General features: G+C 43.5%; 49 protein-coding genes (1 of these 49 only partly in view). 36 read left to right on the top strand and 13 right to left on the bottom strand.

Annotated elements, in window-relative coordinates:
* Positions 1-2,348, top strand: the 3' portion of a protein-coding gene (locus DBR43_RS26920) for an outer membrane beta-barrel family protein (protein ID WP_124586440.1). 46 nt of this gene lie to the left of the window's left edge; only the last 2,348 of its 2,394 coding nucleotides appear in the window; the start codon falls outside the window, past its left edge; its stop codon occupies positions 2,346-2,348.
* A 46-nt stretch (positions 2,349-2,394) separates the two neighbouring features.
* On the opposite strand, the gene DBR43_RS26915 is transcribed toward DBR43_RS26920, so the two are convergent.
* A complete protein-coding gene (locus DBR43_RS26915; protein WP_124586439.1) occupies positions 2,395-2,892 on the bottom strand; it encodes a GNAT family N-acetyltransferase in 498 nt (165 codons plus the stop codon).
* 174 nt (positions 2,893-3,066) lie between these two features.
* On the opposite strand from DBR43_RS26915, the gene DBR43_RS26910 reads away from it, so the two are divergent.
* A complete protein-coding gene (locus DBR43_RS26910) occupies positions 3,067-4,485 on the top strand; it encodes a S41 family peptidase (protein WP_124586438.1) in 1,419 nt (472 codons plus the stop codon).
* A 130-nt stretch (positions 4,486-4,615) separates the two neighbouring features.
* Here DBR43_RS26910 and DBR43_RS26905 read toward each other — a convergent pair whose 3' ends face one another.
* Entirely contained in the window at positions 4,616-4,831 is a 216-nt protein-coding gene (locus DBR43_RS26905; protein ID WP_124586437.1) for a helix-turn-helix transcriptional regulator, read from the bottom strand.
* A 357-nt stretch (positions 4,832-5,188) separates the two neighbouring features.
* On the opposite strand from DBR43_RS26905, the gene DBR43_RS26900 reads away from it, so the two are divergent.
* From DBR43_RS26900 to DBR43_RS26890, 3 genes are all read left to right on the top strand, one after another.
* Positions 5,189-5,530, top strand: a complete 342-nt coding sequence (locus DBR43_RS26900) for a nuclear transport factor 2 family protein (protein WP_124586436.1) — start codon at positions 5,189-5,191, stop codon at positions 5,528-5,530.
* A gap of 25 nt (positions 5,531-5,555) precedes the next feature.
* Positions 5,556-6,338, top strand: a complete 783-nt coding sequence (locus DBR43_RS26895) for an AraC family transcriptional regulator (RefSeq protein ID WP_124586435.1) — start codon at positions 5,556-5,558, stop codon at positions 6,336-6,338.
* Positions 6,339-6,404: 66 nt separating this feature from the next.
* The gene (locus DBR43_RS26890; RefSeq protein ID WP_124586434.1) at positions 6,405-6,941 is read left to right on the top strand and encodes a dihydrofolate reductase family protein; all 537 of its coding nucleotides are present in this window, start codon (positions 6,405-6,407) and stop codon (positions 6,939-6,941) included.
* 76 nt (positions 6,942-7,017) lie between these two features.
* Here DBR43_RS26890 and DBR43_RS26885 read toward each other — a convergent pair whose 3' ends face one another.
* The 3 genes from DBR43_RS26885 to DBR43_RS26875 all read right to left on the bottom strand — a co-directional run bounded on the left by DBR43_RS26885 (position 7,018) and on the right by DBR43_RS26875 (position 9,780).
* Positions 7,018-7,788: a TIGR03915 family putative DNA repair protein gene (locus tag DBR43_RS26885; RefSeq protein ID WP_124586433.1), complete on the bottom strand. Its 771-nt coding sequence runs from the start codon at positions 7,786-7,788 to the stop codon at positions 7,018-7,020.
* 4 nt (positions 7,789-7,792) lie between these two features.
* Positions 7,793-9,052, bottom strand: a complete 1,260-nt coding sequence (locus DBR43_RS26880) for a putative DNA modification/repair radical SAM protein (RefSeq protein WP_124586432.1) — start codon at positions 9,050-9,052, stop codon at positions 7,793-7,795.
* Positions 9,053-9,204: 152 nt separating this feature from the next.
* Positions 9,205-9,780, bottom strand: a complete 576-nt coding sequence (locus DBR43_RS26875) for a hypothetical protein (RefSeq protein WP_124586431.1) — start codon at positions 9,778-9,780, stop codon at positions 9,205-9,207.
* A 245-nt stretch (positions 9,781-10,025) separates the two neighbouring features.
* Here DBR43_RS26875 and DBR43_RS26870 point away from each other — a divergent pair, with 245 nt between their 5' ends.
* Positions 10,026-10,943: a GlxA family transcriptional regulator gene (locus DBR43_RS26870; RefSeq protein ID WP_124586430.1), complete on the top strand. Its 918-nt coding sequence runs from the start codon at positions 10,026-10,028 to the stop codon at positions 10,941-10,943.
* Between the two features lie 77 nt (positions 10,944-11,020).
* Positions 11,021-11,797, top strand: a complete 777-nt coding sequence (locus DBR43_RS26865) for a DJ-1/PfpI family protein (protein ID WP_124586429.1) — start codon at positions 11,021-11,023, stop codon at positions 11,795-11,797.
* A gap of 9 nt (positions 11,798-11,806) precedes the next feature.
* Here the strand turns inward: DBR43_RS26865 and DBR43_RS26860 are convergent, their stop codons facing one another.
* The gene (locus DBR43_RS26860) at positions 11,807-13,228 is read right to left on the bottom strand and encodes a PLP-dependent aminotransferase family protein (RefSeq protein ID WP_124586428.1); all 1,422 of its coding nucleotides are present in this window, start codon (positions 13,226-13,228) and stop codon (positions 11,807-11,809) included.
* Between the two features lie 101 nt (positions 13,229-13,329).
* On the opposite strand from DBR43_RS26860, the gene DBR43_RS26855 reads away from it, so the two are divergent.
* The 3 genes from DBR43_RS26855 to DBR43_RS26845 all read left to right on the top strand — a co-directional run bounded on the left by DBR43_RS26855 (position 13,330) and on the right by DBR43_RS26845 (position 15,490).
* A complete protein-coding gene (locus DBR43_RS26855) occupies positions 13,330-14,226 on the top strand; it encodes a DMT family transporter (protein WP_124586427.1) in 897 nt (298 codons plus the stop codon).
* A gap of 209 nt (positions 14,227-14,435) precedes the next feature.
* On the top strand, positions 14,436-14,906 hold the full coding sequence (locus DBR43_RS26850) for a hypothetical protein (RefSeq protein WP_124586426.1): 471 nt from the start codon (positions 14,436-14,438) through the stop codon (positions 14,904-14,906).
* Between the two features lie 122 nt (positions 14,907-15,028).
* Positions 15,029-15,490: a MaoC family dehydratase gene (locus DBR43_RS26845; RefSeq protein WP_124586425.1), complete on the top strand. Its 462-nt coding sequence runs from the start codon at positions 15,029-15,031 to the stop codon at positions 15,488-15,490.
* Here DBR43_RS26845 and DBR43_RS26840 read toward each other — a convergent pair.
* Positions 15,478-16,494 carry a helix-turn-helix domain-containing protein gene (locus DBR43_RS26840; protein ID WP_124586424.1) on the bottom strand — a complete coding sequence of 339 codons (1,017 nt, stop codon included), beginning with the start codon at positions 16,492-16,494 and terminating at the stop codon, positions 15,478-15,480. The two genes, DBR43_RS26845 and DBR43_RS26840, sit on opposite strands and share 13 nt — an antisense overlap.
* 470 nt (positions 16,495-16,964) lie before the next feature.
* On the opposite strand from DBR43_RS26840, the gene DBR43_RS26835 reads away from it, so the two are divergent.
* From DBR43_RS26835 to DBR43_RS26820, 4 genes are all read left to right on the top strand, one after another.
* Entirely contained in the window at positions 16,965-17,495 is a 531-nt protein-coding gene (locus tag DBR43_RS26835; RefSeq protein WP_124586423.1) for a hypothetical protein, read from the top strand.
* Positions 17,492-19,060 carry a GMC oxidoreductase gene (locus DBR43_RS26830; protein WP_124586422.1) on the top strand — a complete coding sequence of 523 codons (1,569 nt, stop codon included), beginning with the start codon at positions 17,492-17,494 and terminating at the stop codon, positions 19,058-19,060. Before DBR43_RS26835 ends, DBR43_RS26830 begins: the two co-directional genes overlap by 4 nt.
* Complete coding sequence (locus tag DBR43_RS26825; protein WP_124586421.1) at positions 19,057-20,178, top strand: ferritin-like domain-containing protein; 1,122 nt, start codon at positions 19,057-19,059, stop codon at positions 20,176-20,178. Before DBR43_RS26830 ends, DBR43_RS26825 begins: the two co-directional genes overlap by 4 nt.
* 82 nt (positions 20,179-20,260) lie before the next feature.
* Positions 20,261-20,680 carry a hypothetical protein gene (locus tag DBR43_RS26820; RefSeq protein WP_124586420.1) on the top strand — a complete coding sequence of 140 codons (420 nt, stop codon included), beginning with the start codon at positions 20,261-20,263 and terminating at the stop codon, positions 20,678-20,680.
* An 82-nt stretch (positions 20,681-20,762) separates the two neighbouring features.
* On the opposite strand, the gene DBR43_RS26815 is transcribed toward DBR43_RS26820, so the two are convergent.
* The gene (locus DBR43_RS26815) at positions 20,763-21,599 is read right to left on the bottom strand and encodes an AraC family transcriptional regulator (protein ID WP_124586419.1); all 837 of its coding nucleotides are present in this window, start codon (positions 21,597-21,599) and stop codon (positions 20,763-20,765) included.
* A 137-nt stretch (positions 21,600-21,736) separates the two neighbouring features.
* On the opposite strand from DBR43_RS26815, the gene DBR43_RS26810 reads away from it, so the two are divergent.
* From DBR43_RS26810 to DBR43_RS26800, 3 genes are all read left to right on the top strand, one after another.
* On the top strand, positions 21,737-22,153 hold the full coding sequence (locus DBR43_RS26810; RefSeq protein ID WP_124586418.1) for a carboxymuconolactone decarboxylase family protein: 417 nt from the start codon (positions 21,737-21,739) through the stop codon (positions 22,151-22,153).
* Between the two features lie 36 nt (positions 22,154-22,189).
* Positions 22,190-23,203, top strand: coding sequence for a zinc-dependent alcohol dehydrogenase family protein (locus tag DBR43_RS26805; RefSeq protein ID WP_124586417.1), 1,014 nt, complete (start codon positions 22,190-22,192; stop codon positions 23,201-23,203).
* Positions 23,204-23,357: 154 nt separating this feature from the next.
* A complete protein-coding gene (locus tag DBR43_RS26800) occupies positions 23,358-25,097 on the top strand; it encodes an RICIN domain-containing protein (RefSeq protein ID WP_124586416.1) in 1,740 nt (579 codons plus the stop codon).
* A gap of 111 nt (positions 25,098-25,208) precedes the next feature.
* On the opposite strand, the gene DBR43_RS26795 is transcribed toward DBR43_RS26800, so the two are convergent.
* Positions 25,209-26,276 carry a DUF6688 family protein gene (locus DBR43_RS26795; protein ID WP_124586415.1) on the bottom strand — a complete coding sequence of 356 codons (1,068 nt, stop codon included), beginning with the start codon at positions 26,274-26,276 and terminating at the stop codon, positions 25,209-25,211.
* Between the two features lie 23 nt (positions 26,277-26,299).
* The gene (locus DBR43_RS26790) at positions 26,300-26,839 is read right to left on the bottom strand and encodes a GNAT family N-acetyltransferase (RefSeq protein ID WP_124586414.1); all 540 of its coding nucleotides are present in this window, start codon (positions 26,837-26,839) and stop codon (positions 26,300-26,302) included.
* A gap of 258 nt (positions 26,840-27,097) precedes the next feature.
* Here DBR43_RS26790 and DBR43_RS26785 point away from each other — a divergent pair, with 258 nt between their 5' ends.
* From DBR43_RS26785 to DBR43_RS26765, 5 genes are all read left to right on the top strand, one after another.
* Positions 27,098-27,607: a VOC family protein gene (locus tag DBR43_RS26785; RefSeq protein ID WP_124586413.1), complete on the top strand. Its 510-nt coding sequence runs from the start codon at positions 27,098-27,100 to the stop codon at positions 27,605-27,607.
* A gap of 90 nt (positions 27,608-27,697) precedes the next feature.
* On the top strand, positions 27,698-28,888 hold the full coding sequence (locus DBR43_RS26780) for an acyltransferase family protein (protein ID WP_124586412.1): 1,191 nt from the start codon (positions 27,698-27,700) through the stop codon (positions 28,886-28,888).
* A 1-nt stretch (position 28,889) separates the two neighbouring features.
* Positions 28,890-29,921, top strand: coding sequence for a sensor histidine kinase (locus tag DBR43_RS26775; RefSeq protein ID WP_124586411.1), 1,032 nt, complete (start codon positions 28,890-28,892; stop codon positions 29,919-29,921).
* Positions 29,911-30,612 carry a LytR/AlgR family response regulator transcription factor gene (locus DBR43_RS26770; protein ID WP_124586410.1) on the top strand — a complete coding sequence of 234 codons (702 nt, stop codon included), beginning with the start codon at positions 29,911-29,913 and terminating at the stop codon, positions 30,610-30,612. The genes DBR43_RS26775 and DBR43_RS26770 overlap by 11 nt, the downstream gene beginning before the upstream one ends.
* 75 nt (positions 30,613-30,687) lie before the next feature.
* Positions 30,688-31,713: a hypothetical protein gene (locus tag DBR43_RS26765; RefSeq protein ID WP_124586409.1), complete on the top strand. Its 1,026-nt coding sequence runs from the start codon at positions 30,688-30,690 to the stop codon at positions 31,711-31,713.
* 8 nt (positions 31,714-31,721) lie between these two features.
* Here the strand turns inward: DBR43_RS26765 and DBR43_RS26760 are convergent, their stop codons facing one another.
* Both DBR43_RS26760 and DBR43_RS26755 read right to left on the bottom strand, forming a co-directional pair.
* Positions 31,722-32,519 carry a hypothetical protein gene (locus tag DBR43_RS26760; protein WP_124586408.1) on the bottom strand — a complete coding sequence of 266 codons (798 nt, stop codon included), beginning with the start codon at positions 32,517-32,519 and terminating at the stop codon, positions 31,722-31,724.
* Between the two features lie 11 nt (positions 32,520-32,530).
* Complete coding sequence (locus tag DBR43_RS26755; RefSeq protein ID WP_124586407.1) at positions 32,531-33,073, bottom strand: GNAT family N-acetyltransferase; 543 nt, start codon at positions 33,071-33,073, stop codon at positions 32,531-32,533.
* Between the two features lie 151 nt (positions 33,074-33,224).
* Between DBR43_RS26755 and DBR43_RS26750 the strand changes: the two genes are divergently transcribed.
* From DBR43_RS26750 to cysC, 5 genes are all read left to right on the top strand, one after another.
* Positions 33,225-33,593: a hypothetical protein gene (locus DBR43_RS26750; protein ID WP_124586406.1), complete on the top strand. Its 369-nt coding sequence runs from the start codon at positions 33,225-33,227 to the stop codon at positions 33,591-33,593.
* Positions 33,594-33,785: 192 nt separating this feature from the next.
* Positions 33,786-34,925: an efflux RND transporter periplasmic adaptor subunit gene (locus tag DBR43_RS26745; protein ID WP_124586405.1), complete on the top strand. Its 1,140-nt coding sequence runs from the start codon at positions 33,786-33,788 to the stop codon at positions 34,923-34,925.
* Positions 34,926-35,020: 95 nt separating this feature from the next.
* Positions 35,021-39,568 (top strand): efflux RND transporter permease subunit, encoded by a 4,548-nt coding sequence (locus DBR43_RS26740; RefSeq protein ID WP_124586404.1) that lies wholly within the window; start codon positions 35,021-35,023, stop codon positions 39,566-39,568.
* A 144-nt stretch (positions 39,569-39,712) separates the two neighbouring features.
* Positions 39,713-40,291, top strand: a complete 579-nt coding sequence (locus tag DBR43_RS26735) for an isochorismatase family cysteine hydrolase (RefSeq protein ID WP_124586403.1) — start codon at positions 39,713-39,715, stop codon at positions 40,289-40,291.
* A 33-nt stretch (positions 40,292-40,324) separates the two neighbouring features.
* The gene (gene cysC, locus DBR43_RS26730; RefSeq protein ID WP_124586402.1) at positions 40,325-40,876 is read left to right on the top strand and encodes an adenylyl-sulfate kinase; all 552 of its coding nucleotides are present in this window, start codon (positions 40,325-40,327) and stop codon (positions 40,874-40,876) included.
* Here the strand turns inward: cysC and cysQ are convergent.
* Entirely contained in the window at positions 40,873-41,637 is a 765-nt protein-coding gene (gene cysQ / locus DBR43_RS26725; RefSeq protein ID WP_124586401.1) for a 3'(2'),5'-bisphosphate nucleotidase CysQ, read from the bottom strand. The two genes, cysC and cysQ, sit on opposite strands and share 4 nt — an antisense overlap.
* 114 nt (positions 41,638-41,751) lie before the next feature.
* On the opposite strand from cysQ, the gene DBR43_RS26720 reads away from it, so the two are divergent.
* The 9 genes from DBR43_RS26720 (at position 41,752) to efp (ending at position 57,443) form a co-directional block, all read left to right on the top strand.
* Positions 41,752-42,783, top strand: a complete 1,032-nt coding sequence (locus DBR43_RS26720; protein WP_124586400.1) for a GntR family transcriptional regulator — start codon at positions 41,752-41,754, stop codon at positions 42,781-42,783.
* Between the two features lie 111 nt (positions 42,784-42,894).
* Positions 42,895-43,974 (top strand): L-rhamnose/proton symporter RhaT, encoded by a 1,080-nt coding sequence (rhaT, locus tag DBR43_RS26715; RefSeq protein WP_124586399.1) that lies wholly within the window; start codon positions 42,895-42,897, stop codon positions 43,972-43,974.
* Positions 43,975-43,997: 23 nt separating this feature from the next.
* Entirely contained in the window at positions 43,998-46,118 is a 2,121-nt protein-coding gene (locus DBR43_RS26710; RefSeq protein ID WP_124586398.1) for a bifunctional aldolase/short-chain dehydrogenase, read from the top strand.
* A gap of 10 nt (positions 46,119-46,128) precedes the next feature.
* Positions 46,129-47,403: a TIM barrel protein gene (locus DBR43_RS26705; protein WP_124586397.1), complete on the top strand. Its 1,275-nt coding sequence runs from the start codon at positions 46,129-46,131 to the stop codon at positions 47,401-47,403.
* Positions 47,404-47,406: 3 nt separating this feature from the next.
* Positions 47,407-48,804 carry an FGGY-family carbohydrate kinase gene (locus tag DBR43_RS26700; protein ID WP_124586396.1) on the top strand — a complete coding sequence of 466 codons (1,398 nt, stop codon included), beginning with the start codon at positions 47,407-47,409 and terminating at the stop codon, positions 48,802-48,804.
* Between the two features lie 388 nt (positions 48,805-49,192).
* Positions 49,193-52,318, top strand: coding sequence for a SusC/RagA family TonB-linked outer membrane protein (locus tag DBR43_RS26695; protein WP_124586395.1), 3,126 nt, complete (start codon positions 49,193-49,195; stop codon positions 52,316-52,318).
* An 18-nt stretch (positions 52,319-52,336) separates the two neighbouring features.
* A complete protein-coding gene (locus DBR43_RS26690; RefSeq protein ID WP_124586394.1) occupies positions 52,337-53,854 on the top strand; it encodes a RagB/SusD family nutrient uptake outer membrane protein in 1,518 nt (505 codons plus the stop codon).
* Positions 53,855-54,039: 185 nt separating this feature from the next.
* A complete protein-coding gene (locus tag DBR43_RS26685; RefSeq protein WP_124586393.1) occupies positions 54,040-56,724 on the top strand; it encodes a glycoside hydrolase family 78 protein in 2,685 nt (894 codons plus the stop codon).
* Between the two features lie 158 nt (positions 56,725-56,882).
* On the top strand, positions 56,883-57,443 hold the full coding sequence (gene efp / locus DBR43_RS26680; RefSeq protein ID WP_124586392.1) for an elongation factor P: 561 nt from the start codon (positions 56,883-56,885) through the stop codon (positions 57,441-57,443).
* Positions 57,444-57,671 lie beyond the last annotated feature (228 nt).

Genomic DNA, 57,671 nt, shown 5'->3' with positions numbered 1-57,671 from the left:
ATGTTTTCGGTCAGCAATTCTCCCTAAGTGGAAAAGTAGTTAATTCCCGTAAAGTTCCTGTAGAACTCGTATATGCAAATTTGATGAAGAACGATAGTATATTGATCAGACAAGCATTAACTGACAGCACAGGGTACTTTTTCATGAAGGCTGAGAAAGGAAACTACCGTTTGATTTTAGAACAATTCGGCACAAGATTTACCAGTCAGGAAGTTAGCTTAAACCAGAACATGGAACTTGGGAATATAGAAATAAATGAAACTACAGAACTTCAGGGGGTGACCATTAGCGGGAGAAAAAAGATCATTGAGCAGAAAGTTGACAGATTGGTGTTTAACGTCGAAAATTCTGTGATGGCAACCGGCGGAACGGCACTGGATGCGCTGAAAGCAACACCAACAGTAAGGGTTCAGAACGACCAGGTTTCCATTGTGGGAAAAGGTGAAGTATTGGTCATGATTGATGAGCGTTTACAAAGAATACCACAGGAAGACCTCGCAGATTTCCTTAAATCCATTCCCTCTGGTAATATCAAAAGCATAGAAGTAATCACCGCGCCGCCTGCAAAGTATGATGCAGAAGGAAACAGCGGGCTCATCAACATCAAGCTGAAATCGGCTAAAGCCAATTCATGGAATGCCAATATCGGCACCTCATATACACAAAAGACATATGCGGGTGGAAGTCTTCAGGGTTTATTCAATTATAACCAGGACAAACTTTCCCTGAATGCCTCGCTTAACAAGGGCACCCAAAAATTATTGACGACCTCCACCAGTCAGATTTTTTATACAGATGAACTGTGGAGCCAGGAGATCAGGAACACATCTAAAAACAAGACATTGAGCCTGGGCTTCGGACTTGATTACAAGCTCAGCAACAAATGGACCACGGGGATCAGGTACCTCAGCAGCTTAACAGATAAAACATCGACAAACAATCCATTGACCACCAGATTTGACAATGCCGGTAAAAACGTCCTTTCTTATGTGCTTTCCGATGTCCTGGATAATAACAAACCGGAAATGCGTTCGCTCAATTGGTACCAGTCCATTTCCCTGGACTCACTCGGAAAAAACATCACGGTCGATTTCGATTACTTCAATTACAGCAAAAAAGATTACCGCTTTTTTGAAGGAAACGAACTTGATCAACAGAAACACACCATTCCAAATAAGTTCTTTTCATCGACCAATAACAACATCAATAAGATTAAAAACTATTCCGGAAAAATAGATTTCTCACTACCTTATAAATGGGCAAACATCAGCTTTGGTGCAAAGGCTTCTTATACCAATACCAATAATGACCTGGTTGTTTACAACAACGAAACGGGAGTTCCAATTCCAGATGCCGGTCAATCCAACAGATTTAATTATCAGGAATACAATGAAGCCCTATACTTTTCTACCAGTAAAAAAATAAATGCACAATGGGAAACACAAATTGGCTTTCGGATGGAAGCGACACAAACTGAGGGCTATTCCGGAAATCTGAACCAAAGCAATAAAAACAATTACACCAAACTATTTCCCACCGCCTATGTCACCTATGTTCCGAACGACAACAATTCCTTCTCCATTAACTATAGCCGGAGAATCAGAAGGCCGGATTTTGATTATCTGAATCCATTTGTGATCAAAACCAGTCCATATTATTATTCCGAAGGAAATCCCTTTCTAAAACCCTCCTTTATCAATAACCTGGAATTCTCCTACATCAGGAAGCAAAACTGGGTAAGCAACATCTACTTATCACAGGTATCCGATTTTGGCCAGGAGTTGTCTATCATAGACCCATCCACAAACATTACCCGGAGCAGTCCTTTGAATTATGCCAACACCTATCAAATTGGCTTTTCTACCTATTACAACTTCAAAAAATGGTCCTGCTGGAACAGCATTACGGGATTTAATATCAACTATCAAAACGTAAAATCAAAAACAAGCCTTATAAAATCTATTGATGGTGGTAACGGATATTTCTATACAAATAATGATTTCACGCTAAACAAATCGAAATCGGTATTCTTAGGGGTAAACTACGGCTTGCAATTGCCGGGACGTTACCAGATTTTTCACATCTCCTCTATTCATATGCTGGATGCTTCAATGAAATTCTTATTCCTCAAAAAGAACCTTTCATTTACCATCACAGGCGAAGATTTATTAAATGCCCAGAAACCTCTGATCTCTTATAAATCCAACAACGTAGAAAATAATGTAAAAAGCTACAGGGATACAAGGGGATTTAGAATTGCGTTGAGCTATAAATTTGGCAACATCAATTTGAAATCTAAAAATAGAAATTTTGGAAACGAAGACGAAAGGAACAGAACCAACCCATAATGAGCTCAGGAAAGATCCCTGCAAACGACGGTTTGGCAGGGATCTTTTATACATTAAGTAGATATAACCAATATTTTTTCCCAAATAATTGCTCCAATTCCCTGATCTGACTGAAACCTAAATTCTCATAAATGTATCGTGCCGAGTTCATGAATTCAGAAGTATGCAGCGCTACTACTTTTTCATTTGTTTCCTTAGCATGACTGAGGCACATTTGAACAAGTTTTTTCCCGATTCCATTACCGCTGAAAGCTGGATCAACTCCAACCATACGGATATAAGACCAGTCTCCCTGGAAGATTTCAGTAGGATTTCCACTCGGAACCAAATAGGCCATCCCAATCAAATCATCTCCAGATTCACAGACAAAGCATTTTGACCTGTCTAAAAGATCTGTATAGGAACTTTCTGCTGTCAGAAAACCATACATTTTGTTCCAGTTCTCTTCTGTTAAAACTGTTTTAAATTGCGTGTAAGAACTTAGTCCTAATTGTTGAAGTTTGTCTTTATCCTGACTTGTACCGGACCTAAAATTAATTGCCATTCAGTTTAATAATTTATTTAATACAACGAAGATATAGAATTACAACAATTATACGCCGGTGTTTTTTTATTACTATAAACCTGTATATGAGTTAAAAAATGCGGACTATGATCGGCTGGTAAGTTTTTAACATTATTTAACGCTTACGAAATCTAATAGCAGGTAACTTTGGATATGAAAATAAAATTAACCGCTCCGCTGCAAGTGATTATGGCAATTGCTGCATTGACCATCTGCTCTTCCTGCAACCAAACTTCCAGAAACACCTATTCACTACAGGGAACCTGGAAAATGGAGGGTTATGGGAAAATTATCGACATTACAAAAACGTCAGTAAATCTCTATGATACCACTAAAGTCAGCTGCGTACCTAAAGAAACGGTAAAACTTCAGGATATGGGCTTTCTGGGTCAATTTAAACAGATTGCTCAGGATACGCTGATCATCAGCAGCGGCATAACCGAGTATCGGCTAACGCGAACAGCCAGCTTGCCTGGCCGTTGCAATACAGATCAAAGCTCAAATTGGGACCCAGGCTACAATTTTGATGTATTCTACCACACCTTCCTGGAGAATTATGCCTATTTCAAAACAAGAAACGTCAACTGGGATAGCTTGTACAAACGCAAGCGCGCTGAGATTAGTAAGCAGACTACACCGGCTAAATTACATCAGTTACTGACCGAAATGACAGGGCATATCAATGATGGTCATACAGCCATAGCCATGCCAGACGAACTTCACAAAACATCTACAGCTACAGCTGAGGAATCGCCGGCCGGCCCCTCTTTAAAAAAGCTCCGGGATCATGTGCTTTATAAAAATGTAAAGAAACCCACAATGTCAGGCAGGGATATGCTCGGAAAAGGAATCATAAATTGGGGGGTAATAAAAGATAATATGGGCTATATCCAGATTAACAGTATGATTTGCTATCTTGATTTTAAAATCCCGGACAGTGTTACCGGCAATGCCTACTGGGAACAGTATACAAGTCATCTTTTCAAGGAGCCTGACGTGCAGACGAAAGAGGCTGCCATCGCAGGCAAGTTCATCGGTAAAGCACTTTACGAATTGCGCAACACGAAGGGGATCATTCTTGACCTGAGGTTTAACGGAGGAGGATTTGATCTGGTATCCCTGGAATTACTGAAACATTTTGTTAAGGCAAAAACATTGATGTTTAGCAAACAGGCATGGACGGAAAAAGGACTTACGAAAAAGCAGCTGATCTTTGCCGGCCTTTCCGCTCCCACTTACCTGGCTCCGGTTGTTTTATTGACCAGCAAAAGCACTGCCAGCGCAGCAGAAACCTTCACGATGGGTACCATGTCGCTTCCAAATTTCAAGCGTGTCGGCTGTAAAACCGAAGGTATATTCTCAGATGCCCTACCAAAGAAATTACCAAATGGCTGGGAGTTCACGCTGTCCAATGAAATATTTACAAGTGCATCCGGCCAAAATCTGGAGAACATAGGCATAGCACCTCATGTGTACGCGGGAGCTGAAGACCTGAAAACTATTATGACCAGTGATGCCGCATTTGAAGCCGCTGTACGCGAACTGGGAAATTTGCGAAATGTAAAAAACTGATCTTTTTAAATGGCTGGGCGATTAATACTAAATAAACCATTCGATAATGAATATTGGGATTTTTAGCAGCCATTTATTGTAGTATTTGTCCGGAGCTTAATGCCTGGGGAAAGCTGCAAATAACAAGAGATTATATCACGCTTTGCTTTTTACATTCATTGATCAGCTGGATAATGTTTTCGTAATTGGTTTTTTCCAAAACATTCTGCCTGAGATTTTCAACCGTCCTGACAGCTATTGACATTTCTTCTGAGATCTCACTATCGCTTAAACCTTCAGCGCTAAGCTCGATAATCTGTTTTTCTCTTTTTGAAAAATAAGGTAAAGGTCTGATCGTTTCCTCCATACTTATAGCTTAATAAAATCCCTGTTTTGAAAAACTTCGCGGCCTGTCATTCTTTACACAGTTTTGTAAATCATTGGTAATCATGTACAGTTCAATAGACTATACGAATTAAATCAATAATATCCGTTATTCAAACTAATATGTCGAAAAGGGATGAGCATCTTAAAATCCTTCAAAAACAGAAAAGCTACAAACAACTAGTTTTATTGATAACATGCACTGTGCTGTTCTGCTATTTGGTAAATAAAAATTATGCCGGGCCGCAGTTTTTTTGGTACTGCTTTTGATTCCTAAATCAATAACAAGATCCCGGAACTTCCATCGGGTTATTCAGTTAAACTTAAATTACAGCTACACATGAATCACAAAGCAATATTGGAAAAAGCAAATGCAGCCATCACAGAAGGAGATTATGAGGGCTTTCTATCTTTCTGCACTGAGGATACAACATGGACATTTGTGGGCGACAGAATACTGCGGGGAAAACAAGCCGTTCGGGAATACATGGCAGCAACTTACCTGGAGCCTCCCAAATTCATGGTCGAAAACTTAATCGCCGAGGGGGAATTTGTCACAGCAATTGGTAAAATCAATATGAAAAACGAAGAAGGGAAAATGACTGCTTATTCCTACTGCGATGTCTGGCGCTTTCGCGATGGTAAGATGGCCGAATTAGAGGCTTTCGTTATCGGGATTTAGTGGGAAATTTATACTTTTATGAGCTATGCGTATTCAAAAGTATGATATCATCCCCATTCTCCAGCCCTACATCAAGCTGATATGTACGATGGATTGCGATGAAGGTACAGACACCAGTCACATACGTGTGCTCCCGGACACCTGTGTTGAACTGTTTCTGAACTACACCAGTACGCCCATCGCAATTATCGGTGATGAGCTGCATAGGCGCAGCATCATTAGCTTTCGTATGAGCCGCCCAATGGATATTCAGATGCGTAAAGGTGCAGGTTGTCTTGCCATTTGCTTTTATCCCGGCATGGCCTATAAATTCTTCCACCTTCCAATGCAAATGCTAAGTGACACGAATACAGCGCTGTCTGAGATCTGGAACGACCTCACAGAAGAAATAGAGGATAAATTAGCTTCCGCTCGTAATAATGAGACACGTGTATTTCTGGTGCAAAATTATTTGCTGCGACAATTGACCTTAGGGAAGAATGAATTACAGATTGCCCATTGCCTGCAACAGGTGCAAAATACTGCAGGCTTCATATCACTGAGCCAACTTACGAACGACACCGGTATTAGTCAGCGACATCTTTCAAGAAAATTTCAGCAATATGTTGGCCTGTCAACTAAAGAATACCTGCGTGTCTGCCGGTTCATACAATCACTATCTCACCTGAAAAAACACCCGGTGCTTTCACTTACGGAAATAGCCTGCAAAAGTGGTTACTACGATCAGGCGCACTTTAACCGTGACTATAAAACCTATGCAGGCTGTACTCCAGGCGAGTTGGCACATGCGGCGGATATTCTGTACTGATGTCCGTTTTGTACAATTTGAATTGAGTTATTCTTTAGAGTTTTGCCTTACAAAAACATTAGAGATATGAGAAAACTAATATTAGGATTGGCAGTAACACTGGATGGATATATTGAAGGGCCCAATGGCGAATATGATTGGTGCTTCAGCGATCAGGACTATGGATTGAATGAGTTCTTTACCCGTATAGACGCGATGTTTATTGGACGTAAAAGCTACGAGATGGCACAAAAACACGCTAGCGACAATAACGGGGAAGCGATTCCAGGTATGCCTGGTATGACAGAATATGTATTTTCAAATACTTTGAAAACAGTAAAAGAAGGTGCTGTTCTGATATCTGAAGATAGCATTACACAAGCCAGATCGATAAAAGAACAGCCGGGCAAAGACATCTGGTTATACGGTGGCGCTGAGCTCAGCGAAGCTTTAATGAAAGCGGGTCTCGTAGATGAATTATGGCTTTCTGTACACCCGATACTCCTTGGCAGCGGGAAAGCACTATTTAGCAAGCAGGATAGCCGTACTAAACTCAGTCTCTTACAAAGCAAAACTTATGAAACCGGTTTGGTATCGCTCCGTTACCGTATCGATAAATTGTAATTTTACAGCTTGCCAATGCATACAACGACCATCGCTCCGCACAGGAACTTTTAATGCTCATCGGGAAAGGATAGCATTAGATTTCCGGCATCTTTTCCGGCAAATATTTCCAATATCGTTTAGGCATGTGCTGGATATGAAGCCTCATATTGTTGCGTGCTTTAATATTAACGCTGCTAAAGTATTTGCGCCAAAGTTCCTGGAAAAACGCCTCTCTTTCGTCACAAATTTCTGTAATGCCCTTAGCCGAAGCAGGACCCAACCTAAACTCAAGTTCCACTGTGCTCAACGTTTCCAGGTCATAATAGATGCCATATTTTCTCTTTGCATCATAAATTAACCAGCGCTGATCTGCGTATCGGCCTTTAAAATGACCTGCAACAAGCGGTAAAACATTGTGATCAGGTTCAATGATGGCATAAAACAGGTTGTCTTTCGTCAGTTTAAAACGAACAAAGGCTTCCATCCGGTGAGCTTCCCGTTTCACTTTCTTAGCCAGCTTTTTAACATCCCAAACTGCGCTGTTGCTGAAGTTTTGCTCAATGTTCTCTTTGCTTGTAAACACATACCTTACAAAACGACACATCATTTCTTCCGATTTTTCTTCTTCTGATAAATAGACCTTATAAAGATTATTCAGTCCTTCTGCAGAAAGGCGCAGCTTAAGTCCTTTTATCACACGCCTGGCTTTCACTTCATCCGTAACCACATAATGAGCTGTCGCAAATAACGGAATCGCCGCTGTTTCCCCTTTCAAAAAACATACATCATTCATTTTATACTCATAGCTATCAAAGATTGCTGTCAGCCAGCCCTGATAGGTTCCATCGTAAATCATTGCGGTCATTAACTTAGAATAAGGCCAGTTGTGAAGAAAAATCAGCATTATATTTACTGTGCTGCAGGCTTAGAATCTGCTGTTTAATCTGAATCGATGTAAAATCCTTTTGGATCGAAAAAGGATGAGGAACAGCCAAAAAATATTTCGCACGGTTATAAGCGATGCCCATCTTTTGTAAATGCTCTGGTAAAAGTCTGTTAAATTTCCGTGCAGCTACAATTTTTTTGGCATTTTGATGTCCAATGCCGGGGATTCGTTTGATCATTTCAAGGGTAGCGGTATTAATATCTACAGGGAACTGATCCAGATTACGCAGTGCCCAACCCAATTTAGGATCAATATCCAGGTCAAGATCCGGCTGATCAAACCCGACAATTTCATTGACCCTAAATCCGTAAAACCGGATCAGCCAATCTGCCTGATAAAGACGGTTTTCACGGATGATCGGAACCGGTGTGCCTATCATGGGCAGCCGGCCATCATTGCTGATGGGAACGTATCCGGAATAGTATACCCTTTTCATATTCATTTGCTGATAGAAATAATCCGCCATCCCCAGAATCTCCATATCGGTTTCCTTTGTGGCCCCGATCACCATCTGTGTACTTTGTCCGGCCGGTGCGAAGGCGGGTGCTTTCCTATTCAGGGCTTTTTCCTCACGATAACCAATGATCTCCTTTTTTAAGTACTCCATTGGCTTGATTACGTCGATATGTTTTTTTTCAGGTGCCAGTAATTTCAGGCTTTTCTCCGTTGGCATTTCAACATTTACACTTAAGCGGTCGGCGTATAATCCGGCCTCCTTCATCAATTCGTCGCTTGCGCCTGGAATAGCCTTCAGATGGATATAGCCATTGAAATTATGGTCTATGCGTAATTTCTTAGCAATCCGAACCAATCGCTCCATGGTATAATCAGGACTGTCGAAAATCCCTGAACTTAAAAACAATCCTTCGATGTAATTTCTGCGGTAAAAATTGATGGTCACATCGACCACCTCCTCGACCGTAAATGCAGCTCGTTTAACATTATTGCTCTTTCTGCTCACACAATAAGCACAATCGAAAATACAATGATTGGTCAGTAAGATCTTGAGCAAGGACACGCACCGGCCATCTTCTGTGAAAGCGTGGCAAATCCCATACCCTTTGGTATCTCCCAGTCCTTTGTCTTTATTATTTCGTTTGCTACCGCTTGAAGAACAGGAAACATCATATTTCGCTGCATCGGCCAGTATTTCCAATTTCTCTATTACCCTGCTATTGACCATGTACCTTTACCTTTATTCGGTAAAAATACTAAAAATATTAGTATTTTTACCGAATAAATTCTGATCCACATCTTCGTACCGGAGAAAGTGTTACGGTAAGGAAATCATGGACACTGATCTGATGAATCCGGAATGAACCTTTATAGCAAGATCTAAAATGTGTAGCCGATTCTTAAATTCAGATTGGTTGCCAGATCGCTTTCGTTATTGAGATACCCGGCGCGCTTTGCAAAGATATAACGATAGCCAACACCTATTCCGGCTTCATAGTTAAAGTGCCGGCCAATATGCCTTCTTATGCCCCATGTTGGAACAATGGAGAAGTCACTGATCACCTTTAAGCCGTCATAGTTGGAAATGACAAACCAGTCCGGATGAAAGCTGGTTTTCAGGGAGATAAAATTACCTGAGTTATTCTCAATTGACCTGGATTTAGAAACGCGTTTTTTCAGATTGTAATACAGTCGTGGCTCTACAGTAAGTACGGGCGTTAATAGAAAGCCTGTTCGTTTATAAAAATCCCCTCCCCAAAGGCCGGCATCAAACCCTAACTCAGTTTTCAATGCAATCGTATTAGAAAGCCTGGATTCATTGTTCAGCCAAATACCCAAAAAACCGGTCTGAATTCCAAATATTGACTTTTCGACGCTTGCAGTGGTATTGGGAGTTTGCTGGGCGTTAACATATGATGCACAAATAATTAAAGATAGGGTTAGAATTTTCTTCACGAAATTGATTTTAAGGTTAAGATTTTTTAGCTGATCACAATACAGATCATGTGGTTACGGCTACAAATTAAAAATAAACCCTTCAAGTGAGCTGTTAATTACTAATATTTAACATTAATTAACTTTTTATTAATCGCGATAAAGGATAGCGTCTGCTTTAAAAAAAACTCATGCGATTTCTCCCCAACTGGAATAAAACCTTTAATTTGATTAAATGAATAAGATAGAGACCATTCCATATTAACATGAGCCCAACTGACCGCATTATTTTCTTTCTCTTTGATGGCGTGCACCTGCTGGATCTTGCCGGAGCAGTAACCGTATTTTATGAATCAGGTGGTCTTGGGAAACCCTATGAACTATGCTACGTCTCCCCTTATGCTCAGCCAATCTCCTCGAGTGGCCTGGGTTTTACGAAGGTAATGGCACCTGAAGAATTAACGGTTCAAGCGAATGATACGATCATTGTAGCCGGTATGGAAATTGCCAAATGGCAGCGCTCCGACGATGCTTTGTGGATTCCATGGCTGCAAAATGCTGCTGCGAAGAATGCAACGGTCTGCTCCGTTTGTACCGCTGCTTTTGCCCTGGCGGCTGCAGGATTGCTTGAAGGGCGTCAGTGTACCACCCATTGGGCCTGGACCTCGACTTTACAGCAACAGTACCCGGGGATAAAGGTCCTGGAAAACATATTATATGTTAAAAGTGGGAATATATACACGAGTGCCGGGATTGCTACCGGGATTGATTTAGCGCTTTTTTTGGTCGAGGAGCGACATGGAGTCGCATTTGCCTGTCAGGTTGCCAAGGATATGGTGGTCTATGTACGGCGGGAAGGTAAAGACCCGCAGGATAGCATTTACATACAAAACAGACAACACATCAATCATCAGATCCACCAGGTGCAGGATTATATTGCTCATCACCTCCGTGAAAAGATCAGTATAGAAGAGCTTGCAGAACTGATCCATATCAGCCCCAGATCCCTAACCCGCTTATTTAAATCTTCTACGGGCATTACAATTGGTCAATATGTACAGCAGCTGCGCCTGGAAAAAGCAATGCACTTACTGAAAGGCCATCATAAAATGGCATGGATCGCTATGGAATGCGGATATAAAAGTCCGGGCCAACTCCGACAGCTCATTAATCAGAAGCGCTAACGATTGTCCGGATTCGCATTCTGTTTGTCCGGATTTATGTATCTTTTTGATATAGGTTTGTAATCTAATTCTGACTTATGAAAAGATTAATTCTGGCACTGCTCCTATTTCCATGCCTTCTTCTTGCGCAGCAACCACCTGTCTCTGCCTATGTATGCCCACCATGCGGTGGCTCCTGCGATACGATAAGCTTTAGTAAAGCGGGAATTTGTCCTCATTGTGAAATGACACTGCTGAGTAAGGATGAAAAAGAACGTCCGGTTAAGGAACAGCAGACAACAGTTTGTTTTTACCTGTACAATGGTGTGGAGGTACTTGATTTTGCAGGACCAATGGAGGTGTTTTCTTATGCAGGTTTTAAGGTTTTCACCGTTTCCAAAACGAAAGAACCGCTGATTTCGCAGGGGATATTAAAAATAATCCCTGAATATAGCATTGCTGATGCTCCTCTGGCAGATATCTTCGCTGTTTTTGGAGGAAATGATGAAGTGGCAGCTGATGATCCGGAAGTCATTGCCTGGATTAAATCACGCGATCAGGCTACCCTTAGCTATTTTTCCGTTTGCACAGGCGCCTTCATTCTTAGTAAAGCCGGCCTGCTGAATAACCTCCAGGTGACGACATTCCATCGCAGCATTGAGCACCTGCAGAAAGCGGTCCCCTCAGCCCGGGTGTTAAAGAATACAAGATACGTGGACAACGGCAGAATCATCACCACTGCCGGTATTTCCGCAGGAATAGATGGGGCCTTGCACCTTGTTGCCAAATTAAAAGGAAAAGAAGCAGCCATGAAGGTGGCACAACACATGGAGTATGATAAATATCAACCTGATCAAGGTCTTGTGGTCAGGTAATTCCTGAACTCAATTCATTTGCATCACCTTCGCAAGATTTCCAAGTTGCTTGAGTTTAAACTTTATTTCCGTTGACCAGGCCAGGCCAATACAGAGCCTCATGCAATTTTCAAATTGATCCTGCAGGGTAAACATTCGTCCCGGCGCAATACTGATCTGTTGTTTGATGGCCAGGTCATATAATTTTCGTGTATCAATGTTCTTGCTAAACTCAACCCAGATAGACAGTCCTCCCTGAGGTCTGCTAATTTTAGTTCCTTCCGGAAAATATTGGGCAATGGCATGAATATAATTTTGGTAATTGTCCTGTAGGATCCGGCGAAGCTGACGCAAATGATTTTCATACTTTCCTGTCTTCAGGAAATTGGCTACTGATTCCTGAATGATCGAGGCGGAAGATATAGAATGAATGCGCTTTAACTTCAACAGCTTTTCTTTGTATTTTCCCGGAGCAACCCAACCGACACGAAAACCGGGCACCAGACTTTTGGATACCGAACTACACCATAAAACATTTCCTTCTTTATCAAATGATTTACAACATTTTGGACGTTGCATGCCGAAATACAGGTCGCCATATACATCATCTTCAATCAGCGGAATGTCGTGTCTGGATAAAAGGTTTACGATTTCTTTTTTATGTTCATCGGGGACGCAGCTGCCCAGAGGTGTATTGAAATTGGGAACGAGCAGACAAATGTTAATTTTCGGAATGGCTTCCTTTAAAGCCTCTATTTCTAAGCCTGTAACAGGGTGAGTCGGGAGCTCCAGCACTTTAAACCCAAGACTGATGACCAGTTGTAAGGTTCCGGGATAACAAGGGCTCTCCATGGCGACAGTATCGCCTGGCTTTCCCAATGCCATCAGACAAAGAGAAACTGCATTGATGGCCCCGTTGGTAGTGATCACATCATTTTCATGTAAATCCCCGCCCCAGGCCAAAGAACGGACAGCAACCATCCTCCTCAGTTTTACATTGCCCTGCAAAGATTCATAGGCAGTACCAGCATCTTTAAGGTCCCGGATCGCATGCCCGATCTCTTTCTTTAGTTTCACTAATGGCAGTAAATCTCCGGAAAGCGCGCTAATGGAAAAAAGTGTAAGCCTGTCATCTCCCATATCAGCATAAACTGTACTGATCAGTTCGTCCGGCTCTTTGTCGTTAGCCACTGATGATGGCCTGCTTACTTCAGGAAGCGGAAGTTTGATATCAGACTGCCGGCTCACAAAATAACCCGACTGAGGTTTTGAATCAATTAAGGACCGGGATTCCAGTTCCAGGAACACCCGCTTAGCCGTATTCATACTTATTCCATGGTCTTTGCACAATATTCTTACTGAAGGCAGCCTGTCTCCGGATTTCAGGACTCCTGTTCTGATCTGGCTGGCAATTGCATTTGCGATGTCATTGTACAGAAAATCTTTACTCATGTTGTAAATATAACTGTGTCCATCGAAATACACAAAACTGAGACTGTAATTAGCACTGCTCCCCGGCTATTTTCGCTTAAATAATAATTAAGCTTAACATCATGAGTAATCATCTATCAATTCCCGAAAAAACAACAGAAAACAGCAGCAAGGGTTGGAAAAACGGGTTCATCGGTGTATTGATCTTTAGTGGATCCTTACCCGCAACAAGGGCAGCCGTGCTGGATTTGGATCCGGTATTTGTAACCGTTTCCCGGGCAACCATTGCCGGACTGCTGGCCCTTTGTATCCTGCTCCTTTTTAAAGAAAAACGACCTGCCCGAAAACAGATGGCTTCCTTAGCCATCGTCTCCATCGGGGTAGTCATAGGTTTTCCCTTGTTGAGTGCTATGGCCCTGCAATATGTCACTTCTGCACATTCTGTTGTATTCCTTGGGATGCTGCCCCTTACCACTGCCATATTCGCCGTCATGCGTGGTGCTGAACGCCCCCGCCCTGCATTCTGGCTCTTCTCCATCGCGGGAAGCCTGCTCGTGATCGGCTTTGCAATTGCACAAGGCCTTAAGGCCTCACCTATTGGTGATGTTCTGATGCTGCTCGCGGTTATTCTATGCGGGCTCGGCTATGCCGAAGGAGCAAAACTTTCAAAAACACTGGGAGGATGGCAGGTCATTTCCTGGGCATTGGTACTCTCCCTGCCGGTTACCGCACCGATGATGTATTTACGACTTCCGGCAACGTTAACTGCAGTTGGCCCGGCGGCCTGGATTGGCCTGGCTTATGTTTCTGTATTCAGTATGCTGATTGGCTTTGTATTCTGGTATCGTGGCCTGGCCCAGGGAGGTATTGCAGCAGTAGGGCAATTACAGTTGTTGCAGCCGTTTTTTGGATTGGCACTTGCCGCAATTTTACTTCATGAAAAGGTAAGCATTGCCATGTTAGGTGTCACCGTTGGCGTAATTCTTTGCGTTGCGGGTTCAAAAAAATTCGCAAAATAATGGAATAAGCAAAAAAGAAAAGCCTGCTTTATTTTAAGAAATGAGCAGGCTTTCCAATGCTTGTTCAATTTTCATTGCAGCCCAAATTCCTGTAAGATCAACCAACCATCTGCATATCAATACTTAGCAGTAAATAAACTTCAGTAAACCCTGCTTAAAAGCTTCACTTATTTTTGCAAATGTGCAAGACATTGGTTAGTTTTAACTTAATGTTAAAATGCTATAAATACCCTCTCAAAGTATGGCTAACGACCATCGTCCTGGGCACTGTGCTCTTATATTTAGTTAATTTATTTCATTACTTCTATGCCGGTCCCGAATACGAACAATTCCACGTAGTCAATACCGATGAGCCTGTTCAGGTCATTTTAGCATACAATTTTTTGCATATGATCGGATATTACGTTTTCATATCCATCCCCTGCTGGCTTTTTGTATGGTGGACTTTCTGGCAGACTAAAAAAAGAAACCTAAGCCGGGCATTCTCCAAATCTCTTGTATTGGCAAGCGGCTTGACCGCCTGTTTAATAATCATCTGTATCCTCTATAGGGCATATGAATCCCCCTTGTTTACGGGAAACCTGGATGTTTTCTTTTCCTATGCCTTTGTGCTGGTTATTGCTGTGCTTTCCTTTAAATTCGACCAGAAAGATCCCATTCCTGCCCAGGATAAAAATTAATGGCAAAAAAAATGACGCTTTCGGACAAAAATCTGGCTTGTTTTTCAAAAGCCATTTTAAGCGGCAGCGTATCTTCGAAACCTGAGAAAAAACAATACCCACGCTCAGGTTAAGATCAATTTATGAAGAAAGTTATCCATAGTTTTAAAGAATTTGAAGCCTATGTAGGAAAGGAAATCGGGCCTTCAAATTACCTGACAATCACCCAGAATCAAATTAACTTATTTGCAGATGCGACCCTGGATCACCAATGGATTCATGTAGATACAGAGAAGGCGGCACAGGAAAGTACTTATCAGGGAACAATTGCCCATGGTTATCTCACATTATCATTATTGCCATTTCTCTGGGCTGAAATTGTGGAGGTAAAGAACATTAAGATGATGGTAAATTATGGTGTTGAAAAGCTGAGGTTTAAGCAGGCAGTAATGGCTGGCGCAGAGGTCAGGCTGATGGTAAAACTGGTTTCATTAGTTAACCTTAGGGGGACAGCTAAAGCAGTGATTCAGTTTTCATTAGAAATGAAGGGCAGCACAAAAAATGCGATTGAAGGAACGATTATCTTTTTATATCACTTCAACTGATTGGCATTCATCCCGGTGAATTTACCTGGAGTGGTCCTGAATTGTTTTTGAAAGAACTTGTTGAAGGCACTCTGGCTATCGAAGCCCAGAAGAAAAGCAATTTCATTCAGGGAGACATCTTCTTTCAGGTACTTTTGAGACAACTCCATCCTTAGTTTATTTAGGATCAGCTGATAAGAACTTCCTTCTGTTTTTAAGCGCCTTTGCATATTACGTTCGCTCATATTAAACCTGAGCGCAGCAGATTTTAGGCCCAGGCCAGGATTAGAAATGCTATGTAAAAGGTGTCTTTCCAGGGCGTAAGAAAAATGCCGGTTATACTGCTTCTCCCTGATCTCCCGTTCCAGCTCCTCAAATAAGGGTAAAAGCTTTTTCTGAACAGGAACAACCGGCAGTTCGAGAATAGATTTAGGAAAAACCAGGGCCACACAATCCTGGTTGTATTTTGCCGGACAATTCAGGTATTCTCCCAGCTGATCTGCCACTCCTTCCTGAGGATAAGGAGAATGTACTAAAACCGGATGCAGAAATCGTCCTGTAAAACCGTGTGCATAGTGAATAGCCGTACCATATTGCATTTCGGCCCAGACTCTTGCAGCCTGAGGATACCGGGCACTGAATTCCGGGTGGATCTTCAGCTCATAATGAAAGGAGTCGCCGGCTACACGGGTGGTATAACTGGTAATATCGGTGGCTATATACCCTGCTTCTCCTGTTCTGTCAAAAATCTCAGCAAGTTTCTCCGTTTTATGAAGCGTATTGAAAACAGCATCTGTTAATGTAAATGGGATTAGAAACCCGGTTTTCAATCCTATCCTCGGGTCCTTTGTTTTTAAGACCACCTGTTCGAGGTAGCGTCCGCAGATCCCGGCATTAATTTTACAGGTGGCATTTTCCAGCACCTTGAGCTCTGTTTTAAACTCTGCAAATATTTTCTGTACATCGATCTCCAACTGCTCAAATTGCGTTAAGATAATATTGAATAATCCGGCAACTACATACATAATTTATGACCTACTTCTTGAATAGCAATGAAAAAATACGGCCACAAGTTATCAATTAAATCAGAAATCTGGTACCAAATCAGGCCTCAATTGGCCAGGTTTTCATTTATTCAGATGGGCAGTGTTATTGTCGAAAAAAATATTTAGCTTAGAGTAACGCTTAAAACAAAACACCTGACTAGAACTATTGGCGCTTGAATTAGTCAAAGGTAACACATTCTATATCAGCCCTAAGAATTCATACTCATGAATTTCTAGAACACTAATTTTATTGATTTCTTAAACTTTAAACTCGCTCTCAATGAGAAAAAGAATCAACCATACAGGGGATAAAACCATCTCCGTCGATACCCCCACAGATAAGTCTGTCCTACGCTTATTTACCATCCATGGAACAGAGATCTGATCCAGGCTCAGTCAGCGCTATGCGGCAACGGCTCCTATTTAGATAAAAAACCAAATCCATCCTTATGAATACAACATTAATGCTAACCGGAGATATCTGCAAGGATATCATTGATCCTGGGCTCATTCAGAGTGAGCATCAGCCCCTAACCGCTGCCCAGAGAGAGTTCCTATGGAAACTATTTGTGCAGATCGGAAATGTATGGGAGAATGTCTATTACGAATCCTCCAACCTGAAAAGCTCCTGGCTGGAAATGATCGCCGCAAAAACCAATGTAGCTCCCTCCTATACCGGAGAGTACATCAATGCGACTTATGTGCTCCAGGAATTGATTGACCTGAATGGTGAGGAAAATGCTTACCGACTGTTATTTCTGACCTATAAACAACCTGCAGGGCCACCAACTACACGGCTGGCACACACCAAAACATTTGTTGTCAATGAATTTATCATCATGCAGGTCATGGCCAGTGGCTTCAAACACTTCGGTGGCAAGAACTACCATGGTTACGTGAAGGGCTCCAGGTATAGCAAGCAAGATTTAGTAAGGGTTTATAAACCAGATCCGGCCACCAATACAGACCCTCAGTCATGAAAAATTACGATTACATTATTGTCGGTTCCGGTGTAGCCGGAGTCACGATAGCCAAACGTCTGTTAGCGCACAATCCGCTTACCGCTATCCTCATGCTCGAGGCCGGGCCGGTGATCCCTTCAAAGGATAGACGGGCATGGTGGGACTACATCACCTTAAACAGAACACCCTACGATTATACATACGATAAAAAATGGGAAGCCAAATCCGTTGGTACCACAAACTGGCTGTCTGAAGGTGCAAGGGTAAAAGCAGTAGGTGGCTCTACCATGCACTGGGGGGCCTGGTCCCTGAGGTTTAAACCGGAAGATTTTCAGCTCCACACCAATACCGGTGAGGGGGCAGACTGGCCGATTTCTTATGACGATCTGGAAGCATATTATCAGCAGGCAGAAGAATACCTCGCCGTTTGCGGAGATGAAGACGAAGAATGGTCGCCGAGAAGCAAACCTTATCCAATGCCTCCGTTTGAGTGGACTGCGACAGACGGATTAATGATCAAAGCATTTGAAGAAATGGGCATTAAACCCGGTAAAATGCCTTTGGCCAGATACAGAAAATGTTTCACTACCGGAACCTGTAAGTACTGCCCGTTTGGCTCCAGATTCTCTGCAGTAGATATCCTGACCGAACTTTTGGAAAACAAGAAGTATCTCAACTTTACGCTTAGGCCCAATACTCCGGTAAGGAAGATCAACTGTGAAAGCAGGGATAAGATTGCCTCGATAGAATGTCTGAATAACCTCACAGGTGAGGTAAGTTTCGAAAAAGCGAGTCATTACATCATCTGCTCCGGTTCTTACGAAACACCAAAGCTGCTGATGAACTCCAAAAACGAGTTTTGGAAAAATGGCGTTGGAAATGATGAAGATCTCTGCGGTCGCTTTATCATCTCCCATTCCATGTTAAAAGTACGGGGAAGGTTCCCCGAAAATAAGGAAAGATGGTTTCAGGAATACGATTTTCCAACCCTCATGTCCAGAAGTTATGATACGCCGGAAAGACAAAAGATCGGAAAGATCCTTCTTTTTAGAGACCGAGTGCAGCCCAATCAGAATATCGCCTCTTTAATGATTGCAGGAAAAACCTGCGACGAGATCGACGCGATCATGACCGGCCCGATGACCATTGAAATTCAAGCTTTTATGGAGGAAAAAGGGAAACATGAGAACCACCTGAGAATTATGGAAGGGACAGACAGATTTGGATTGCCACTTACTGAGATTAGTTTCTCCCGTACGGAGGAAGAAAATGCAAATGCGGAGGAAAATCTTGACATCCTCAAACAAGTGATCCTGAAGATGGGCTGTACTATCAATCCGGGAGATGCCAGGATAGACGACCCCGGAGCACACCATACCACCGGAACCTGTCGGATGGGCAAAACAGCAGCAGATGGTGTAACAGATGAAAATCTCAAGGTACATGGCATCTCTAACCTGTACCTCTGCTCTAACGGAGTTTTCCCTACCGGTAGTGCAGTAAACCCGACTTTAACCCTAACCGCCTTGTCTATCAGGTTGTCAGACCTATTAATTCAACAATCAAACCTATCTAAGCTATGAACTCACAAAATATCACTACCACCGAAAATCTAAATGCAAGTATCGATGAAATCATCCAGGGGGATGATAAAAGCATGGAAGAACATGTCGCCCTGCTCAACCATAACTTAATTGATTCTGCAGATGATGAATTACGCTTAGCACTGCTGAAAGACTCCTTACAGGTATGTATCGATCTGGAGTTCGGGACGATTCCCATTTATCTGGCCGCACTATGGTCCATCAAAGATAACCTTGATCCTGTTGCCAAATCCATCCGTCATATTGTTCAGGAAGAAATGCTGCATCTTGCCCTGGTTTGCAACCTGCTAAGTTCTATCGGTGGAGATCCTAAAATTTATGACACCTCCGACAAAGGACTGCGCTACCCGACGAAACTACCCGGCGGAGTACATCCTGAACTTACACTTCGCCTGTCTGGTCTGAACGATGATTTGCTGGATGATTTTCTGGAAATAGAACTGCCACAGGGCGAGATCCAGATTGCGGAGTACGACAGTAAATACAAAGACTGTCATGAACATGATGGGGAGCATTCTACTACCATTGGTGCGTTATACGATGCTATAAACAAGGAATTTCATAGCCTGAAACCCGAAATGAAGCCCGATCAGCAGATCAGTGGTCCACTCTCCTGGTTCATTGTAGATACGCTCGAAAAATTAGACAGCGCCATCCATTGGATCAAAGAACAAGGTGAAGGTGCCGTAGAACCTACAGAAGTTAAATCCAGTCCGGAGGAACTCTCCCATTTTTACAGGTTCTGGGAAGTAAGGAAAAGACAGAAGATTGAATTAGATCCGGCAACGGGGAAATATGCTTTTATGTCGCCACTTGCATTTCCCGAAATCTGGCCAATGGCGATTGTTCCGGAAGGAGGCTATCAACAAAATGACGTGCCGGAAGAAGTATGGGAGCTTAGCCATCAGTTTGACCTGGTTTATTCCAAAATGATTCATACCCTGCAAAGTGCCTGGGGCGAAGGTGGTCAGGCAGCATTGTGGAAAGCAATAGAACTGATGTTCGATCTTGAAAAATTCGCCATCCCCTTAATGAAAATCCCACTTCCGGGCAAAGTCGGAAATTATGGGCCCAGCTTTAGGTTAATTGAATATTAACCCGGAAATCATGACCAGTCAGACTGATAAAAAATGAATCAGCCTAAAGAAAATAATTAATTAACCCTAAACCATCAACCCTATGGGAAGCTACGTAGAAATAAATGACACCCTTCAATTAACCACAGAACAAGGATTTCCTTCGGACCTCATGGACCGGGAGCAGCATATCATTAACCCGGTTACACTTGCCGATGTAGAAGGAAAGATCTTCAACTTTAAGGACAAACCCTCGGCACGCATATTCCAGCTGGATCCGGTCAGGGTATACTATGTTCACAATATCAATGGAAAATGGCTGTTCTGGGGCCGCATCTTTATCCAGTCCGAAACGATTTACAAGAAACTGGATGCCCAGGGAAACTGGACAGAAGGAGAATGGCTGACCTCAGGAACTTATACCATCATTGATGTTTATGATCCCGTTTACCAGAAAGTCTTCACACTTCATGAAGCACCGCCCGACCGCAATTATTTCATACCAGACCCTTCAAAGGATTAAATGCACAAAAACCTGCCATTGTAAGATGAGCAGGTTTTTTTATAGATTTAATTGTCAAAAGATATTTTTCGTTTAACCAGATTTAAACGCCCTTTCTGATCTGCAGCATTCCTTTTCCATAATGTCGTTTCATCATTCTGTTGAGGTGACTGCTGTCGGTAAAACCCAGTTCCCAGGCAATCTCTTTAATTGGGGTTGTGGTATAAATGACACGGGACTCCGCTATCCTAAGCCTGGATTTCAATACGTAATCCTGAAAGCGTTCTCCTGCATTTCTCTTAAAGTATTCACTGAAATAAGTTTCCGAAATACCAAAGCGCTCAGACAGATATTCTACAGTGATCATCTCTTTATTGATGATATGAAAACTGATAAAGTTTAAAAGATCTGCAAATTTGGAATCACTAATCATTCTTCCTTTTAAAATACTCTTTTGAGCATTCCTGGAAAGAATTCCCAAAATAGAAACCAATGTTGTTCTGATGATAAAGGAAGAGCAGATTTCCTTTCGCTCATATTCATAAAGCACTGCATCCAGTAATCGCTTCACCTGTTCTTTATCGCCCGCATCTTTAATGAGCTCACCGGGATGATGGTTGTGATTTGCGAGGATAAAATTCAAACGGCTAAACCAGGAACTATAATCGACCTGATCGTTTGACAATGGGATAAAATAGCTGCTGGTGAACCGCACGAACAGAAAACGACTCGCTTCTTCAATAATATATTTATAGCACTTTGCCGCTGGCAGCAGGTGGATGTCATTTTCCCGGAAAGGAAGTTTAATGCTGTTTACACTTTGCAGGCCGGTTCCTTCCAGTACATAAACGAGTTCAAAAAAGTTATTGGTCCTGCTTCGCTCCTGCCATTCGGCATAGCCTGCAATTTCTATGGCAAAGCTATCGTGTAAAAAATCCATATAGCAAACTTAACCATTTGCAAAGTCATAAAATCAGGATCCAGGGATATTACTGTTCTTTCGCCAGCATTTACCGTTCTCAGGAATCCCTCCTGCCTACTTTTGGATGACAAAAAACAGATCAAATATCTTCAATTATGAACTATCAGGAAATCTCTAAAGAAAGCATAGGCCTTTTGTATCAATCTCATCAACAGATCAGAAAATCTGAAATAGACATCCGCCTGATTGTTCTGGCCGAACTCTATGTCTCGCAAATGAATGGCTGCGCTTACTGCTGCAGTTTTCATTCCAATGAGCTACGTGAACTAGGTATAACACAAAGCATTATCGACAAGATACCCGGCTGGAAATATACCAATGCATTTGACCACAAAGAAAAGTTAGTCCTGCAATGGGCAGCAGCAATCACCCGAATGACCGGGGATTTCGAGGAGCTAAAAACACAGCTACTGCTCAGTTTCAGTGAAAAAGAACTGGTAGACCTTACAGCCAGTATTTCCCTGATGAATGCCTTAAACCGTCTGCGCATCACACTTGGCGATATCCATTAATTTTTAACGGTAAAAGAACAACATAAAATAAAAAACATGAAAGCAGTACAATTAACAAGGTTTGGAATCGAAAATCTGATCGTAAATGAACTGGAATCTCCGAGTCCTTTGGATCACGAAGTTTTAGTAAGAATAAAAGCGGTATCCTTAAATTACCTGGATACCATTATCGCCCGGGGAAGCTTTTCCAATGAGTTGAACTTTCCCTATATACCTGCTTCAGATGGCAGCGGGATTGTGGAATCGGTTGGAAAGAATGTCACCCGCTGGAAAACCGGCGACCGTGTTGCCATCCAGTACGTACAAAAATGGACAAAAGGAAACATCGATAAGGAAAGCAATTCCATTCGCGTGGCATGGCAAACTCCCGGTGTCATGGCCGAATATGTATGTATTCCCGAATACGGATTGGTAAAAGCACCGGACAACCTCAGTTTTGAAGAGACAGCAACACTGCCGATTGCAGCTTTAACAGCATGGCATGGCCTGATCAACCAGGCAAATTTACAATTGGGCCAAACCGTACTGACACAGGGTACCGGAGGTGTTTCCCTCTTTGCCCTGCAGATTGCAAAGGCTGCAGGTGCAAGGGTCATTGCTACAACGAGCAGCGACGAAAAAGCCGGAAGACTCAAAGCAATCGGAGCAGATGAGATCATTAATTATGCACAAAATCCGGATTGGCATCAGGAGGTACTTTCCCTCACCAATGGTGAAGGTGTAGACATTACACTCGATATCGCCGGGACTAAAACAATTGAGCAGTCCCTCCTCTCGATCAAAGAGAATGGTTTTGTAGGTACTGCCGGCTTCATTTCGGGAACAGAATTACCCCTGGATATACACCGGCATAAAATCAACATGTCATTTCTGCGGATACAGGGCTTAGCGGTAGGCAGTGCAGAAAGCTTCTCCGCGCTAAACCGTGCAATTGAGCTGACGAACTTACATCCCATAATTGACGAGGTATTTACCATAGACCAGGTTAAAGATGCTTATAGAAAGCTGGAGGAAGGCAGGCATTTTGGCAAGATCGTGATTTCAATATAACAGGAATCAAAATACCCATATCCTCATAGGGGTCGCTGTCGATACCTATTAATTTATTTGCCATGTATACACTTTGTATATACTCGTTTTTCTGCTTTTCATCGGGGATCTTCTTTCTTTGCCAGCAGAAAAACAACTATAAAATTATACAAACATGGCATTTAAACACCTATCTGGTCAGCGCTATTTTCTGATTGCGAAACATAGCGGTAAAGCACTTGGTTTTAAAAATGAACACCTTGGCAGCTCAATGGTTCAAATGACTTTAGATATTGACAATGAGTATCAGAAATTCAGCTTCGATGAAGGGAACCATTTTTACTGGATCATGCCGGCCTACAGAGCGCGATACCTGGCCATTGATAACTATTCTACAGCAAATGAAGTACGGGTTATCCAATGGCATTACGAAGGCGGAAAAGAAAACCATCATTTTCATATGGACCCTGCCGGTGGAGGTTATTACAGGATCAGGGTCTTACACAGCGGCAAATTTCTGGATGTCATCAGAGCGAGTGAGGCAGATGATGCAAGCGTCCTTCAATTCCAATTGTCGGGAACGGACAACCAACTGTTCAAACTGGTCCCGGTTACCGATGATGCGGTAGGAGAATCGCCAATGTCTTATGGGGAAACAAATGAGATGTTGCGCACCATCCTGCTGGGGGTCATAGGTGCCATCCCTAAGGTAGGTGGCGGAATCAGCGCAGTAATCGGCTTTTTCTGGAGTTCTCAGAATACCTTATCAGAACTCTGGGATCAAATGAAAACTTATGTGGATGCCCGGATTCACGAAATACTGGAAAAACAGGTGATAGACGGTTTGAGAGATGATGTGGCAGGATTATTAATTATTGCCAAAGAATTTGACGATTTATCGCCGAAAACGGTAGAAAAAGGAAGCAAACTGATCAGCGCAATCAGCTATGGATCAGGAAGACAAACCCATTTCTTAAACAAAAAAGCATCTGTATTGCCTTACTTACTTGGCTTGGGAACGATTATGATCGCCTTGCGCCGTAAGCTTCTCGTAGATTATTACGAAGTATTTGGATATGAGCCCTCAAAAAATGATTATCAAAAACATTTGGCGAGTTTGAAGGAATGCATCAAAGTTTTTTCGAAAGACGCAGAGAAACACAGAAAAACACTGATGAATTCCAGATTATCGCACCTCAGGGAACGGAAAGACATGAAGACGAAAGAGCAGCATGAAACAGGACAGGAACTCCCTTATTTTATTCTTTCTTCCCAGGCGGAAGATACTTATGACAAGTGGTCGATGTACTGGTCTATGATGTATAATGGTCAGATTGGCGACTTCGATTTTAAAGAACGTGCAGAATTTGCGGTACAACAACGCAGAAATCAAATCACCCAGCAATATGAATCTGAGCTTGACGAACTGATGGATCAGGCAAAACTATGGAAACATTTTGACCCCACAGAGGGCGATTACGTAGAAAAGGTCATTAAAAGAACAGTCGGAACTTTTGGTGGTTATCATGGAACAACAGCTTTCGAAGGTGTAAAAGATGCAAAGATCAACGCATTGACGCTATTTCAGGAAAATGGGAACCTGGTGGGTCTGAGGGTTGGATACGAAGGCCAGAACATAGAGGAAACCATCGGCAAATTCACTACAAACAGCACAAGGTTGGTGCTGGATAAAAAGGAATATATCAATAGCATTTACGGACATATGAGAAATCATATCGAAGGCATTTGGTTCATTACAGATAAAGGACATGTGATTGGTGGCGGAAAAACAAAAGAAACACGCTTTTCCGCAGATCTTGGAGATGGTTTAAAGCCCAAACTGGCACGCATCTCAGGTATGCACAACAACAACGTCATCCAACAACTCAACTTCCACTGGGAATATACTTATTAAAATAATTAACCTCCGCTCTCTTGTTCATCTGCTGATGAACGTACAAAAGCCCCACAGAAATGTGGGGCCTTTTGTTGATGATCAGAATTCTGAACTTAGTTTTCACCGTAATTACAAGGCATACTGACCAGCGATTTTTTCTTCCGGTTTAGTACTACACAAATACAAACACAGAAGAAAGAAATATTCCAGGGGTTTCATCAATCTGTAAACCAGGTTTGAACCCCGTTTACTGGTGATTTTCTTCGATAAAGGATAACCATATTTATCATAGCAGCTCCTGATTATCCGATGCGCTGCCGGGAGATTTTCCTGGATTAACGCTTCAAAAGCATTTGCAATGAGCAACTGTCTGTTTACAATAATTTCATGACCGTGTCTCCTTCCTAAACGCAGTGGTTTTACCACTTTCGGATCGCCACAAGCAGCCACTGTACATAAATAATGACCTTGGTGGTCTAAAAATGGTGGATGAGTTTTAGTGGAAAAGCGCCAGGTTGTGGTTTCGGTAAAAACTTTACTCATCGAATCTGCCTCTTGCCCGCATAAGATCAATAAGGCCACGATGATGACAAAAACCGGAATCAGTAAAACCAACACATAGAATGGCTGATGGGCGGTCTTCGCCATCTTTTGATTTAAATAATTGAGCACTTTATTGCGATAGACCTTATCATTTGCCACAGCAAGCTCTTCCACAACGCATTTACAAATTACGGCCACCGCAGTGATCATATAAGCAAAAGGTAAAAAACCGAAGAGCCATCCATCATAAGATTCAGTATTATGGGAGATTTGAACAAATACAGTGGCACTAACAGGAATCCCGATTAAAACAAAAACCAGCATCAGCACAAAGAGTAATGGAGGCATCCCCCTCCCCTTTAACCAAAGCTTCAATATTCCAAATACTGCCAGGACAAAAAAGGTGATCAGGCTCAGCAGGTGCCTGGACGCGAAGGGAGAATAGCCCCCATCAACGATGTCAATAGCGGTATAATAGTCCGCAGCATACACCATTAAACCGCAGCAGAACAATAAAAAAGAGAGTGTAAAGCCCGCTATAAATACATACTCCAGTGTTTTTACCGGCGTAGCCACTCCCTTTCTGGCCTGTTTGTACAGGAGGTAGCCCAAAACCGGCAATGACAATAAAAATAAGAGGATCAGAATGCCCACGATGCTATTTTAAAATATGGTGTTTATGATGTCCATTCTTCTCTTAACATAGAATATAAAACCAGGTCAAGAAACCGGCCGTTGACCTGGTCTGCCTGCCTCAGGATGCCCTCTTTTGTAAAATTCAGTTTCTTTGGGATGGCCAGACTTCTGACATTGCTTACCGCTGCTTTAATCTCTATTCTGTTTAAATCCAATGCTGTAAAACCATAACTGATCAAACCCTTACATGATTTTGTAATGATTCCCTTCCCTTCCTCGCTTTTCCCAAGCCAATAGCCAATTTCAGCACTTCTATTATGCGTATTTATATAATGTAATCCCATTTTCCCAACAGGTTTTTCGTCCAGTAAGATCACAAAATTTATGTCATTTCCCTGTTGATATTGCAATTCACAGTTTTTGATGTAATTATTGAAATTCTCCAGAGAGCCGGCATTGTCACCCCAGGCTAAAAATTCGGCAAAACGTGCCCTGTTTGCTTCAATAACCGCATATAATCCGGCAGCATGCTGCTCAGCAATCAGCTCAAGATATATATTTTCGTCTATATTGATTCTCATTTAAAGATCTTTAATTTCAAGGCCATCAAGTTAGCTAATTTATCTGCAGAATCCTTCAAAAACAAGAAAGCCCTTTCCAAAAAGAAAGCAGGGCGCAAAACCTGTTATGTTTTAGCACCATTCATTTTGTATATTTGAAAACTGACGAACTTATACGATAAAAAATTGTCAGGTCATTTGTATGCAAATCTATGGCAACCACGCTACCGGTAAAATTCCGGAACAATTATTTGAAATCAGGTTAAACAGCCTTTTAAGATGATCAGCAAAAAAGTAACCTGGATATTAACCAGTATCGGTTTAGCTCTTATCCTCCATTCTTCCTGTAAAAATGAAAAGAAAGACCCTATTGCAGAAAAGGCAACACAAAAAACAAAGATGAGCATTAAAAAAAACTCCAATCCGGTGGTCTATTTTGAAATTCCGGTAACCGATATGGACAGAGCCATAAAATTCTATACTGCCGTTTTTAATTTTGACTTTGAGAAAGACATTATTGATCATAATGAAATGGCTTTATTCCCATTTACAGTAACGGATAGTGGTATTTCCGGTGCATTGGCAAAAGGGGAAATCTACAAACCGACTATAAACGGCACATTGATCTATTTCAAGACAGGAAACATTGATGCGACACTAAAACTGGCCGTAAAAAATGGAGGAGAAATTCTCTATCCCGAAACCTCCAACGGCGTATTCGGATCCGTTGCGGAATTTAAGGACAGCGAAGGGAACAGAATTGCCTTACATAGGACTGCTGATCAATAAATAACCTGCTGGTCAGGAAAATCGGCCCTGTGGTCAAAAAAAAGCCTTCCATTTTAGATGAAGTTCTTTTCTTGTGTAAAAAGAACGAAAATGGAAAGCACACAACGACAAACCTACCTTGACTGGCTAAGGATATTATCCATATTGGGCGTATTAATTTTTCATTCGGCCATGCCCTATGTTGCGGAAGAGGGCTGGCACCTGAAAAATGCAGAAACCAGCAACCTGCTGATGGAGTCAAACCTGTTCCTCCATCTTTTTCGAATGCCCCTCTTGTTCTTCATTTCCGGTACGGTCAGCTTTTACATGATGCAGCGCAGATCAACGTTAAGCTTTATCGGCCTACGCTTCCGAAGGCTGTTGATCCCGCTTATATTCGGCATGTTCGTTGTCGTTCCCCCTCAGATCTATATGGAACGTCTGGTTGCGGGATATCAGGGTAGTTTCTGGGATTGGTATCCGGCGACATTCGATTTTGTGCCTTATCCAAAAGGCAACTTCAGCTGGCATCACCTCTGGTTTGTGGCCTATTTATTCCTGTACGACCTGATCTTCGCCCCGGTGTTTGCCTGGCTGATATCGCCCAAAAATGAAGGCTTCAAAACAAAAATTGAGGTGCTGGCTAAAGGTAAACGGATCTACCTGATGATGCTTCCCGGAATCATCTGGTACACGCTGATGAGCCCGGACTTTCCCGAAACCAACAACCTGATCAACGATCCCGCCTATTTTGTGTATTGGCTGCTCTTCCTGATGGCTGGCTTTATCTGTATTCTTCAGCCTAAGTTAATGGATAGCCTGGAACGGAACCGAAGATTCGCCTTAACGATTGGCTTTCTCACACTCCTACTGCTCAACTATTTAAGATGGAATAAAATTGAACCTGGTGATGAAAAGTGGTATTTCCGGGATGAATTCTTCACTTATCTTTTTTATGCCTTAAAACCAACCATAGCATGGGCCTGGGTATTCGCCCTGATCGGATATGGAAAACATTACCTGAACCGTAAAAGCAAAATACTCGGCTATTTAAACGAGTCTGCCTATCCTTTCTATATCCTGCATCAGACTGTGATCGTCATCCTGGTCTATTATATCGTCCAGCTGCCTAATGAAAGCATTTTGTCTAAATATATTTATACTTTAGGACTGACATTTTTTATAAGTGTGCTGACCTATCATTTGCTGATCCGCCCTTTTGCAGTCAGCAGATTTTTATTCGGTATGAAACCCATAAAAAATACGGTCGGCAAAAAAACGCCGACAGAAGAAACCGCATGACATGAAGTTTTTCAAAAAGTACATTTTCCCGGGACTTTATGGCCTCCTGATCTATTTTACCATCAGGCTGCTCCATGACCTTGCCGTTGATACTCAGTTCTGGAAAAGAGATTTAGCTTTAAATATTTTTGAAATTCTTTGCAGCATCTTGCTGGGGTATTTAAGCATTGGCATTTTTGAAGCGCTCTTCCGGTTTTACGACAAACGCTGGTCCCATCACTTAAATTATCGGGGCATCTTAAGGGAATTACTGGTATTGGTAGCTGCTAACCTCCTATTGGCTTACCTGATCCTGATCCCTATGGCTGCATTTACAGATGATGGCCTTTCCTGGGGAGATGTAGCGGACCTGACTATGATTCCAACGTTATATGCGCTGATCTATTATGGAATTGCACGCAGCAGAAGCTGGTTAAAAGCTTATGTGGACAATAAAATGCTCCTGGAAAAAATAACCAATGAACATTTAGAAACAGAGCTTAAATTCCTTAAAGCCCAGTATCATCCGCATTTTCTTTTCAATGCCTTAAACACCATTTATTTCCAGATGGATGAAGATTTGCCTGGTGCAAAGAGAAGTATTGAGCAATTTTCAGAGTTGTTGAGGTACCAGCTTTATGACCAGCAGCAACAGGTTCCTGTCCTGCTCGAAATCGACTACCTTCAAAGCTTTGTTGAATTGCAGAAGATCCGGAGTACGGATAAACTACAGTTACAGATCGCTTTTGATCCGCAGCTGAACACACAACTGGTGTATCCGTTGTTATTTTTGCCATTGGTAGAAAACGCATTCAAATTTATAGGTGGGGATTATCAAATGCTCATCGATGCCAGAATAAAGGAAGATGGTATTTTGTTTAGAGTAGAAAACTCCCTTCCTTTTGTCAGCCCCGGGAAAACTGAAACAGGTGGTATTGGACTGGAAAACTTGAAAAGACGTCTGAACCTGCTTTATCCGGGAAGACATTCCTTAAAACTGTTCCGGGAAAACAATCAATTTAAGGTGGTCCTAAAACTAGAATATGAGCGATAAAATCAGTTGTATCATTACCGACGACGAGCCTTATGCGCGCAAAGGCCTGGAGGGTTATATAGAAAAGATCAGTTTCCTTGACCTCAAAGGGAGCTGTGAGGATGTATTGCAGCTAAACAGTCTGTTGGAGCAGGAACCCGTAGACCTCCTTTTTCTGGATATACAAATGCCCCTTTTTACGGGCATTGAATTTTTGAAGACGCTTCGCAATCCTCCTAAAGTGATCTTTACCACTGCCTATGCGCAATATGCCATACAGGGTTTCGAACTGGAGGTGATGGATTATTTACTAAAACCCATCTCTTACGAGCGGTTTCTAAAAGCAGCAACCAAAGCGAAGGAGTATTTTTCACTAAAAGCCCGGCCCGGTGCATCTGCTGCTTATTTATTTCTAAAGGTCAATGGCAAGTTTGAAAAAATAGTCTTCGCAGACATTCTATTTATCGAAGGAATGGAGAACTATATAGCCATTCAGCTTAAAGATAAACGGATGATCAGCTACAGCACGATCAAGTCGTTACTTGAAAAACTACCCGCCACACAGTTTATACAGACCCATAAATCATATGTGGTGGGCATTGACAAAATTGATCGCATTGACGGGAACCTCCTGCACATTTGGAAACATCAGGTTCCCATCAGTAAATCCCTGCGAAAAGTAGTGATGGAAACGATACTGAATCAACGTTAACAATATTTAACATTACAAGGAGCTTACAAGCATCTGGTTTTATCGATATTGCAGTCCCAAATATCTGATATACTTATGATACGACTCCTTTCGCTGGCCTTGCTGATCACCGGTTCCTATAGCGCATTCTCTCAGACAGCCCCCCCCAATAAAGAGACGCTTAAAAAGAAATACGAGAGTTCCGACATCGATAAAGAGATTAAGAAGAAAATGCAAAGTGACATTCAGTATCCTGATAGCATTGTGTTGCCCCCTTTGCATTTCATTAACACCTTTGTTCCCTTAGATACTGCAAATTTAAATTTCCAGAGTTTTTCTGTAGATGTGGAGATTAAAACTGAAATTCCTAAAGGTTACAATTTTTATATTTCGCCATTTAATGCTTCATTTAATGGGATTCCCTATTATGGAGGCATTCAAACTTCCTCCGACGGACGGCCAGTTAAAGGAGGAAAAGACAGAAAAATAGGACGTGGAGGGATTTTTTCCAGATGGATGGAAAGAGATACTGCTGCCTTAAAAGGAGATGGTTATTATGCCAGCAGCGATGGAGAGGGCGACTTTATCAGCGTCCGGAATAAAGTAAAATGGGATAAGGGCAGTTATCGCCTGACCTTGTATAAGTCAGGAGAAGTGAAAGGAAAACCGCTTCCTGCAGGGTTTAAGAGCAAGGACCTGATGTTTGCCTGGGGCGAATATGAACACAGCTGGGTCAGCATGAGTGTTCAGAACCTGCTAACAGGACAGAAAGTCATCATTGGATCTATGGCTTTTCCAGGAAAAAAGCTATCCATCAGTCCGTACAACATTATTTTTCTGGAGCAATATGGTACGGTGATTAATTTTGCGAAGAAGAAACCTAAAGCAGCAAGTTTGGCCGTCAATTATAAAGACCTGCCGATAGTTAAACTGGAGATTAAGAACATCCTCATGAACGGGAAAGCCGTTATTCCTGCCAAGGTTACTACTTTGGTGAACAGGACCCATCATCCTGAGCAATCAAAAATAGCAATGCCTATTCCGGTCTTGTCGAAAGATGCTTATGATGCAAAAACAGGTATCCTCAGTTATGAAGTAGGTGGATTTCAGCGATGGAAATAAATCCCCCTTTAAAAATTACCAAAGGTGGCCTCAACCGGAAGGCCATCTTTTGAATAACAAACTCTGACATATTCCAGGGCTGCATCTTCCGCTAAGTAATAGGTCAGGTCAAATTCTCCCTGCTTGTAATAGTCCAGGCAATCAAGGTTAATCATTTCCAATTCCTCTGCTTCCATAGACAATTTATCAGCGAGTTCTCTTCTGGAGATCTTGTCTAACTCAGGAATCCTTTCCAGGAGCCGATCGATCTCCAGACAGCAGGCCCGCAGGTCATCGACCTCGTCAACATGAACACTAATGGAGAAGTTATGCTCCTCTGATTGATATTCGTCGAAAACGTATTCACCGACAAATATAAATTCCCCTATTCCGGGATGTATATATTCAGCGGTGTTTTTTTCCTTGATACAATTAAAAAATGTCCAGCTTATATATGCTTCATTTACCCTTTCTCCTCCCAGAGGGATCAGGTCCCACATCGTACTGAGTTCCTCTAAATTCGCTGTGAGGAATCTCCCATCTTCAGCGAAAAAACTATACCTTTCTTTCTTCAGGCGTACCTCTTTAATTTTAAAACTGCCGGGTACGTAGAAACTGGTAGCTCCTCCGGGGTAACCGGCAAAACATTTCTGAACCTGATCAATCTCACAATGCTCAAAAACAAGAAGAGACCTGGCAGCCTGCTGCTCCCAAAAATAGAACTGATCGGCAAAGCTTTCTGCTTCTTTCCCTGCTTCAGGGTTAGCATTGCTGATCCTGCCTAATAAATCAAATATTTTGGCGGTATCCTTATCGTCAATTTTCATGAGTTGCTGTTTTAAATGCCGGACCAATCTGTTTTACTAATCTGATAAACGAAATTCATTTTAGAGGCTTCGCCATAATAAGCCACTTCCTCTTCCCCCACTTTAACGGCATTCAATCTTTCAATGGCCATCTGCGAGCGGATATTTTGCGCACCAATATGAAACATCACCTGATCCACAAATTGAAAAGCATAATCAATCATCAGCCTTTTAAAGGAAGGATTGTAACCTTTGCCCCAGAATTTACGGCCCACAAAAGTATAGCCAATAAAAACATGGCGCTTTTCCGGATCATAATCATAATACCGGCTACTACCAATCACTTCTTTTGAACCTATATCCAGGATCAGGTAAGCGCCACCCGATTCAATTGCTCCGGTAAAAAAGCTTTCAAACACGGTTCTTTGGTAGCGGTCTTTATTGGGGTGCTGTTTCCAGATCAGCGGATCTGAAGCTACTTGATAAAGCTGCTCAAAATCACGCTCTTGCAGCGGGACAAGCTGAACAAGTTCATTTTCCAGGATGGCCTGAAAATCGGGTTGGCTGGTGTTCATGGGCTGCATCTTTTTTGTTCCTGATGATGATCCTAATCTAAGGAATTAAATGATTTCCTTAAAGACCGGAACAAATTGCATTTATCATAAAATTGTAAAGACAATTTTCTCCAAACAATCAGGTTTCCTATTCTTATATCTTTGAAACCGTATGTTCATCAAACTTTTTCATTTTCTGGCGTTGTTTGCGTACCTCAATATTATTGCCTACGAAGCCGGAGATACTTCCGTAAATCAAAAGCAATCTACATTTGCGGGCGACTCATTTCTGGAAATTGTACTTGATGACCTCCTGGATATCCCGATGCACAATTATGAAGACGACATAAAAATTCCGAACGAGAATTACCGTCTTTTCCATACCGGCATTTATATCCTGCCTGCAATTATTGTTTTCCTTTCCTTTTTCCTGTTTAAACAGATTGGAAAACTCATTGTTATTGAACATCCGCTTTACAGAACAAAAAGCATTTGTTTACCGAGTTATTACTCCCACCTTTTCAGGCTAAAACCATTCTAGCTTAAATATCTTTTATTAGTAATCTCTAAAGGCCGGTATTTCTTTAATCTGCCTCGCATTCAGCGCGGGCAAATTTCTGCTTTTACGCCTGCTCAGTGCTTTACTAATCCCAAAATTCTATACCTGCGAATTTCATTAAACCAATTATACATCTGGGCGTAAATACATACGTCCACAAAAATCAGTATTGCCATGAAGGTTAACTTTTTAGCTTATTCCCCTCTTTTTGTTGCACTTGCACTTACCAGCTGTACTTCTTCTGAAAGTAAAGAACAACCGGCCGCCGACAAATCCAAATCTGTACCTGTTGCTGCGATCCACGTTTTAGACACCACAATTCACAAAGAATACATTGCGGATATCCAGGCCGTAAAAAATGTAGAAGTCCGTTCCCGGCTATCCGGATTCCTGGAAAAAATCTATGTTGAAGAAGGTTCAGCGGTTAAAGAAGGGCAAATCCTGTTCAGAATAAACGACGAAGAATATAAGGCCGACCTTAGTAAAGCAGAAGCGGTCTTAAACAATGCAATAGCAGATGCAAAGACCGTTGAATTAGAGCAACAAAGAACAAAACTGCTGGTGAAAAACAACATCGTCTCCAAAACAGAACTGGACCTGGCAGCCGCCAAAGTTAAAGCAGCAGAATCACGCATTGCCGAAGCCAGATCCGTGTTACGTTATGCGAAATCGAGATTGTCCAACACCCTCATCAAATCCCCTTTCAGCGGACGCATTGATCGCCTGCCCTTAAAAGCAGGCAGTTTATTGGAAGAAGGCTCTCTCCTCACCTCCGTATCCGACCTGAGCACAGTAAATGTCTATTTTTCCATCACCGAGAAAGAATACTTAAATATCGCCAGTGATGCGGGATATGCCAAAAACAGCTTTAAGAAATCGGTCAAACTGACCCTGGCAGATGGTGCGGTATACCCCTTTGCAGGTCAGGCGAAATTTGCAGAAAGTGAATTCGCCAGTCAGACCGGATCTCTGTCCTTAAAAGCGAATTTTCCGAATCCTGAAGGCCTGCTAAAACACGGTGCTTCCGGTAAAATCAGCGTTCCTGTAGAAACAGGAGAAATCCTCGCTGTACATCAGAAGTCTGTTTTTGAGATCCAGGACAGAACCTATGTCTATGTTTTGGGAGCAGACAACAAAATCAAAATGACCGCTTTCCAGGCCGGACAAAGAATCGGGCACTATTATATGGTCAGCTCCGGTCTGAACAAATCCGATAAAATTGTCTTTGAAGGAACCCAAAGTTTACGCGATGGGATTCAGATCAACCCCATTGACCTTAACTTAAAAGCGGCTAACCCTATTGCTAAAAACTAAACATTTACCCAATTCAACACGCATTTATTGCGGATAGCTCCGGCAGACCTTAAGGATAACTCCGGGAAAACCATCCGTATAAATCCCATCATATTATGTTTGAACAATTTATAAAACGACCGGTATTGTCGCTGGTCATCTCGCTTTTTATTACCCTCCTCGGGCTCCTGGCCTTATTTACCCTGCCGGTTACCCAGTTTCCGGATATTGTGCCCCCCTCTGTGGTCGTTACGGCAAATTATACCGGAGCCAATGCCGAAGTAAGTACCAATGCCGTCGCCATTCCTTTGGAAAGGGCCATCAATGGCGTCGCCGGCATGACCTATATGAGTTCGGTATCCACCAACAACGGAACTACCCTGATCCAGGTCTTCTTTAAAGTAGGTACAGATCCGGACATCGCCGCTGTAAACGTGCAGAACCGGGTAACTACCGTTCTGGACGAGTTACCTGAAGAGGTAATTAAAGCAGGCGTAACCACCGAAAAAGAGGTAAACAGCATGCTTATGTACCTGAACATCTATAGTGAGGACAAATCTGCTGATGAGCGCTTTATTTACAACTTCACAGACATCAACATCCTGAAAGAGCTCAAGCGTATTGAAGGTGTGGGCTTTGCCCAGATCATGGGCCTCAGGGACTATGCAATGCGGGTATGGCTCAAGCCCGACCGCCTCGCTGCTTATAAAATCTCCAGCGATGATGTGATTGCTGCTTTGAGAAAACAGAATGTAGAAGCTGCTCCCGGACAAACCGGAATCGGATCCGACAAATCGATCAATATGCAGCAGTATGTATTGCGCTATCCGGGCAAATTCTCCGATGCAGAGGAGTATAAAAACATTCCAATCAGGGCAAACCCAGACGGTTCCATTATCCGGATCAAAGACATTGCTGATGTAGAATTTGGTTCATTAGACTATGAGATGGTTTCCAAAACAGATGGCAGGCCTTCTGCCTCCATCATGATGAAACAACTTCCGGGTTCAAATGCACAGGAAGTGATCAAAAATGTAAAAGAAAAGATGGCGGCGCTGCAGGAAAATTCCTTTCCTCCGGGCATGAAATACACCATGGGTTACGATGTATCCCGTTTCCTTGATGCTTCGATTTCGAGTGTACTCATTACCTTGCTGGAGGCATTTGTTCTCGTATTTATCGTTGTGTTTATCTTCCTGCAGGATTTCCGATCTACGCTGATCCCTGCACTGGCGGTTCCGGTATGTCTGATCGGCGCCTTGTTTTTTATGCAAATGCTGGGTTTCTCCATTAACCTGCTCACCTTGTTTGCCCTGGTACTCGCCATAGGGATCGTGGTAGATAACGCCATTGTAGTGGTCGAAGCGGTTTATGCGAAGATGGAAGAAGAACACCTGCAACCCATGGAAGCGACCATTGCGGCGATGAAAGAGGTGGGTAAACCGGTTGTAGCGATCACACTGGTGATGTCGGCCGTATTTATTCCTGTAGCTTTCCTTTCTGGTCCGGTCGGCATTTTCTACAGACAATTCTCTTTGACACTGGCATCGGCAATTATCATTTCCGGGATCAACGCATTAACGCTCACTCCTGCCCTCTGTGCCATCATTCTTCGTTCTCCGCATGACAAGCCGGAAGCAAAAGGCTGGATGGCCAGGTTTTTCGCAACATTCAATAAAGGCTATAATAAAATGGCCGGAGGTTATAAAAACCTGCTGGGAAGGATCGCAGGAAGAAGAGTCCTCACATTCGGATTGCTCATCGTATTTTTTGTAACCACCTGGGGAATGAGCAGTATCCTGCCCTCCGGCTTTATTCCAACCGAAGATCAGGGAATGATTTATGTAAATGTAACAACCCCACCAGGGGCTACAGTAGACAGAACAGAAAGCGTACTCAATGAAATTGATGCAATCAGCCGTAAAATGAAAGCGGTGGAAACGGTTTCGATCCTCGCGGGATATAGCATCGTGAACGAAGTTTCAGGAGCTTCATACGGAATGGGTATGATCAATCTCGTGGCCTGGGACAAGAGAAAAGAATCAGTAACGGAAATGATCGGAAACCTGAAAAAGGCGACGGCACATATCATGGACGCAGAGATAGAGTTTTTCCCTCCGCCAACCGTACCGGGCTTTGGTAACTCTTCAGGATTTGAATTGCGCCTCCTGGATAAAACAGGCGCTGACGACCTCAATAAGACATCCGAAGTGATGAAAAAGTTCATGGAAGATCTAAAAGCCACACCGGAGATTGGCAATGTCTTTACCACATTTGATGTAAGCTTTCCCCAATACCTCATCAAGGTAGATCATGACCTTGCAGCAAAGAAAGGAATCAGCGTTGAAAATGCGATGAACACCCTCCAGACCCTAATGGGTAGTTTTTACGCCACCAACTTTATCCGCTATGGACAGATGTATAAAGTAATGGTACAGGCCGGACCCAATTACCGGGAAAAACCGGAAGACGTACTGAACCTGTTCATCAAAAATGATAAAGAAGAGATCTTTCCGTTTTCAACTTTCATCACCATGGAACGTGTTTATGGTCCGGAGCAGATTACGCGCTATAACATGTTTTCATCGGCCATGCTCAATGGTGAAGCAACTGCGGGTTTCAGTAGCGGACAGGCGATTGAGGCGGTAGAAAAAGTGGCTAGAAAGCTCCCTGCAGGTTATGAAATCGAATGGTCAGGCATGACCCGGGAACAGATCCTTTCCGGAAATCAGGCGCTGTATATTTTCGCCCTGTGTTTGCTCTTCGTATACCTGATTCTGGCGGCACAGTATGAAAGCTTTTTACTGCCACTGCCGGTATTGCTGTCCTTACCTGCGGGTATTTTTGGGGCCTTCCTGTTCTTATGGATGTTTGGACTGGAAAATAACATTTATGCACAGGTGGCACTGGTGATGCTGATCGGGCTGCTGGGGAAAAATGCCATCCTTATTGTCGAATATGCGATCATCAAACAACAGGAAGGCATGGGTTTTTTACAAGCAGCAATAGAGGGTTCAGTAGCCCGTTTGCGTCCCATCTTAATGACTTCCTTTGCCTTTGCTGCCGGACTTATTCCTTTAATGATTGCCAGCGGTGCAGGTGCCCTTGGGAACCGTTCCATCGGAACGGCAGCTGTAGGCGGAATGATCATCGGAACGATCGTCGGCGTAATTGTGATCCCCGGGCTCTATGTACTGTTCTCTTCATTAATGAAAAAGAAAGCAAGCCTTCCCACAAAAAGCCTGAGCTTTATAGCGGGTATCCTGTTGATCAGCAGTTGTAACCTGAAGAAAGAACTCCCTAAACATGAACACCGGAACACTCCCAGCTCCTATGGACAAGCTACTGATACCATAACAGTTGCCAACACCCAATGGAAGGAATTCTTTAAGGACGAACACCTGATTGCTTTGATCGATACCGCCCTGGCCAACAATACCGACATGAAGCAGGCTTTGCATCATATTGAACTGGCCAAAGCCAATTTACGCATGCGTAAAGGTGCAATGTTGCCAAATTTAGACCTTGCTGTAGAGGCAGGTTTGCGCAGGTATGGCTTTTATACAGTAGATGGAATTGGCAATTACGATACCAATTTTTCGGGAAACCTGAAGGAAAACGAACGGCTGCCGAACCCGGTCCCCGATTATTTTGTAGGCATCAGAACTTCCTGGGAACTGGATCTATGGGGTAAGCTTAAAAACAAGAAACAGGCAGCAATGAATAAATTCCTGGCTTCCTATGAAGGACAAAAACTGGTTCAGACAGAACTGGTCAGCAATGTAGCAACGGCCTATTTTGAATTGCTGACATTGGATGAAGAGCTCAAAATACTGAAGAGAAATATCGACCTGCAGCAGAAGGGTCTTCAACTGATTGAAGTTCAAAAAGAAGCTGGCATGGCGACAGAATTAGGTGTTCAGCAATTCAAAGCTGTACTCTCAAATTCAAGAGCCAAAGAGCAGGATGTCCTGCAGCAGCAGCGCCTGATGCAACACCACCTGAACTTTCTGACGGGAAGATTTGACGGAGCTATTCCTCTGACAGAAAATGGGCTTGAATCATTTATTTCTACAAAAACTTTAAATGAAGGCACACCTTTGCAAATGATTGCTTTAAGACCGGACATCCGGCAGGCAGGACTGGAACTGATTGCCTCACAGAAAGAAGGTAAAGCAGCCAGCGCGGCCTTTCTTCCGGCGATTGTACTTGCACCACAAATTGGATTGCAGTCCTTCGACCTGAGTAAACTCTTCCAGCCCCAAACGGCATTGGCCTATGGCCTGATTGGCGGTCTGACGGCTCCGGTTTTCAATCAGCACCGCATCCGTGCAGAATACGAAAGCTACGTTGCTGCCTATGGCATAGCCTTCCAGAACTATGAGAAAATTGTCTTGAAGGCCTATAATGAAGTTCAGGATGCCTTAAAATCACAGGCGTTTATCAACCAAAAAAGAATCCACATTTCTGATGAGGTGAAGGCTTTAAATGCAGCTGTTAAAGCAGCCAACATTCTCTTCCTGACCGGAAGGGTAACTTACCTGGACATCATCACCAGCCAAAGAGACGTTTTGGATGCAGAGATGAACGAAGTTCAGGCAAGGAAACATCAGGTGCTCAACCAGCTTTCCTTATACAAGGCACTGGGGGGCGGCTGGAAATAAGCTTCCTTAACCAAAAAAAAGAGTTGCAGTATCACTGCAACTCTTTTTCATTATTCAACTGACAATGAACACGATAAACACCATCAGATTTTCTTCTTTGAGCTGATCTCAGGAAAGCATAAATTTGCATTCTTTTCCTGCACAATGAGAATAACAAAAGAACAGCTATTGGTGATCATTGATCCTCAAAAAGATTTCATCAATCCGGATGGGGCCTATGCAAAAAGACATTCCGGAATCAGGCAGATCCTGGAATGCAAACGCAAAATCAACGAGCTTTTAGCAGAAACACCGGCAGAGCGTCTGCTGGTCATCTATTCGGATTACCTGCCAAACCAGTTTGGAGCAGGACTTTCCATGGCCATCCCGGGAACATCCGGACATCAAATCGACATTGCCATTCAGGTTAGCCACCGGCTAATTGCCAAAACAGCACACAGCTCCTTCTCTTCCGAAGAGTTTTCCAGCCATCTGGAGAAAAACAACATTAAAGAATTGATCTTATGTGGCTTTTTAGCGGAATATTGTGTAAAACAAACGGCAATTGATGGCCTGTCCAGGGGATACAAAGTCTCTGTTTTGAGCGAATTAACCGGAACAGGAGATGATGTTCAGGAAAGAAAAGCACAGGCTTTAAAGGAATTGCAGCAATATCCGTTGTTTTCCTCAGACCATCAGGATTTCAAAAGATCTGAAAATGCGAATTCAGCTGATGAAGTATAGCACGATTCAGGATTAAACCCTAGATTAGTGCTAATGAAATTAACGACTCAAAAAGGAATGGTGATCTGGATGCTTGGACTATCCGGAGCCGGAAAAAGTACCCTATCTGATTTATTGGAAACACAGTTTCAAACCGAAAATATTTTTTCTATACAGCTGGATGGGGATCAACTCAGGAAAGGCTTAAACAAAAACCTTGGTTTCAGCATGGAAGACCGTGCAGAGAATATCAGAAGAGCTGCCGAGACCGCCGGAATTATGGCTGCTAAAGGTATTGTGGTAATCTGCTCTTTTATTACGCCTTTAAATGTACACCGGGAAATCGCCAGAGAGATACTGGGAGAGCTGTATTTTGAGGTTTTCATCGATTGCCCCCTCACTGTTTGTCAGGAAAGGGACGTAAAAGGCCTCTATAAATTGGCAGGAAACAATACCCTGAAAAACTTCACGGGCATCAGCTCCGCTTTTGAAAAACCGGAAAATCCAGATCTGGTATTGCTTACGGAAAGTCAAACGCCACAGCAATGTTGTGACCACTTATATGCAGCTGTAAGCTCCAGAATAACACAGCTGCAATTCAGCTAACTGCAATAGCAGAAGAATCCGGGATTTAAAAGAGAGGGCTTATTGTAAAGGAACTTCTCTTTTAAATTGTTCAGCATGGTTGCTCCGGCACTAACCGCAATCGCCTGTCCGGCAGCGGTATCCCATTCCATCGTTGGTCCTTTCCTGTAATAAATATGCGCTTTGCCTTCGGCGATGAAACAAAATTTCAGGGAGCTCCCGATTGCAAGTTTATCCGTTACCGGGAATTCCTTCAGGACTTCTTCTTCCTCCGGATCGGCATGAGAACGACTACCTATGGCTTTCCAGTTGCCCTTTTCTTTAGCCACAAAAATACGTTCAGCGGGCCCTCCGGGAATCATTTTAAAACTTCCATCTCTCAGACTTCCATAATAAATCAGGTTCAATACCGGACTATAGATCACTCCCATTACCGGTTCATTGTTTGCCATCAAAGCGATGTTTACCGTAAACTCACCATTGCGGCTGATGAACTCCTTTGTGCCGTCCAGTGGATCTACACACCAGTACAGCGGCCAGTCTTTCCTGATTTCGTAGGCAATCTCCGCCCCTTCTTCAGACAATACGGGAATGTCCGGATGCAGAGCCGTCAGTCCTTTCATAATGATGTCATGCGCCAGCTGATCTGCAGCAGTTAAAGGAGAATGGTCTTTTTTGGAAGTAATCTGGAAATCCTGTGCAAGATCATGGTAAACTTTCAGGATCCCCTGACCAGCTTCAATGGCTATGGCTAATATCGGTGCTATATCTATCTCATTCATCTCTCAAATCTAGGATACTTTCCATTGCGGAGCAATAGTATCATCAGATTGCTATTCCATTGCCGATTTTGTGCGGTTTATTAAGCCAAATCTGTAAATTGCTTTTTTTTAGCCATGAAGACCGAAACTTTTTTTGATTTTATCCATGTGGATGAGTACTCTGCAACGCCTAAATACCTGCAGCTTTCAGATGCCATCATCAAATCCGTTGAGCTTGGAAAACTGAAAAAAGAGGCCTTGCTCCCATCTATAAACGAATTGAGTTATAAGCTGGAGATCTCCAGAGACACGGCCGAAAAGGGTTATAAATACCTGAAATCTATTGGGGTAATCAACTCGGTACCGGGCAAGGGCTATTATATCAGCAGTACAGATGTAAAAAGAAAGTTAAAGGTTTTTCTGCTGTTCAATAAACTCAGCGCCCATAAAAAAATAGTTTACGATGCTTTCATCAATGCGCTGGGCGATGATGTATCTGTAGACTTCTATATCTATAACAATGACCTTACCCTTTTCAAGCGTTTTTTAAGCAATAAAAAAGAAGACTATACCCATTACGTCATCATTCCTCATTTTATGGAGGGAGAAGAGTATGCAAAGGAAATCATCAATACCATCCCGAAATCAAAGCTGATCTTACTGGACAAACTCATTCCCGGTATTGAGGGCGATTTTGCCGCGGTGTATGAAAACTTTGAAAAGAACATCTACGAAGCCCTGGAGCAGGCACTGGAACCTTTGAGCAGGTACCATACACTGAAGATCATTTTTCCTGACCCGGGTTATTTTCCCAACGAAATTCTGGATGGCTTTCATCGCTTTTGTCAGCAGTACGCCTTTTCCCACCAGGTGGTTAGCGACATTTCTACCGAGCCGATCAACGAAGGGGAAGTATTTATTAATTTAATGGAAGACGACCTTGTTATTTTGCTGGAACGGATGATTGATATGAACTATAAGATCGGCAAAAACGTAGGTGTCATCTCCTACAATGAAACTCCCTTAAAAAAGATCCTGCTGGATGGCATTACGACCATATCTACCGATTTCAAATTTATGGGCGCTGTAGCTGCTGAACTGATCCATGACCAGTCAAGAAGACATATTGAAATTCCTTTTTATTATACCAAAAGAGCTTCTTTATAAAGAATTCTGATCGTTTTTCCTTGTTCAACAGGATGGTACAGGACAGTTGATCATCGCAACTTACATAAATTAGGGCCATTAAAACTAAACCATTTATAGAGCCAAATCGTTATGCAGGTTATTCTCGGTGTCATTTTCCATTTTACAGGAGGCTTTGCCTCGGGTAGTTTTTACATTCCTTATAAAAAAGTGAAGGGCTGGGCCTGGGAAAGTTACTGGATTGTAGGCGGACTTTTCTCCTGGCTCATCATTCCGCCACTTGCCGCTTACCTGACGATTGCAGATTTCCCTGTTATCATTGCGGCAACACATGGAAAAATCCTGCTCCTCACCTATTTTTTTGGTGTACTCTGGGGCATCGGCGGGCTTACCTACGGATTGGGTGTCAGGTACCTGGGCGTTTCCCTGGGCAGCTCCATCATTCTTGGCCTCTGCTCCGTTTTTGGCGCACTGATCCCCTCAATCTATTACAACTTCGAGCCTAAATCCGGAAAAGACAGCTTTACCGATATGATCAACAGCCAATGGGGACAAATGGTCTTACTCGGACTACTGGTCTGCGTTCTGGGCATCATCATTTGCGGCAAAGCCGGAGGCATGAAAGAAAAAGACCTCCTGTCTGCCGGAAAAACGGACCCTTCCAATAAAGAATATAAGCTGGGTTTAGGCCTGGTCTTATCCATTGTATCCGGGATCCTCAGCGCCTGCTTTGCCTTTGGTATTGACGCGGGGAAAGACATGGCCCATCAGGCCAATGAAATCTGGAAAAGCACACATCCCAATGAGGGAGAGTTTCTTTTTCAAAACAATGTGACGTATATCCTCATTTTATGGGGCGGACTAACCACCAACCTGGTCTGGTGCATGGTACTGAACTTCCGCAATAAAACTTTTAAAGATTATACCAATAAAAGCACGCCTTTACTCGCAAATTATGCCTTCTCGGCATTGGCCGGTACCACCTGGTTTTTACAGTTCTTTTTTTACGGAATGGGCGAAAGTAAACTCGGAAACGGTGCCAGCTCCTGGATCCTGCACATGGCCTTTATTATACTGGTAGCCAATGTATGGGGCCTGGTACTCAAAGAATGGACCGGCGTAAAAAGAAAAACCCTGACGACAGTAATCCTGGGAATAACTATGATTATCTTGTCTGTAGTGATCGTCGGATATGGAAATTCTATCAAATAAAAACAACATAACTACTGGAATTTATGACTTCTCGAACAACTGATTTTAAGCATGTCAGCCATTTATGGGATGATGCAAAGGCAGCTGAACTGGCCGGAGACGAAATCGCATTGCTGATCTACCGTTCAAATTTACTGGGTGCAGATTTGCGCTTAACCAATTACGGAGGCGGCAATACGTCCTGTAAGGCGATCACCAAGCACCCCTTAACCGGCGAATATACAGAGGTAATGTGGGTTAAGGGATCCGGCGGGGATATCGGAACCCTTCAAAAGAGCGGCCTTGCAGCTTTGTACGTAGATCAGCTTCGAAACCTGAAAAACGTTTACAGAGGTCTGGCTTATGAGGACGAAATGGTTGCCTTATTTAACCATTGTATCTATGACCTCGAATCAAAAGCACCTTCTATTGATACACCATTACATGGTTTCCTGCCCTTCGCCCATATAGACCATTTACATCCCGATGCGGCGATTGCGATCGCTGCAGCTGCAGATGGGGAGCAAATTACCAATGAATTGTTTAAGGGAACAATTGGATGGGTTCCCTGGCAGAAACCTGGTTTTGAACTGGGCCTGCAATTGCGCAAATGCCTGGACAACCATCCGGGAATCAAAGGAATTATACTGGGTTCACATGGCTTGTTCACCTGGGGAGATACTGCTCATGAATGCTACCTCAATACACTTGAGGTGGTTGAAAAATGTTCGGAATACCTGGAATCCGCATACGAAAAAAAAGGCCCTGCATTTGGCGGACAAAAGATTGCCGGCAGCAGTCTGGATTTACGCCGGAAACAGGCATCAGTCATCGCCCCTGTTTTGAGAGGCCTCTGCTCAAATGAAAAACACATGGTTGGCCATTTTACAGATGATGCCCGTGTATTGGAATTCATCAATTCCTATGACCTGGAACGCCTGGCCCCAATGGGAACGAGCTGTCCGGACCATTTTTTGAGGACCAAAATCAGTCCCCTGGTTTTGAAACTGGATGCTCATGAAAACCTCAGCGATTTAAAAGCGGTCCGGGAAAAACTGATACCCGAATTTGAAGCCTACCGTAAAATGTATGCGGAATATTACGACTCCTGTAAACATGAGGACAGTCCGCCGATCCGGGATGCCAATCCGGTCATCATTCTATACCCTGGAATTGGCCTGTTTTCTTTCGCTAAAGATAAACAGACGGCAAGGGTTGCGGCCGAATTTTATACCAATGCCATCAATGTAATGAAGGGCGCTGAAGCCATTTCCCAATATACCGCATTGCCAAAACAGGAAGCCTTTAATATAGAATACTGGTTGCTGGAAGAAGCAAAATTACAGCGGATGCCGAAACCCAAAGCCCTTACCGGAAAGATTGCCCTCATTACAGGCAGTGCAGGGGGAATTGGAAAGGCAATTGCTAAAAAATTCATCGCAGAAGGTGCCTGTGTAATGATCAATGACAATGATGCCGCGCGACTGGCAAATGCAGAGCAAAGCTTTAAAGCAGAATTCAGTAAAGATGCCTATGCCACCGTTTTACTCGATGTAACCGACGCAGAGGCGATCCGCAATGCATTTGATTATAGCGGTTTAGCCTTTGGTGGCGTAGACATTGTCGTCAACTGCGCCGGAATCTCCATATCCAAGCCCATTGAAGAGCATACCGAAAAAGACTGGGACCTTCTGTACGACATCCTCGTGAAAGGCCAGTTCCTGGTTACGCAGGCTGGGGTTGAAATCCTGAGAAAGCAAAATATCGGCGGCGATGTCATCAATATTGTCAGCAAGAATGCCCTGGTTTCCGGGCCCAACAATGCGGGATATGGTTCTGCAAAAGCCGCTCAGCTACACCTGAGCAGACTAAATGCGGCAGAACTTGGTGGAGATCACATCCGTGTAAACACCGTTAATCCCGATGCTGTAATCTCGGATAGTAAAATCTGGGAAGGTGCCTGGGCCGAAGGAAGGGCAAAAGCCTATGGAATTACCGTAGCAGAGTTGCCTGCTTTCTACGCAAAACGTACCTTACTCAATGAAATGATCCTGCCTGAAGACATTGCAAATGCCTGCTTTGTTTTTGTAGGCGGATTGATGAATAAATCAACCGGAAATGTATTAAATGTAGATGGTGGCGTAGCCAATGCCTTTTTACGTTAAAAAACAGATTATGAAATTAGAACCAAATCAAATTGCCTCACATAATGAGCGTTTACTGTCCAGGCACGAGCAAAAACTGGCTTTCGTTACAGAAGAGATCCCAAATGCAAAAGATATCCTGCAGAAAATCAGCGATTTTCAGATCGGAATCCCAAGCTGGGCTTTAGGAACAGGTGGAACCCGCTTTGGCAGATTTTCCCTTGGAGGTGAACCCGGAAACATAGAAGAAAAGCTCGAAGACATTGGCCTGCTTCATCAGCTGAATGCTTCAAGTGCGGCAGTTTCACTGCACATTCCATGGGATACCACCACGAATGTTCCTGCGATAAGAGCACTGGCCGCACAGTATGGTTTACATTTTGATGCAATGAATTCCAATACTTTTCAGGATCAGGCCAATCAGCCGCACAGTTATAAATTCGGCTCCCTGCAACATGTAAACAAGGAGGTCAGAAAACAAGCCATCGCGCATAATATCGAGGTGATCCGCCAGGGTGTAGAACTGGGCTCCAATGCCTTGACCATCTGGTTAGCCGATGGCTCCTGCTTCCCCGGACAACTTAATTTCAGAAAGGCTTTTGAAAACACACTGGAAAGCCTTCAGGAAATATATGCCGCTTTACCGGCAGACTGGAAAGTATTTGTAGAATATAAAGCCTTCGAGCCTAATTTTTATTCGACCACGGTTGGCGACTGGGGACAGTCCTTATTGTACGCCAATAAGCTTGGGCCTAAAGCCTTTACTTTAGTTGACCTTGGACATCACCTGCCGAATGCCAACATTGAACAGATCGTATCCCTGCTGCTGATGGAAGGAAAGCTCGGGGGCTTCCATTTTAACGATTCAAAATACGGAGATGACGACCTCACTGCCGGATGTATGAAACCCTATCAGCTCTTCCTTATCTTTAATGAACTGGTAGAAGGAATGGACCAACGCGGAATAAACCATAAGGACGACCTTGCCTGGATGATCGATGCCTCGCACAATGTCAAAGATCCGCTGGAAGACCTGCTCCAATCGGTGGAGGCCATCATGATCGCTTATGCACAGGCACTTGCTGTAGACCGGACTGCCCTGGTACAGGCGCAGCAGGAAAACGATGTGGTCCGTTGCCAGGAAATACTGCAGCAGGCCTTCAGAACAGATGTCCGGCCATTGGTTGCAGAGGCCCGTTTACGTGCCGGCGCGGCTTTATCGCCCTTAAGTCTATACAGAGAAACGGAAGTCCGCAAAGAACTGATCAGAAACCGGGGCAGTAAAACCATCGCTACAGGATTATAATTAATGGGACAACAAAACAAACCGGTTCCTGTAATTGCCATCTTTGATGTCGGCAAAACGAACAAGAAATTGTTCCTGTTTAACGAGCAGTACCAAATCGTTTTTGAAAGAACAGGGAGATTTACCGAAACCGTTGATGAAGATGGTGATCCATGTGAAAATCTGGAAAGCCTGCGGCTCTCGATATTCGACTCCCTGAGGGAAGTCTTTAAAAATGAGCAATTCGAAGTCAAATCCATCAATTTCACCACTTATGGCGCGAGTCTGGTCTATATCGATAAAGATGGCCAGCCTTTGGCTCCTTTATACAACTACCTGAAACCCTATCCTGAGGCCCTGAAATCTCAGTTTTACGCTGGATTTGGAGGCGAGGAAGCATTTTCCAATACCACGGCCTCCCCCGTTCTGGGGAGCCTGAATTCCGGCCTGCAGTTGTATCGGATGAAACACGAAAAACCTGAGCTTTTTAAACAGATCAGGTATGCACTTCATTTGCCTCAATACCTGAGTTACCTCATCTCAGGAGCACTTTATTCTGACCTTACCAGCATTGGTTGCCATACTGCGCTCTGGAATTTTAAAACCCAGGACTATCATGAATGGGTAAAAGCAGAGGGAATTCTGGATAAACTGGCCCCTATTGCGCCTTCAGACCATGTGATGCCCGCGGCCTTTCCCGGAAACAATTATGCCGTAGGTATCGGATTCCACGACAGTTCGGCGGCACTGATCCCTTACCTCATCAATTTTCAGGAGCCTTTTATCTTATTGTCTACAGGAACCTGGTGCATCAGCCTGAATCCATTTAACTCGACTCCGCTAACGGTAGAAGAACTCAAGAACGACTGCCTGTGTTACCTTCAGTTTGAGGGGAAACCGGTAAAGGCCTCGCGTGTTTTTGCCGGTTATGAACATGAGCAGCAGGTAAAACGGATTGCTGCCCATTTTGGGGGCGATGTGATCAGTTACCGCAACGCAGTGTACGATCCGGGGATCATCGAAATGCTCAGGAAAGACGATAAGCCGGAACCGGAATCAGGCTCGGAAACAATCAGGGAGTCGCGCTTTTCCAAAAGAAACCTATCCGGCTATGCCACCGACCTGATTGCTTATCATCAGCTCATGCTGGACCTTGTAGATCAGCAATGCCAGGCTACACAAAGGGTATTAAAGGGAACGAAGGTAAAACGAATTTTCGTGGACGGAGGCTTTAGCAAAAATGCCATATTCATGAACCTGTTGTCGGCCTCTTTTCCTGAGCTCGAAGTATTTGCGGCTTCTATGGCACAGGCTACGGCAGTCGGCGCTGCGCTTGCGATCCACAAGTCGTGGAATACCAAGCCTTTGCCAAACGACATTATACAACTCAAATTTTATTCGGCAGCACAACATCATTACTGATCCTCTGCCTTTTAAAGCGACTTCTGGCCGGAAGATTTCATCTTCTGGCCTTTTTGTTTTGGGGCAGGTTTTCCCTTTCCTCAGTCATTGTGGTACTTGTCGCTTTAAGATGCTTTACACCATCCCTGTTTTCTCCCAAAAAACATCCCTTGCTTAAATACGTTTGAGGGGGCTATGAGCCCTAACAGGCCCATCCAACCCCTATCCTTAGCTTGAGCCAAACCAGGATAATTCAGGCATTGTATGCCCTATTGAACTTGCCTTGCATGCAGGACGGTGCAGGTTGCCGGGGCAAATCTGATGTACGAGATTAGCCCTGTCATCCCCGTTTAAACATCAAGTAAATCGTTAAAATGAACAAAAACTTACCAAACCAAATTAAAGCATCATGAAAAAGAAAAATTTAACCGGGCTATTAAAAAAAGGAATAGGCCTCATGTGCGGTCTGTGCCTTCTCAGCACTTTCATTTATGCACAGAATTTAAAAATTACGGGAAAGGTGACAGACCTTAGCGACGGAGGACCGCTTCCCGGCGTCTCTGTTAAAGTTAAAAACACAGCAACAGGAACAGTAACCAATACCAGCGGAAGCTTTGCCCTGGAAGCAGCCAGAGGATCTGTCCTTGTTTTCAGCTATATTGGTTATGCCAGCAAAGAATTGACCATAGCTGACAACAGCCAGATCAATGTGGCGCTTTCTGCTCAGAACGACCAGTTGTCTGAAGTAATCGTAATCGGTTACGGGACAACTCAGAAGAAAGACCTCACCGGTTCTGTTTCCAGCATTTCGGCCTCGCAGATTAAAGACTTACCTGTAAGCTCCATCGACCAGAAAATGGTCGGACAAATTGCGGGTGTCCAGATCAGTACCCCAACCGGTGCGCCAGGTGGCGGAGTAAACATACAGGTCAGAGGTGCCGGTTCTATCGGTGCATCCAATAGTCCTTTATTCGTGGTGGATGGTTTCGCGATCTCAAACACAGGTGGCCAGAGTTACAATCCGCTGAACGTCCTGAGCCCCGATGATATCGAATCAGTAACCGTTTTAAAAGACGCATCATCCACTGCAATATATGGCTCCAGAGGCTCCAACGGAGTGATTGTCATCACGACCAAAAAAGGGAAAGCCGGTATTCCGGTAGTCAGTGTAAACAGTTACATCGGCAGTCAGCAGGTCCCTCAAAAAGGCCGCCCTCAGGTGCTTAATGGTACGGAATATGCGCAATTCAGAAAAGACATCATCACCGATGATTTTGCTTCCAGAGGTTTGGTTGCCACAGACAATGATATCCCGGCAGAATTCAGAAACCCTTCCCAATACGGTGAAGGCACCAACTGGTACGATGCCGTATTGCGCACAGCGATGCAAAACAGTATCGACGCAAGCATCAGAGGAGGATCTGAACAAACAAAATACTCCGCTTCCATCAACAGACTGGAGCAGGAAGGAACAGTAAGGTATACCGACTACAAACGCTATTCTGTAAATTTCAACCTTGAATCCGAGCTGAGTAAAAAAATTAAGCTAGGCATTAGCCTCGCCCCAAGTGGCGGTACACAGAACCGGAGTGGATTTGAATCCGGACAAAGGGATGTGCTGACCCGTGCACTTTGGCTTAGCCCGCTGGTTCCGGTTACGGATGCAGCAGGAAAAAGAACTGTTTTTATCACCTCACCCGGTGCTATAGGCGCAGGAAATCCATTAAATACCCTGGAGTTTTCAGGTACCAAAGCCAATTATTTCAGAGGTCTTGCCACTGCTTTTGCGGAATACCAGATCATTGATGGTTTGAAAGCAAAGTACAGCTTTAACCTGGACTACACCAATAACAGCTCCTTTGCATTCAGTCCGACTTTTGTGATCGGTGAAACCGGAAACCAAAAACCAAATCTTTCTATACCCAGCTCCAATACCGCGCAGAACACCAATACCAACTGGCTTTCAGAGTTTACACTGGGTTACGACAAGAGTTTTGGCAAGGACCACCGGATCAATGCAATTGTCGGATATACCGCACAGAAAGAACGGTATAACGGATATTCTTTTGGGGCAACAAATTACCCGGATGATCTTATTAAAACGATTAATGCTTCCACATTACTCAATGGCGCAAGTGCAGGGGTAGAAAAATGGTCACTTATCTCCTACCTTGCCAGGGTAAACTATACCTTTAAAGACAGGTACCTGCTCACCGGTACCATTCGTTCTGACGGCTCTTCGCGTTTTGGTGCCAGCGTTCGTTACGGAATCTTTCCATCAGGTGCATTTGCCTGGAGGGTTTCCGAAGAGGAGTTCCTTAAAAATGTAAAATGGATCAGCGACCTGAAGTTAAGGACCACTTATGGCCGTACAGGTAATTTTAACATCGGTAATTATTCCTATGCTTCCGGAATAGGATCTGCAAATTACTCCTTTGGCGGACAACTCGCCAGTGGCCGGGCATCGGGATCGATTGCCAATGAAAACCTGACCTGGGAAAATTCAGATGAATTTGATTTAGGACTGGATTTCTCCGTGTTTAACAGCAGGCTGAACCTGACCGCAGATTTCTACAACCGCATCACCAGCTCCCTGCTTTTGAATGTTGAACTTCCCCTTGCCTCAGGATTCTCTGCAGCTACCGTAAACCTGGGGAAAGTGAGAAACCGGGGTTTTGAATTTGGACTGACTTCCAAAAACCTGACCGGTGCATTCACCTGGAACACGAATTTCAATATCAGCTTTAACCGGAACATCGTTTTAGAACTCAACCCGGGGAACAACAACGCACCCATCTACAGCGGACGCAGTGGTGAGGGTAATTATACCCACATCAGTCAGGTTGGAAAACCTTTGGGGCAATTCTTCGGATTTGTATTTGATGGCATTTACCAAAACGCAGCTGAACTTGCCAGTCAGCCAAAACACAATTCTTCTATAGTCGGCTCAGTGAGATACAAGGATATCGATGGCAATGGCGTGATTGAAGCGGTTAAAGATTTCACTGTGATCGGAAACGCACAGCCCGATTTCAACTACGGAATCACCAATAACTTCGGTTATCAAAATTTCGACCTGACAGTCCTGATCATCGGTTCACAAGGCGGACAAATCATGAAAACCGGGAATGAATTCTTAACCAATATCGACGGTGTGTTCAATGTAGACCGTAAAGTATTAAACAGATTCAGGTCTCCTTCCAACCCTGGTGATGGTCTCGTGCCTACCACAGTAAACGGCAGAACGCTTTATCGTGAAGTCAACTCCCAATGGATAGAAGATGCCAGTTTCATGCGCATCCAGAATGTCACCTTAGGCTACAACTTCAAGCAAAAGTTCATCAGCAACTCCAGGTTCATCAAGGGGCTCCGCTTATACGGCAGCGTACAGAATCTCGTGACCTTCAGCAAGTACAGCGGTGCGAATCCTCAGGCCAGTACCAATGATGGTTTTTCTGTGCTCACTCCGGGACGCGATTTCACCAGTTATCCGCTGCCAAGAGTCATTACCGCAGGAATTAACATGACTTTTTAACCTTTAAAGAATTTAACAATGAGAACTCAATCGAAATATATATTCCTGGCGCTCCTTTCCATCGCCATTTCATTTGGAGGATGTAAAAAGAGCTTTTTAAATCAGGAACCGGAATCCGGCTTAACAGATGCCAATTTCTGGAAAACAGAATCAGACCTTAAACAAGGTGTTGTGGGTGCCTATAGCAGCTTACGTGGAATGGGAACCTTTAGTTATTGGGTGTTTGGCGAAATGCGTTCAGACAATACCACCTTCCAGTACAATGCACCACAAAGGGGCCAGGAAAACAGAGAACTGGTAGATCAGCTTTTGGTAAGCGCTACCAATACCCTGATTCAGGACTACTGGAGAGATTGTTATGTAGCCATTTCCCGCTGTAACGATGTCTTGAACAATGTCGGCAGAATTGACATGCCGGATGCGTCCAAAACTCAGGCCACAGGAGAAGTTAAGTTTCTCCGTGCTTTTCATTATTTCAATCTCGTGAGGCAATTTGGCGGGGTCCCTTTACGTCTGGAAGCGATCAAATCCCCGACGCAGGCACCTTCAAAAGGCAGGGCTTCAGTAGATGAAGTTTATAACCAGATCATCACAGACCTGACGGATGCCGCCAATGCTTTACCTGAGGCGGGCAGTTATCCTGCTTCTGAAAAAGGACGCGTCTCAAAAGGTGCCGCAAATGCCCTCCTTGGAGAAGTGTACATGACACAGAAAAAGTTTGGAGATGCCTTGATTGCATTGAGAAAAGTGACCGGATATAGTCTGTTATCTGCTTATAAAGACATTTTCCTTACTACGAACAAGAACAATGCGGAATCTATATTTGAGATCCAGTATTATTCAACAGCAGGTACAAACTTGTCGAGTAATTTCATGTATCAGTTTGCCCCCTTCAACTCAGGTACGGCTGTAACCAATGATCCGGGAACAAACCTCAACTTTAACAGTGGCTGGAACACGCCAACTACCGACCTGATTGCGGCTTATGAGCCTGGCGATTTACGTAAGGACGTTTCTTTGGCTGAAGGTTTTAACAGCGGCTCTGGCTTTGTGGCAGTGCCTTACGTCAAAAAATACAACCAGGGTTTTGTACAGCCGGGCCAGACGAATGTTAACTTCCCTGTGATCCGCTATGCTGATGTCATGCTGATGATCGCGGAATGTTTAAACGAGCAGGGATTTGTACCCGATGGAGAAGCCTTTGGTTTACTCAACCAGGTCAGAAGACGTGCCGGGCTTGCGGCCAAGAGCTTTGGAAACCCAATTCCTACGCTCAGCATCGGCAGTCAGACAGAATTCAGAACCGCGATGGATCAGGAACGCAAAGTAGAGCTTGCTTTTGAAAATCACCGCTGGTATGACCTTGTCCGGACAGGTACAGCAATACCGGTATTGACTGCTCATGGGCAAAGGGAGATTGCCAAAAATCCAAGTCAGTTCCCTGCGGGATCTTACCAGCCTACGCAAAACAAACTCTTACTGCCAATCCCCCAACGGGAGGTTACCCTCGATAATTTACCGCAGAACCCTCAGTAAAAACATTAGCGCTCTCTTTTTAGGTTAATTATGCTGGCAGTTGTGGCGACTGTCAGCATTTTTTGTAACGATACCATATCCAATTGCCTCTTCAGGTCATAAATCAGGCACATCACAGGACAGTACAGGTTGCTAATCATCGTCAGGGGATTTATTATTGTAAAATAACACCTAACTTTATACTGATGAACCTTTATTTCAAGAAATCCCTTTCCTTGTTCCTTCCGATCCTGTTTACCTTACCATCAACCGGACAGACAAAAGGCCCACTGACGGCTAAACCTGGCGCCTTACAATGTGAATACCTCGTCAATCCAATAGGCATTGATGCTTTAAAACCACGTTTATCCTGGCTGATGACCGATTCACGTCAGGGTGCTCAGCAAACAGCTTATCGAATTGTGGTTGGAAAGGATTCGGCAGCCGTCAGTAAAAAGAAAGGGAATTCCTGGGATTCAGGGAAAACAAATTCCGCAATTGCGCTGCTCAACTATGCTGGTGAACCCCTGAACGCGTTTACCAAATATTTCTGGACAGTAGAGCTCTGGGACAAAGATGGAAAATTAGCAGGTAATGCACCGGTTGCGAGTTTTGAAACCGGTATGATGACGGCAGACCATTGGAAAGGTGCCTGGATCAGCGATGGAAAGGATGTCAATAAACGTCCTGCCCCTTATTTCAGGAAAACATTTGAACCTTCAAAGCAGGTTAAATCTGCCCGTGCCTATATCGCTGCTGCCGGATTATACGAGTTGTACCTGAATGGCAAAAAGGTGGGCAATCACCGCCTCGACCCGATGTATACCCGTTTTGACAAAAGAAATTTATACGTCTCCTACGACGTGACTGCCCAGTTGAAAAAAGGCAGCAATGCAATTGGTGTACTTCTGGGAAATGGCTGGTACAACCACCAGGCCATCGCGGTCTGGAATTTTGATAAAGCGGCCTGGAGGGCAAGACCGGCCTTTTGTATGGACCTGAGAATAACTTATACCGATGGAAGCACTGCAGTGATTACTTCGGGTCAGGACTGGAAAACCAGTTTAAGTCCCGTTATATCGAATAACATTTATACTGCCGAGCATTATGATTTCCGTCTGGAACAACCGGGATGGAATACCGCAGATTTTGACGACCGCAAATGGGAACGGGTTGTCATCAGGAAAGCACCTTCAGATCTAGTGGTCAGTCAGGCCATGCAGCCGATCCGGAATGTGAAGGAGATCCCGGTTAAATCGATGAAAAAGTTCAACGATACGACTTATGTTTTTGACCTTGGCCAGAATATATCCGGTGTCAGCAAAATCAGGGTTAAGGGACCTGAAGGCACTATAATTCGTTTGAAACATGGGGAACGCCTGTATGCCAATGGCAGGGTTGACCTTTCCAATATTGATGTATACTACCGTCCCAAAGATCAGACCGATCCTTTTCAAACCGACATCATCACCTTATCGGGAAAAGGGGAACTGGAATTCATGCCTAAATTTAACTATAAAGGCTTTCAGTATGTAGAAGTGACCAGTAGTAAAGCCATAGCACTGAACAAGGAAAGCATTACCGGTTACTTTATGCATAGTGATGTGGCGCCAAAAGGCAAAATCAGCTCTTCTAATCCATTAATAGACCGCTTGTGGTGGGCAACCAACAATTCTTATTTATCTAACCTTATGGGCTATCCTACCGACTGCCCGCAACGGGAGAAGAATGGCTGGACGGGTGATGGACATTTCGCCATAGAAACAGGCCTGTTTAATTTCGACGGGATCACGGTTTATGAGAAATGGCTGGCAGACCACAGGGATGAACAAAAGCCCAATGGCGTATTACCGGATATTATTCCTACCGGAGGCTGGGGTTATGGAACAGCAAACGGAACCGACTGGACCAGTACAATAGCCATCATCCCATGGAACATCTATCTTTTCTACGGGGACAGTCAGCTGCTTGCAGACAGCTACGGGAGTATGAAAAAGTATGTGGATTACCTCACACAAATCAGTCCGAATGGCCTGACTACGTTTGGTCGAGGGGATTGGGTGCCGGTAAAATCAAAATCAGACCTGGAGTATACTTCTTCCACTTATTATTTCGTAGATGCAACCATCCTTTATAAAACGGCCAAACTGCTGAATAAACAGGCGGATTATGAGCATTACCTTGCGCTCGCTGAAAAGATCAGGACCTCTATTAATGACAAATATTTCAATGCCGAAACGGGGATTTACGCTTCGGGAGTACAAACCGAACTGAGCGTTGCCCTGCAATGGGGGCTCGTACCGGAAGCACTTAAACTCAAAGTTGCAGAAAACCTGGCCAAAAGGGTTGCGGCAGATGGCATGCACCTGGATGTTGGGGTCCTCGGCGCGAAAGCGATATTGAATGCCCTTAGCGAGAATGGACAGGCAGAAACTGCCTATAAGCTGGCCGCACAGGACACCTACCCTTCCTGGGGATGGTGGATTGTAAACGGGGCCACTACCCTTTATGAAAACTGGGACATCAAGGCGGAAAGGGACATCTCTTTAAACCATATGATGTTCGGGGAAATCGGTGGCTGGTTCTTTAAGGGACTGGGTGGGATCCATCCGGATGAGCAGCATCCTGGCTTTAAGCGCATCCAGCTCCGCCCTAACTTTGTATCGGGACTGGAGCATTTCACAGCAGAACATGAAGGACCTTATGGTAAAATTATATCAGCCTGGAAAAGATCAGGAAACAAGGTGATTTATACAGTTACCATTCCGGCCAATTCAGATGCAATAGTTAATTTTCCGGTAACACCGGGTAAAAAAGTATACCAAAACGGGAAGGTTATTGCGCCGAAGCTTACACTTGCAGCGGGGGTATACCAATTTGAAATCGCTTAAATGAGCGATCAGATCATGAACAAACAATTCACTCAGTCAACATAACTGACAAAAAATGAATTACTTAAAATTTAATAACCATCAGGAATGAGGAATGGATATATAAGTATTCAAAAAAGCTTATATATTTGGGCTCAAATTTTACAATTTATATTTTTATGGCAAAGGCATCTGAAATTAAAGTAGGAAATATTTTACGTTTCAACAACGAACTGGTATCAGTTACTGAAATCTTACACCGTACACCTGGTAAAGGTGGCGCTTTCTACTTGGGAAAATTTCGCAATATTAAAACAGGCAAAATTGTAGAAGCCCGTTTAGGAACTGATGAGGCAGTTGAAATTTGCCGTGTAGAAACTAATGACTATCAATATCTATATGAAGAAGGTGATTATTTTGTAGTAATGGACAATGTCTCTTTTGAGCAGTTCAGCGTTGCAAAAGCATTATTCGGACCATCTGCAAGATTTCTAAAAGAAGGAATGGATGTGATCGTTTCTTTCGAAAGCGAAGAACCAATCATGGCTCAGGCACCAAACTTTGTGGAACTGGAAATTACTTACGCAGAACCAGCTGTTAAAGGTGATACTTCTTCAGGTGCTTTGAAAATGGTAACTACCGAAAATGGTGTGGAACTAAAAGTACCTTTGTTTGTAAACCAGGGTGATAAAGTAAAAGTAGATACCCGCACAGGAGAATATGTGGAGCGCGTAAAATAAGGGTAGTATTTTATAACTATAAAAAATGGGGCTAAAGTAAAACTTAGCCCCATTTTTTTGATGTAATCCCTATCTCGGGTTCAGTTTTTATAATTTTTCTACTTCTTCGACGGAAAGACCGGTAGTTTCAGCAATCAATTCAGCTGACATACCTTCTTTTTTGAGATTTATAGCGATTTCGAATTTCCCTTCTAATTTCCCTTCTAATTTCCCTTCTAGTCTCGCTTT

It is taken from the genome of Pedobacter sp. KBW06 (assembly GCF_003852525.1).
Lineage (GTDB): Bacteria > Bacteroidota > Bacteroidia > Sphingobacteriales > Sphingobacteriaceae > Pedobacter.
This window is presented reverse-complemented; position numbering and strand designations above follow the sequence as displayed.

What these genes read in the sequence shown, in the direction of transcription:
- DBR43_RS26915 (WP_124586439.1), bottom strand. Translation starts at nt 2,892, where the DNA reads ATGGCAATTAATTTTAGGTCCGGTACAAGTCAGGATAAAGACAAACTT.
- DBR43_RS26910 (WP_124586438.1), top strand. Translation starts at nt 3,067, where the DNA reads ATGAAAATAAAATTAACCGCTCCGCTGCAAGTGATTATGGCAATTGCT.
- DBR43_RS26905 (WP_124586437.1), bottom strand. Translation starts at nt 4,831, where the DNA reads ATGGAGGAAACGATCAGACCTTTACCTTATTTTTCAAAAAGAGAAAAA.
- DBR43_RS26900 (WP_124586436.1), top strand. Translation starts at nt 5,189, where the DNA reads ATGAATCACAAAGCAATATTGGAAAAAGCAAATGCAGCCATCACAGAA.
- DBR43_RS26895 (WP_124586435.1), top strand. Translation starts at nt 5,556, where the DNA reads ATGCGTATTCAAAAGTATGATATCATCCCCATTCTCCAGCCCTACATC.
- DBR43_RS26890 (WP_124586434.1), top strand. Translation starts at nt 6,405, where the DNA reads ATGAGAAAACTAATATTAGGATTGGCAGTAACACTGGATGGATATATT.
- DBR43_RS26885 (WP_124586433.1), bottom strand. Translation starts at nt 7,788, where the DNA reads ATGACCGCAATGATTTACGATGGAACCTATCAGGGCTGGCTGACAGCA.
- DBR43_RS26880 (WP_124586432.1), bottom strand. Translation starts at nt 9,052, where the DNA reads ATGGTCAATAGCAGGGTAATAGAGAAATTGGAAATACTGGCCGATGCA.
- DBR43_RS26870 (WP_124586430.1), top strand. Translation starts at nt 10,026, where the DNA reads ATGAGCCCAACTGACCGCATTATTTTCTTTCTCTTTGATGGCGTGCAC.
- DBR43_RS26865 (WP_124586429.1), top strand. Translation starts at nt 11,021, where the DNA reads ATGAAAAGATTAATTCTGGCACTGCTCCTATTTCCATGCCTTCTTCTT.
- DBR43_RS26860 (WP_124586428.1), bottom strand. Translation starts at nt 13,228, where the DNA reads ATGAGTAAAGATTTTCTGTACAATGACATCGCAAATGCAATTGCCAGC.
- DBR43_RS26855 (WP_124586427.1), top strand. Translation starts at nt 13,330, where the DNA reads ATGAGTAATCATCTATCAATTCCCGAAAAAACAACAGAAAACAGCAGC.
- DBR43_RS26850 (WP_124586426.1), top strand. Translation starts at nt 14,436, where the DNA reads ATGTTAAAATGCTATAAATACCCTCTCAAAGTATGGCTAACGACCATC.
- DBR43_RS26845 (WP_124586425.1), top strand. Translation starts at nt 15,029, where the DNA reads ATGAAGAAAGTTATCCATAGTTTTAAAGAATTTGAAGCCTATGTAGGA.
- DBR43_RS26840 (WP_124586424.1), bottom strand. Translation starts at nt 16,494, where the DNA reads ATGTATGTAGTTGCCGGATTATTCAATATTATCTTAACGCAATTTGAG.
- DBR43_RS26835 (WP_124586423.1), top strand. Translation starts at nt 16,965, where the DNA reads ATGAATACAACATTAATGCTAACCGGAGATATCTGCAAGGATATCATT.
- DBR43_RS26830 (WP_124586422.1), top strand. Translation starts at nt 17,492, where the DNA reads ATGAAAAATTACGATTACATTATTGTCGGTTCCGGTGTAGCCGGAGTC.
- DBR43_RS26825 (WP_124586421.1), top strand. Translation starts at nt 19,057, where the DNA reads ATGAACTCACAAAATATCACTACCACCGAAAATCTAAATGCAAGTATC.
- DBR43_RS26820 (WP_124586420.1), top strand. Translation starts at nt 20,261, where the DNA reads ATGGGAAGCTACGTAGAAATAAATGACACCCTTCAATTAACCACAGAA.
- DBR43_RS26815 (WP_124586419.1), bottom strand. Translation starts at nt 21,599, where the DNA reads ATGGATTTTTTACACGATAGCTTTGCCATAGAAATTGCAGGCTATGCC.
- DBR43_RS26810 (WP_124586418.1), top strand. Translation starts at nt 21,737, where the DNA reads ATGAACTATCAGGAAATCTCTAAAGAAAGCATAGGCCTTTTGTATCAA.
- DBR43_RS26805 (WP_124586417.1), top strand. Translation starts at nt 22,190, where the DNA reads ATGAAAGCAGTACAATTAACAAGGTTTGGAATCGAAAATCTGATCGTA.
- DBR43_RS26800 (WP_124586416.1), top strand. Translation starts at nt 23,358, where the DNA reads ATGGCATTTAAACACCTATCTGGTCAGCGCTATTTTCTGATTGCGAAA.
- DBR43_RS26790 (WP_124586414.1), bottom strand. Translation starts at nt 26,839, where the DNA reads ATGAGAATCAATATAGACGAAAATATATATCTTGAGCTGATTGCTGAG.
- DBR43_RS26785 (WP_124586413.1), top strand. Translation starts at nt 27,098, where the DNA reads ATGATCAGCAAAAAAGTAACCTGGATATTAACCAGTATCGGTTTAGCT.
- DBR43_RS26780 (WP_124586412.1), top strand. Translation starts at nt 27,698, where the DNA reads ATGGAAAGCACACAACGACAAACCTACCTTGACTGGCTAAGGATATTA.
- DBR43_RS26775 (WP_124586411.1), top strand. Translation starts at nt 28,890, where the DNA reads ATGAAGTTTTTCAAAAAGTACATTTTCCCGGGACTTTATGGCCTCCTG.
- DBR43_RS26770 (WP_124586410.1), top strand. Translation starts at nt 29,911, where the DNA reads ATGAGCGATAAAATCAGTTGTATCATTACCGACGACGAGCCTTATGCG.
- DBR43_RS26765 (WP_124586409.1), top strand. Translation starts at nt 30,688, where the DNA reads ATGATACGACTCCTTTCGCTGGCCTTGCTGATCACCGGTTCCTATAGC.
- DBR43_RS26760 (WP_124586408.1), bottom strand. Translation starts at nt 32,519, where the DNA reads ATGAAAATTGACGATAAGGATACCGCCAAAATATTTGATTTATTAGGC.
- DBR43_RS26755 (WP_124586407.1), bottom strand. Translation starts at nt 33,073, where the DNA reads ATGAACACCAGCCAACCCGATTTTCAGGCCATCCTGGAAAATGAACTT.
- DBR43_RS26750 (WP_124586406.1), top strand. Translation starts at nt 33,225, where the DNA reads ATGTTCATCAAACTTTTTCATTTTCTGGCGTTGTTTGCGTACCTCAAT.
- DBR43_RS26745 (WP_124586405.1), top strand. Translation starts at nt 33,786, where the DNA reads ATGAAGGTTAACTTTTTAGCTTATTCCCCTCTTTTTGTTGCACTTGCA.
- DBR43_RS26740 (WP_124586404.1), top strand. Translation starts at nt 35,021, where the DNA reads ATGTTTGAACAATTTATAAAACGACCGGTATTGTCGCTGGTCATCTCG.
- DBR43_RS26735 (WP_124586403.1), top strand. Translation starts at nt 39,713, where the DNA reads ATGAGAATAACAAAAGAACAGCTATTGGTGATCATTGATCCTCAAAAA.
- cysC (WP_124586402.1), top strand. Translation starts at nt 40,325, where the DNA reads ATGAAATTAACGACTCAAAAAGGAATGGTGATCTGGATGCTTGGACTA.
- cysQ (WP_124586401.1), bottom strand. Translation starts at nt 41,637, where the DNA reads ATGAATGAGATAGATATAGCACCGATATTAGCCATAGCCATTGAAGCT.
- DBR43_RS26720 (WP_124586400.1), top strand. Translation starts at nt 41,752, where the DNA reads ATGAAGACCGAAACTTTTTTTGATTTTATCCATGTGGATGAGTACTCT.
- rhaT (WP_124586399.1), top strand. Translation starts at nt 42,895, where the DNA reads ATGCAGGTTATTCTCGGTGTCATTTTCCATTTTACAGGAGGCTTTGCC.
- DBR43_RS26710 (WP_124586398.1), top strand. Translation starts at nt 43,998, where the DNA reads ATGACTTCTCGAACAACTGATTTTAAGCATGTCAGCCATTTATGGGAT.
- DBR43_RS26705 (WP_124586397.1), top strand. Translation starts at nt 46,129, where the DNA reads ATGAAATTAGAACCAAATCAAATTGCCTCACATAATGAGCGTTTACTG.
- DBR43_RS26700 (WP_124586396.1), top strand. Translation starts at nt 47,407, where the DNA reads ATGGGACAACAAAACAAACCGGTTCCTGTAATTGCCATCTTTGATGTC.
- DBR43_RS26695 (WP_124586395.1), top strand. Translation starts at nt 49,193, where the DNA reads ATGAAAAAGAAAAATTTAACCGGGCTATTAAAAAAAGGAATAGGCCTC.
- DBR43_RS26690 (WP_124586394.1), top strand. Translation starts at nt 52,337, where the DNA reads ATGAGAACTCAATCGAAATATATATTCCTGGCGCTCCTTTCCATCGCC.
- DBR43_RS26685 (WP_124586393.1), top strand. Translation starts at nt 54,040, where the DNA reads ATGAACCTTTATTTCAAGAAATCCCTTTCCTTGTTCCTTCCGATCCTG.
- efp (WP_124586392.1), top strand. Translation starts at nt 56,883, where the DNA reads ATGGCAAAGGCATCTGAAATTAAAGTAGGAAATATTTTACGTTTCAAC.